This window comes from Vibrio sp. YQ_11 (genome assembly GCF_043103065.1).
GTDB lineage: Bacteria > Pseudomonadota > Gammaproteobacteria > Enterobacterales > Vibrionaceae > Vibrio > Vibrio parahaemolyticus.
In genome coordinates this window covers 173,015-230,685 of record NZ_JBICJM010000049.1, presented here as the reverse complement: position 1 = coordinate 230,685, position 57,671 = coordinate 173,015, and the positions used below count along the sequence as shown (strand labels likewise).

At 44.9% G+C, this 57,671-nt stretch carries 48 protein-coding genes and 1 pseudogene (2 of these 49 running past the window's edge); 24 read left to right on the top strand and 25 right to left on the bottom strand.

Going from position 1 to position 57,671, the window contains the following annotated elements; translation table 11 throughout:
- Together ACF8EG_RS21335 and ACF8EG_RS21330 are read left to right on the top strand one after the other, a co-directional pair.
- Positions 1–50: pseudogene (locus ACF8EG_RS21335) on the top strand (PhnD/SsuA/transferrin family substrate-binding protein) (it extends 1,587 nt beyond the left edge of the window).
- Complete coding sequence (locus tag ACF8EG_RS21330) at positions 40–636, top strand: response regulator transcription factor (RefSeq protein WP_005462333.1); 597 nt, start codon at positions 40–42, stop codon at positions 634–636. The pseudogene ACF8EG_RS21335 and the gene ACF8EG_RS21330 overlap by 11 nt, the downstream one beginning before the upstream one ends.
- A 59-nt stretch (positions 637–695) precedes the next feature.
- On the opposite strand, the gene ACF8EG_RS21325 is transcribed toward ACF8EG_RS21330, so the two are convergent.
- Positions 696–1,142 (bottom strand): META domain-containing protein, encoded by a 447-nt coding sequence (locus ACF8EG_RS21325; RefSeq protein WP_069505050.1) that lies wholly within the window; start codon positions 1,140–1,142, stop codon positions 696–698.
- Positions 1,143–1,331: 189 nt separating this feature from the next.
- Between ACF8EG_RS21325 and ACF8EG_RS21320 the strand changes: the two genes are divergently transcribed.
- Complete coding sequence (locus ACF8EG_RS21320) at positions 1,332–1,580, top strand: DUF1289 domain-containing protein (RefSeq protein WP_020840419.1); 249 nt, start codon at positions 1,332–1,334, stop codon at positions 1,578–1,580.
- Positions 1,581–1,712: 132 nt separating this feature from the next.
- On the opposite strand, the gene ACF8EG_RS21315 is transcribed toward ACF8EG_RS21320, so the two are convergent.
- Together ACF8EG_RS21315 and ushA are read right to left on the bottom strand one after the other, a co-directional pair.
- The gene (locus tag ACF8EG_RS21315) at positions 1,713–1,934 is read right to left on the bottom strand and encodes a hypothetical protein (protein ID WP_005462330.1); all 222 of its coding nucleotides are present in this window, start codon (positions 1,932–1,934) and stop codon (positions 1,713–1,715) included.
- A 418-nt stretch (positions 1,935–2,352) separates the two neighbouring features.
- Entirely contained in the window at positions 2,353–4,068 is a 1,716-nt protein-coding gene (ushA, locus tag ACF8EG_RS21310; protein ID WP_005495634.1) for a bifunctional UDP-sugar hydrolase/5'-nucleotidase UshA, read from the bottom strand.
- 349 nt (positions 4,069–4,417) lie between these two features.
- Between ushA and ACF8EG_RS21305 the strand changes: the two genes are divergently transcribed.
- Positions 4,418–5,125: a GNAT family N-acetyltransferase gene (locus tag ACF8EG_RS21305; RefSeq protein ID WP_025524943.1), complete on the top strand. Its 708-nt coding sequence runs from the start codon at positions 4,418–4,420 to the stop codon at positions 5,123–5,125.
- A gap of 11 nt (positions 5,126–5,136) precedes the next feature.
- Positions 5,137–5,652 (top strand): GNAT family N-acetyltransferase, encoded by a 516-nt coding sequence (locus ACF8EG_RS21300; RefSeq protein ID WP_069494978.1) that lies wholly within the window; start codon positions 5,137–5,139, stop codon positions 5,650–5,652.
- 140 nt (positions 5,653–5,792) lie between these two features.
- On the opposite strand, the gene rplY is transcribed toward ACF8EG_RS21300, so the two are convergent.
- From rplY to ACF8EG_RS21275, 5 genes are all read right to left on the bottom strand, one after another.
- Positions 5,793–6,071 (bottom strand): 50S ribosomal protein L25, encoded by a 279-nt coding sequence (gene rplY, locus ACF8EG_RS21295; RefSeq protein WP_005378066.1) that lies wholly within the window; start codon positions 6,069–6,071, stop codon positions 5,793–5,795.
- A gap of 284 nt (positions 6,072–6,355) precedes the next feature.
- The gene (locus ACF8EG_RS21290) at positions 6,356–7,705 is read right to left on the bottom strand and encodes an ATP-binding protein (RefSeq protein ID WP_023623977.1); all 1,350 of its coding nucleotides are present in this window, start codon (positions 7,703–7,705) and stop codon (positions 6,356–6,358) included.
- Complete coding sequence (locus ACF8EG_RS21285; protein ID WP_005478918.1) at positions 7,695–8,354, bottom strand: response regulator transcription factor; 660 nt, start codon at positions 8,352–8,354, stop codon at positions 7,695–7,697. Before ACF8EG_RS21285 ends, ACF8EG_RS21290 begins: the two co-directional genes overlap by 11 nt.
- 18 nt (positions 8,355–8,372) lie before the next feature.
- A complete protein-coding gene (locus ACF8EG_RS21280) occupies positions 8,373–8,798 on the bottom strand; it encodes a PepSY domain-containing protein (protein WP_005495629.1) in 426 nt (141 codons plus the stop codon).
- Positions 8,799–8,930: 132 nt separating this feature from the next.
- Positions 8,931–10,682, bottom strand: a complete 1,752-nt coding sequence (locus ACF8EG_RS21275) for a DEAD/DEAH box helicase (protein ID WP_005489009.1) — start codon at positions 10,680–10,682, stop codon at positions 8,931–8,933.
- Between the two features lie 121 nt (positions 10,683–10,803).
- Between ACF8EG_RS21275 and rsuA the strand changes: the two genes are divergently transcribed.
- The 3 genes from rsuA (at position 10,804) to ACF8EG_RS21260 (ending at position 13,799) form a co-directional block, all read left to right on the top strand.
- Positions 10,804–11,505, top strand: a complete 702-nt coding sequence (rsuA, locus tag ACF8EG_RS21270; protein WP_069505052.1) for a 16S rRNA pseudouridine(516) synthase RsuA — start codon at positions 10,804–10,806, stop codon at positions 11,503–11,505.
- Between the two features lie 432 nt (positions 11,506–11,937).
- Complete coding sequence (locus tag ACF8EG_RS21265; protein ID WP_020840425.1) at positions 11,938–13,140, top strand: Bcr/CflA family multidrug efflux MFS transporter; 1,203 nt, start codon at positions 11,938–11,940, stop codon at positions 13,138–13,140.
- Positions 13,140–13,799 (top strand): DUF2913 family protein, encoded by a 660-nt coding sequence (locus ACF8EG_RS21260; protein WP_005462414.1) that lies wholly within the window; start codon positions 13,140–13,142, stop codon positions 13,797–13,799. Before ACF8EG_RS21265 ends, ACF8EG_RS21260 begins: the two co-directional genes overlap by 1 nt.
- Positions 13,800–13,885: 86 nt before the next feature.
- On the opposite strand, the gene ACF8EG_RS21255 is transcribed toward ACF8EG_RS21260, so the two are convergent.
- The 3 genes from ACF8EG_RS21255 to ACF8EG_RS21245 are packed head-to-tail and all read right to left on the bottom strand — an operon-like array spanning position 13,886 to position 19,176.
- On the bottom strand, positions 13,886–15,868 hold the full coding sequence (locus tag ACF8EG_RS21255; RefSeq protein ID WP_069505054.1) for an MtrB/PioB family decaheme-associated outer membrane protein: 1,983 nt from the start codon (positions 15,866–15,868) through the stop codon (positions 13,886–13,888).
- Positions 15,869–15,877: 9 nt separating this feature from the next.
- Entirely contained in the window at positions 15,878–16,858 is a 981-nt protein-coding gene (locus tag ACF8EG_RS21250; protein WP_069505055.1) for a DmsE family decaheme c-type cytochrome, read from the bottom strand.
- Between the two features lie 53 nt (positions 16,859–16,911).
- The gene (locus tag ACF8EG_RS21245) at positions 16,912–19,176 is read right to left on the bottom strand and encodes an OmcA/MtrC family decaheme c-type cytochrome (protein ID WP_069505057.1); all 2,265 of its coding nucleotides are present in this window, start codon (positions 19,174–19,176) and stop codon (positions 16,912–16,914) included.
- A 452-nt stretch (positions 19,177–19,628) separates the two neighbouring features.
- On the opposite strand from ACF8EG_RS21245, the gene ACF8EG_RS21240 reads away from it, so the two are divergent.
- Together ACF8EG_RS21240 and ACF8EG_RS21235 are read left to right on the top strand one after the other, a co-directional pair.
- Entirely contained in the window at positions 19,629–20,252 is a 624-nt protein-coding gene (locus tag ACF8EG_RS21240; protein ID WP_050549506.1) for a c-type cytochrome, read from the top strand.
- A 22-nt stretch (positions 20,253–20,274) separates the two neighbouring features.
- Complete coding sequence (locus ACF8EG_RS21235; protein WP_020840431.1) at positions 20,275–20,859, top strand: NapC/NirT family cytochrome c; 585 nt, start codon at positions 20,275–20,277, stop codon at positions 20,857–20,859.
- Here ACF8EG_RS21235 and ACF8EG_RS21230 read toward each other — a convergent pair.
- The gene (locus ACF8EG_RS21230; protein WP_031817877.1) at positions 20,816–22,294 is read right to left on the bottom strand and encodes a DUF2867 domain-containing protein; all 1,479 of its coding nucleotides are present in this window, start codon (positions 22,292–22,294) and stop codon (positions 20,816–20,818) included. The genes ACF8EG_RS21235 and ACF8EG_RS21230 overlap by 44 nt on opposite strands.
- Before the next feature lie 94 nt (positions 22,295–22,388).
- Here ACF8EG_RS21230 and ACF8EG_RS21225 point away from each other — a divergent pair, with 94 nt between their 5' ends.
- The 8 genes from ACF8EG_RS21225 (at position 22,389) to fabV (ending at position 34,547) form a co-directional block, all read left to right on the top strand.
- Positions 22,389–23,765 (top strand): MATE family efflux transporter, encoded by a 1,377-nt coding sequence (locus ACF8EG_RS21225; protein ID WP_069490510.1) that lies wholly within the window; start codon positions 22,389–22,391, stop codon positions 23,763–23,765.
- Positions 23,766–24,038: 273 nt separating this feature from the next.
- Positions 24,039–24,710 (top strand): ABC transporter ATP-binding protein, encoded by a 672-nt coding sequence (locus ACF8EG_RS21220; RefSeq protein WP_005462397.1) that lies wholly within the window; start codon positions 24,039–24,041, stop codon positions 24,708–24,710.
- Positions 24,691–27,144, top strand: coding sequence for an ABC transporter permease (locus tag ACF8EG_RS21215; protein ID WP_005462410.1), 2,454 nt, complete (start codon positions 24,691–24,693; stop codon positions 27,142–27,144). The genes ACF8EG_RS21220 and ACF8EG_RS21215 overlap by 20 nt, the downstream gene beginning before the upstream one ends.
- Before the next feature lie 38 nt (positions 27,145–27,182).
- Entirely contained in the window at positions 27,183–28,268 is a 1,086-nt protein-coding gene (locus ACF8EG_RS21210) for a lipocalin-like domain-containing protein (RefSeq protein WP_049877944.1), read from the top strand.
- A gap of 330 nt (positions 28,269–28,598) precedes the next feature.
- On the top strand, positions 28,599–29,750 hold the full coding sequence (nhaA, locus tag ACF8EG_RS21205) for a Na+/H+ antiporter NhaA (protein WP_005462393.1): 1,152 nt from the start codon (positions 28,599–28,601) through the stop codon (positions 29,748–29,750).
- 426 nt (positions 29,751–30,176) lie between these two features.
- Positions 30,177–30,803 (top strand): TetR/AcrR family transcriptional regulator, encoded by a 627-nt coding sequence (locus tag ACF8EG_RS21200; protein WP_005462382.1) that lies wholly within the window; start codon positions 30,177–30,179, stop codon positions 30,801–30,803.
- Positions 30,804–30,885: 82 nt separating this feature from the next.
- Complete coding sequence (locus ACF8EG_RS21195; RefSeq protein WP_005495596.1) at positions 30,886–33,168, top strand: acyl-CoA dehydrogenase; 2,283 nt, start codon at positions 30,886–30,888, stop codon at positions 33,166–33,168.
- Positions 33,169–33,344: 176 nt separating this feature from the next.
- A complete protein-coding gene (gene fabV / locus ACF8EG_RS21190) occupies positions 33,345–34,547 on the top strand; it encodes an enoyl-ACP reductase FabV (protein ID WP_005462412.1) in 1,203 nt (400 codons plus the stop codon).
- An 84-nt stretch (positions 34,548–34,631) separates the two neighbouring features.
- On the opposite strand, the gene ACF8EG_RS21185 is transcribed toward fabV, so the two are convergent.
- Positions 34,632–36,314: an aspartate:alanine antiporter gene (locus tag ACF8EG_RS21185; RefSeq protein WP_020840438.1), complete on the bottom strand. Its 1,683-nt coding sequence runs from the start codon at positions 36,312–36,314 to the stop codon at positions 34,632–34,634.
- 176 nt (positions 36,315–36,490) lie between these two features.
- Positions 36,491–36,757, bottom strand: a complete 267-nt coding sequence (locus tag ACF8EG_RS21180) for a GrxA family glutaredoxin (protein WP_005459605.1) — start codon at positions 36,755–36,757, stop codon at positions 36,491–36,493.
- A 357-nt stretch (positions 36,758–37,114) separates the two neighbouring features.
- Between ACF8EG_RS21180 and ACF8EG_RS21175 the strand changes: the two genes are divergently transcribed.
- Complete coding sequence (locus ACF8EG_RS21175) at positions 37,115–38,353, top strand: iron-containing alcohol dehydrogenase (protein ID WP_024699881.1); 1,239 nt, start codon at positions 37,115–37,117, stop codon at positions 38,351–38,353.
- Positions 38,354–38,418: 65 nt separating this feature from the next.
- Here the strand turns inward: ACF8EG_RS21175 and ACF8EG_RS21170 are convergent, their stop codons facing one another.
- The 5 genes from ACF8EG_RS21170 to ACF8EG_RS21150 form a co-directional block, all read right to left on the bottom strand.
- The gene (locus ACF8EG_RS21170) at positions 38,419–39,273 is read right to left on the bottom strand and encodes a MurR/RpiR family transcriptional regulator (RefSeq protein ID WP_005483567.1); all 855 of its coding nucleotides are present in this window, start codon (positions 39,271–39,273) and stop codon (positions 38,419–38,421) included.
- Between the two features lie 312 nt (positions 39,274–39,585).
- Positions 39,586–41,232, bottom strand: coding sequence for a pyridoxal-dependent aspartate 1-decarboxylase PanP (gene panP / locus ACF8EG_RS21165; protein ID WP_015296574.1), 1,647 nt, complete (start codon positions 41,230–41,232; stop codon positions 39,586–39,588).
- A gap of 160 nt (positions 41,233–41,392) precedes the next feature.
- A complete protein-coding gene (locus ACF8EG_RS21160; protein ID WP_005485575.1) occupies positions 41,393–41,905 on the bottom strand; it encodes a hypothetical protein in 513 nt (170 codons plus the stop codon).
- Between the two features lie 207 nt (positions 41,906–42,112).
- Positions 42,113–43,018 (bottom strand): lysine exporter LysO family protein, encoded by a 906-nt coding sequence (locus ACF8EG_RS21155; protein WP_005483516.1) that lies wholly within the window; start codon positions 43,016–43,018, stop codon positions 42,113–42,115.
- A gap of 107 nt (positions 43,019–43,125) precedes the next feature.
- Positions 43,126–44,046, bottom strand: coding sequence for an HDOD domain-containing protein (locus tag ACF8EG_RS21150; protein WP_069505059.1), 921 nt, complete (start codon positions 44,044–44,046; stop codon positions 43,126–43,128).
- A 370-nt stretch (positions 44,047–44,416) separates the two neighbouring features.
- On the opposite strand from ACF8EG_RS21150, the gene ACF8EG_RS21145 reads away from it, so the two are divergent.
- Positions 44,417–45,004 (top strand): TfoX/Sxy family DNA transformation protein, encoded by a 588-nt coding sequence (locus ACF8EG_RS21145; RefSeq protein ID WP_005459593.1) that lies wholly within the window; start codon positions 44,417–44,419, stop codon positions 45,002–45,004.
- Positions 45,005–45,176: 172 nt separating this feature from the next.
- Here the strand turns inward: ACF8EG_RS21145 and ACF8EG_RS21140 are convergent, their stop codons facing one another.
- From ACF8EG_RS21140 to ACF8EG_RS21130, 3 genes are all read right to left on the bottom strand, one after another.
- Positions 45,177–45,722, bottom strand: coding sequence for a hypothetical protein (locus ACF8EG_RS21140; RefSeq protein ID WP_005459590.1), 546 nt, complete (start codon positions 45,720–45,722; stop codon positions 45,177–45,179).
- Between the two features lie 197 nt (positions 45,723–45,919).
- The gene (locus ACF8EG_RS21135; RefSeq protein WP_005485573.1) at positions 45,920–46,417 is read right to left on the bottom strand and encodes a response regulator; all 498 of its coding nucleotides are present in this window, start codon (positions 46,415–46,417) and stop codon (positions 45,920–45,922) included.
- The gene (locus tag ACF8EG_RS21130) at positions 46,414–48,354 is read right to left on the bottom strand and encodes an ATP-binding protein (RefSeq protein ID WP_065969591.1); all 1,941 of its coding nucleotides are present in this window, start codon (positions 48,352–48,354) and stop codon (positions 46,414–46,416) included. The genes ACF8EG_RS21135 and ACF8EG_RS21130 overlap by 4 nt, the downstream gene beginning before the upstream one ends.
- Positions 48,355–48,540: 186 nt before the next feature.
- On the opposite strand from ACF8EG_RS21130, the gene ACF8EG_RS21125 reads away from it, so the two are divergent.
- From ACF8EG_RS21125 to ACF8EG_RS21115, 3 genes are all read left to right on the top strand, one after another.
- On the top strand, positions 48,541–49,806 hold the full coding sequence (locus ACF8EG_RS21125) for a DUF945 family protein (RefSeq protein WP_025525328.1): 1,266 nt from the start codon (positions 48,541–48,543) through the stop codon (positions 49,804–49,806).
- A 138-nt stretch (positions 49,807–49,944) separates the two neighbouring features.
- Positions 49,945–51,039 (top strand): 3-phosphoserine/phosphohydroxythreonine transaminase, encoded by a 1,095-nt coding sequence (gene serC / locus ACF8EG_RS21120; protein ID WP_069505061.1) that lies wholly within the window; start codon positions 49,945–49,947, stop codon positions 51,037–51,039.
- Positions 51,040–51,144: 105 nt separating this feature from the next.
- Positions 51,145–52,476 carry a D-serine ammonia-lyase gene (locus tag ACF8EG_RS21115; RefSeq protein ID WP_069505063.1) on the top strand — a complete coding sequence of 444 codons (1,332 nt, stop codon included), beginning with the start codon at positions 51,145–51,147 and terminating at the stop codon, positions 52,474–52,476.
- A gap of 69 nt (positions 52,477–52,545) precedes the next feature.
- Here ACF8EG_RS21115 and cydC read toward each other — a convergent pair whose 3' ends face one another.
- From cydC to trxB, 3 genes are all read right to left on the bottom strand, one after another.
- Entirely contained in the window at positions 52,546–54,267 is a 1,722-nt protein-coding gene (gene cydC / locus ACF8EG_RS21110; protein WP_069505065.1) for a cysteine/glutathione ABC transporter ATP-binding protein/permease CydC, read from the bottom strand.
- Positions 54,260–56,047 (bottom strand): cysteine/glutathione ABC transporter permease/ATP-binding protein CydD, encoded by a 1,788-nt coding sequence (gene cydD / locus ACF8EG_RS21105; protein ID WP_069505067.1) that lies wholly within the window; start codon positions 56,045–56,047, stop codon positions 54,260–54,262. The genes cydC and cydD overlap by 8 nt, the downstream gene beginning before the upstream one ends.
- A 103-nt stretch (positions 56,048–56,150) precedes the next feature.
- Positions 56,151–57,110 (bottom strand): thioredoxin-disulfide reductase, encoded by a 960-nt coding sequence (trxB, locus tag ACF8EG_RS21100; protein WP_005495561.1) that lies wholly within the window; start codon positions 57,108–57,110, stop codon positions 56,151–56,153.
- A 360-nt stretch (positions 57,111–57,470) separates the two neighbouring features.
- Between trxB and ACF8EG_RS21095 the strand changes: the two genes are divergently transcribed.
- On the top strand, positions 57,471–57,671 hold the beginning of the coding sequence (locus ACF8EG_RS21095) for a 2OG-Fe dioxygenase family protein (protein ID WP_015296577.1). 456 nt of this gene lie beyond the right edge of the window; only the first 201 of its 657 coding nucleotides appear in the window; the start codon lies at positions 57,471–57,473; its stop codon lies beyond the right edge, outside the window.

Below are 57,671 nucleotides of genomic sequence, written 5' to 3'. Positions count from 1 at the left end.
GCCAAGTGACTATCGTTTTACCATATCAGGAAGCTCAGAATGAGTCGTAATCTTTGTCCACTTTATATCGTTGACGATGAAGTGCCTGTTTTAGAATCAATGGCCTTTATGTTAGAAAGTTATGGTTATAGCGTCGATGTCTATTCAAACGGGCAAGATTTCTTACAGAGTGTGAATCTGCATCAAGCTGGATGTGTATTGTTGGATAGCCGAATGCCAGAAATGCGTGGGCAGGAGCTTCACCTGTTAATGCGTAATCAATGCAGTCCAATCAGCGTTATATATCTGACTGGGCACGGTGATATTCCAATGGCAGTCGAGGCCTTAAAAGAAGGCGCGTTGGACTTTTTTCAAAAGCCTGTGGACGGTAATGCTTTAGTGGCGGCAATCGATAATGCTATGGAATGTTCACTAAAAAACCAAGAAAAACAAAGTGCAAAACTAACTCTTCAAAGCCTTACTAGAAGAGAAAAAGAAGTACTGATTCTGGTGGTTAAAGGGATGAAAAATCAGGATATGGCGAACCAACTGTGTGTTTCGCTTCGCACTATAGAAGTTCATCGCTCCAATGTAATGAAGAAGTTGGAAGTAGAAAGTTTAGCGGCATTGATTCATAAAGTAGGGCACGTAATTTAGGTATAAAAAAAGCAGCCAGTTGGCTGCTTTTAAAAATGGTTTTGTTTACTGACTTGGGATTAGTTTACCCAGTCACGTAGAGTAAACGTCAATTCATGATAGGCGTTTTTCAGAACAAGACCATCTTTAGTTAGAGTGATGTCACTCCAGTTAGATAGTGTTTGTGTCATTGCATTTTCGATCTTCATTTGATCTTCCATACACATCTTCATGGTCATGCCCATTTTTTCGATGCGTAGTTGGTTGTTTTTCAGCTCAGCTTGACCGAAGAAGTTGTTACAACCCGCATTGCCGTTTGCTGTTAGGTTTTCACCGATTTCTAGGCGAGCCGCTTTTTGGTTTTCGTCTAGAACGATATTCTTACCATCAACTTGAACAAGTTCCCAGTTGTGGTGCTGTAAGTCTTGAGCCGTAATTTCTTTCACATCATCACCGTTGCTAGCACAAGCAGTCATAAGAACAGGGAGAGAGATTGCTGTAACTAACGTTTTTAGGCTAAGCTTCATTTTATAGACTCCGTTTTTAGAAACGCGGTAAGTATAAGTAATAAAACACTGTTTTTGTCAGCATACGGTTATGGTTTCGTATGTTTTTGACATAACGAAGTGTATAACAGATTTTGTCGGTGAGTAATCTTCTCGTTTAGTTATTTAAACTAGGCAAATACGCCCTAACATGGAAAGAGCGTTTATAGTATGGAGCAACTGGAATTTTTCACTGTCCCAAGCCCTTGTGTTGGAGTATGTACCTCCGATGAAAAAGGGTATTGCAAGGGGTGTATGAGAAAAAGAGAGGAGCGGTTTAATTGGCTGAACTTAACCCCCGCTCAGCAGTTGCACGTTATTAAGTTGTGTCGTCAAAGATACAGAAGAAAGATGTTGGCAGGGAAGACGAAGCCAGAACAGCTTCAAGATAATTCATCACCTCAACAAGATTTGTTTTAGAAGCATTTCTAATTAAGGTGCGGACACGCCATTGTTCTTGTTTCTGCTTTTTACATATTCCCGGCCCGGCAAGGTATCCTTTAAGAACCGGGAATCTCCTATCCATTTTTCCCTATAAATCGGTAATTGGCGTTATTTCATCGACCAACGGTCGCTAACCCAGCCTCCCGCTTGTTCGTCAAAGTGATTTCCTGCAAATCGATGGTTGAGCTCAACCTCTAATTTGCTTGTTGGAAGCTCATCCATTAACTGGTGAATGTACCTTGCCATAGGGTCGGTACATGCTTCACGTTCTCGGCGGATGACCACTTCTTTGATCATTTGGAGTCTGTAGCTATTGCTGGCTCGTTTCATTTTTGACCTCCAGAACTCGATGGCAGCAGTTTGAACACATTGACGTCCAGATCGCTGCTCATTGGCGTGCACGTGGAGGCACATCACCATCGTTTGAAGTCCAAAGACAAATTGTTTGAGAGCAGTGCTTGTAACGCCATTCACATCTTTCTCAGAATCATTGACTATGCGAATAAAAATGTCTCGCGAAATTTAGCCGATGAGCCTGCATATTTGAAAGACCTTATCAAACATAGAAGCCCAGCACAGGGGCGTCAACAACACAAATGAACAATTTTTGAACAGATTGTGAAGGTGGAGAATTATCAGCAATTTATCGAAAATAAAAAACCGAAGCACAAAGCTTCGGTTTTGATTTAGGAGCTCTGACGGATTGATTCGATAGAACCATTCTAGTCAGAGCGTAAGGTGTAGAGTATTAGCTACCAGTTGCAGGACAGCCTTTCACTGCTTGGCTATTGCTGAAGTACTTGATGTTGTCTAGGTTCTTGTTGTAGCTATCCGCCGAGATTTGCGGGTTGTTTACGAAGAACTCACGCAGTACTGATGCGTCTGTCATTTGAGTTGATTCAACTTGGATAACTGGGTAGTCATCACCGCCTGCAGCGCTGAAGCTAATTACAGCGAACGTGTAAGTTGCGTCTAGGTTGAAGCCTTTACCGTTAATGTCAGTAATAGTTACTGAGCCAGCATCACAATCTACATCTAGAGTGATGTTGTCTAGTTGAGCGTAAGCACCAGAACCCGCAGATTTCGTAGCAACGACGTCTAGGTATTCTTTTACTTCTTTACCTGTCATGGTCGCTTTTGTTACGAAGTTACCAAATGGTTGTACTGTTAGTACATCACGATAAGTGATATCACCAGCTTGGATTGAATCACGAACACCACCGGAGTTCATCACACCAAAGTCTGCTTTCACTAGCTCGTATGTACGGTACGCTTCACCTAGTAGGTGGCCAAGGTTCGTTTGCTGTGAGCGAACTACACCGCGGTCGCCTTCAAGTTTGCCATCCGTAGAAGATACTTTAACGTCAAGCAGATCTTGACCTTGCTCTTGGTAAGTACGAAGAATTTGCTTAACTACAGCATCTGGCTTGATTTCTTCAGCGATGAATTGGTAGTCGCCGTTTGCATCTTTTGCCTTTAGGTTAACTGGAATCAAAGCGTAGTTTGCTAGGTGCAGTTTGCCATCGTAGTATTCGAAGTCTGCACGACCAACATATTTACCCCACTCATGCGCTTGCATGATGTATGTGCCGTTTTGTTGGTCTGGAGCACACTCGTCACCTGGTTTGAAGTCTGCGTATTCGTTAGTACCCGGCTCCATACACACTGGGTTTTGTGAGTGGCCACCAATAATTGCATCTAGTTGGCCTTCTTCAAGAGAACGCGCTAATAAAACGTCACCTGGTGCTTCGCTACCATGGTTACCATCTTGGTAGTGACCCATGTGTGTTGTTGCAAAAACTAGATCGACAGTTTCGTTTGCTTCGATTTCCTTAAGTACTTTTTTGATTTCAACTTGAGGATCTTCGAAGTAGATATCAGCAACGTTACTTGGGTTTACTAGTTTCGCTGTATCTTTTGTTGTTAGGCCAACAACCGCAACTTTAAGTCCGTTAATCGTGAAGACTTTGTAAGGCGCGAAGTAACGTTCGTCGGTTACTTTACCATCGGTGTCTTTCTTGTAGATGTTTGCAGCGAGCATAGGGAAGTCAGCCCATTGGATCTGCTTGTTCAAAACATCTAAAGCGTTATCAAACTCGTGGTTACCGACAGCCATTGCGTCGTAACCAAGCAGGTTCATCCCTATGAAGTCCGGTTCTGCATCTTGCATGTCTGACTCAGGAACACCTGTGTTGATATCACCGCCAGACAATAGAATGGTTTCGCCACCGCTTGATTCCACTTCTGCACGAATAGAGTCGATCAAAGTTTTGCGTGCAGCCATGCCGTATTCGCCTTTGCTGTTTTCCCAAAAGCGGCCATGGTTGTCGTTAGTGTGTAGAACGGTGAATTTAGTACAAGAATCTGCAGTCTCACAGGTTACTGGTGAATTGTCGCTGTCTGAGCCGCATCCTGCTAGCGCAGCGCCCACTGCCACTACCAATAGAGATTTGGAAAACTTCATAAGGGATCCTTTCTTTGTGATTTTGTTATTGTTACGGCGTGAAATATACGGAATTAATGTGAAAGTTTAGTGATCTATCTCTTATTTATACTTCTATCGAAGATACGAATTAATAAGCATGCAAACTACGTCTATAAATAAACAGAATTGGTATTTAGCATTTATTTTATGTGGCTTAAGCTATTTTTTGTGAGGCAGTTAATTGAATGCGTGTTGTTTATGTGAATCAATACGCATTTTGGTGAGGTATGACGCTAAGTTTGGTTATTATTTTGCCAAATTCATGTTTTTCTAAGTTCCTACGAAACAAATAGTTATAATTTTCTACTGCAAAGGTAGAGAGGTAGGGATGCTTATAAAATCATCTGCGAAAACAGCAGAAATCGATTGCTCTTGGCGCAATCAGTTTGAACTCAGTCAAAAACCGTACAACGGTTATTACTATGACTCCCAATTTTGGAAAAGGTTTTCCGAACACACCGCTGTTTATTTATTCCAATCTGATGCGTTTACTCTTTTATCCTGTCCGGAAAATCTCTGGCATAAAATTAAACATTTTCAGCCGAGTGAGCTAGAGAGAAAATTAAATAACCTGCAATTATTCTGCGAATATGACGACGTCGACTATCATTTATTTAATGATAATACCTTCAATAAAGATGCTGATGTTTTCACTTTGAATATTGAATCTGACAATGAGTTGCTTGACGCATTTTTACGTAGTAACAGCGCAGAAGATATTGAGAAAGCCGATTTCGAGCTCGATAGCCACTTCTTCTATGGCATTTTAGAAGAGGGTAAATTGGTTGCGGCATTAGCGTCATATTGTTACAAAGGAAAGGAGCCATTTGAGTCGTTATCGTTACTGGTTAGCCCTAAAGCGAGAGAAAAAGGGTACGGTAAGCGCTTGCTTTCACACTTAGTGGCGGAGGCTAAAACACGAGATCGTAAAGTGAGATACCGAGTAAATATCGAAAATACACCTTCGATTAAGTTGTGCGAATCTTTGGGCTTTGAAGCTTATAACCGATTGCGCGTATTTACTCAGGATGAATAGAAAGGAAAGTAATGGGATACACTGTAAGGAATGCTGTCAGAGAAGAAGCAGCTCAAATTGCTAAAATACATGTCGATTCGTGGCAGGTGGCGTACAAAGGGTTAATGCCACAAAGCTATATAGAGCAGTTTACCATTGAGCGCCGAGAAAGGATGTGGACACGAGTTATGACGGAGCAACTGGCTCAATTGATTGTGATTGAGAAACAAGGGGAAATCGTCGGGTTTTTAAGTTACGAGTTGCCTAACCACACCAGTGAAGATAAAACGGCGTTGGTAACGTGTTGCTATGTCTCGCCGTTACATTATGGGCAAGGGGCAGGAAGTGCGCTGTTAGATGAGCTCGAAACACGTCTACTCTCCACGCCAGTTATGCAGATAAGTCTGAAAGCACTGAACACCAATAATCAAGGGCTGAACTTTTACAAGAAGTGTGGTTTTGTACGTACTGGAGAAGAAGAAGCCGAAGTGATTGATAGCATGACGCTGACGGACCTCACTTTAGTGAAGTACATCGCCCGTTCGTAAATCAAATGCCATATATAGTAAAACCCCGGAGGTGGTAAGACTCCGGGGTTTTGAAATTTTTTAGATGTCTCGGTTGGTAAATCCGATTATCTTTTATGCAAAAGGTCTGGATTTAATCCGATTAATTCCTTGGTAGGGAATTAGATACGGATGAAGTCCATGTGTTCAACTTTTGGCTTGAACGCGTGACGTTGAACGTCTTGTGGCTTAACTTTAACTTCTTTGCCATCGATAACTAGAACGATGCCTTCGTAGAATTCAGGCTTGTCCATTTGGTTTACGATGTCGTCGTGGTTAAGAACGATAGCTACTGCTGCTTCTTCACCGCCGTATACAACTGCAGGGAATTTGCCAGCGTGACGTAGGCGGCGGCTCGCACCTTTACCTAGTTCAGTACGTACTACTGCTTCGAATTTCATAGTATTTACTCTCAAATTAGTAAAAATCAAATGTTCACAATCAACAATGCGACCTTGTTGTTCGTGGTAAAGCTTGAAACAGGAACTGTTCAAGCGAGCGCGGATACTATCATTCCACTTAGAATTGGGCAACCCAAATCGTATCTAAATCAATAAAAACACATCATTTGGCGGATCCGAAGTTGATGGTTTTCATCACTTAGCGTGAAAAATGCTCGTATCGCTTCTATTTTCATCGGTTTGATTAGCGTTTACCGATGAAAAAGAGTCTTTCGTGATTCGTTTTAAGTACGGCTACGGTGCAACGTTAATGTGGCTTTTAAGCCACCCATTTTGCTCTTTTCCAAAGCCAATTGGCCTCGATAGCTGTGCGCCATTTCACTCACAATATTTAAACCGAGCCCAGAACCTGGCGTTGTTTCGTCTAATCTGACACCACGTTTGATGACTTGGCCTAATTGCGCTTGAGGGATTCCAGGCCCATCGTCTTCGATAATCAGGTGGATACTATCCTTATCCTGAGTAGAGTGGACGCGAATCATGCTATTTGCCCATTTATAGCCATTTTCAAGCAAGTTACCGATCATTTCATCGAGGTCGGTTTTTTCGACTGCAACATTCAACTCAGAATCAAGCTCATTAACTAAGGTGATGTCTCGCTCGGCATAGACTTTATCGAACGCCATTGAGATAGCATCTACTCGCTCTGCTGGATTGGCTTTGACAGAAAGGATGTTCATGGAACCCGCCATTCGAGCGCGACCTAAATGATAGTCGATGTGATCTTGAATCTGGTTGAGTGGGGCGTTTAAGCGGGCTTGCGTTTTGGGCTCTAGCGTTTGCACTTCATTTTTTAACACAGATAGCGGCGTTTTAAGTGCGTGTGACAAATTACCCGCGTGGTTACGCGCACGTTCCAGTAACTCCTGATAGTGGAAAAGCAGAGCATTGAGGTCAGAAATAAGCGGCGAAATCTCTTTCGGATAAGTTTCTTCTAAACTCTTTTTATTTCCAGCTTTGAGCTCTGCCAGCTCTTTTTGCAGTTTAGTTAGTGGACTCAATGACCAAACGATTTGCAAGAGAATGACAGTCAGAACGCCAGCAAACAACAATCCTAGAATTAGCCAGAGTTGACCAATAAGGGTTTGCAGTGTGCTTTTTATTGGCTCTTCGTCGATACCTACGATGATGTGAATTGGGCCATCGTAGTCGGGTAGATATAGCGCTTTTTCCAGAGTAATCAGTTTTTCGTCTCTTGCACCATACGCATCTTTATCGAGTCCTTTATACTCGATTCTTTTATCCCACAACGAGCGAGAGCGTTCGAGGCTTGTATCTGTCGATGCACTCCAATATAAGCCGCTGTACGGGCGACTAAAGCGAGGGTCCGACAGCTGAGCTGCTAACGAAAGATGGCCTGTATGATCGACTTCCAATTGAGCGGCGATTTCATCCATAAAGATGCTCAGTTGGGAGCGCGTGTCGTCCACCATATAGTTATAAACTTGGGTAGGAATGGTGACACCCGCAGCAAGGATCATGGCGGTGAGCCACACAACCGCCGCCAACACCAATCGGCTTTTGATACTTAAGCGCTTTAAGGCATGCAGCGGCAGTTTGTTCTTATTCGGCATTCAGTTGATACCCTAAACCACGCACGGTTTTGATGATTTTTGGGGCGATTTTCTTACGAATACGACCGATAAATACTTCAATCGTGTTGGAGTCACGATCAAAGTCTTGCTTGTAAATGTGCTCCACAAGCTCCGTGCGTGAAATGACTTTTTCAGGATTATGCATAAAGTAAGCGACCACTTTATATTCCAGTGCTGTTAGGCTCACTGCTTGGCCTTGCCACATCACTTTTGAGGTTCTGGTATCTAGGCTTAAATCGCCTATTTGCATGACCGGAGAAGCGTTACCAGATGCTCTGCGCAGTTGGGCGCGAAGACGAGCGATAAGCTCAACCATTTCAAACGGTTTAGTCAGGTAATCATCTGCGCCAGCGTTTAGGCCTTCTACTCGTTGAGTTAAGGTATCACGCGCACTTAGGATCACGACCGGAGTGTTGATGTTTTCATCTCGAATGCCCTTTAAAACGGTCAAGCCATCGAGTTTCGGCAGACCAAGGTCGAGCACAATCGCGTCCCATTCTTCGGATGTCGCTCGGTAGAGCGCGTCAATGCCATCTTGTGATAGCTCAGGTACCCAACCGTTATTTTCCAACGTTTCGATAATTTGCTCGCCTAGACGAGGATCATCTTCGACAACAAGTATTTTCATGGCAGCGTTTCTTATTATTTAGTTTTGTGGTGGTTTTAAAGCTTTATTGAAGTTTCGACCTTTGACTTCCAGCATTTCCAATGTGGCAGCGTCATATTCGACCTTCAACACGCTATTGTTGAAGAGTATTTTCAGTTCGTAAACCCATTCATTGTCATCTTCTTCAAGCTCGACTTTGATGATGCGACCATAAAGGTCATTTTCGACGGCCGCGTAAAGCTCAGAGAAGGGACGAATGTAGCCTTTTTGTACGGCGCGGTAGACCTCATCTTGGTCTTCATCAAATTCGATACGTGTGCCGGGCTTTTCGACATCTTGCACGATGGCGTGGCCATTTTGCGTGGTGTAAATATCATTTTGCTGCGCGAAGCTTGGTGCAGAAAGCAGCATCGGGGCGAGGCTGAAAAACAACGCAAGATTTTGAGAGGTCACTGGTTTATACATAGCAAAACCTTTTCTGAAGAGTTGGCAAAATTATATCTAGCTGTACATGAACAGAAAGTGAATCATCGTGTGAACTGTCGGTTCAGTCACATTCACTTTGCTCTTGGCAAAATCACTGGTGCGAATCGAGCGTTATTTAAGTTCATCTTCAAAAATCTTGTCGCGCAACTTCCAAAAGCGCCCAGACTTTCTGGCAATGACAAACTGCGGTAAACGGAAACGGTGTTGATTGGCGACGACTCGTGTAGGCGATGCTTCTTCAAACGGGCGATGTTTATCTGCAAGGTGAGGGCGCACAAACTGGTCTTTAAAAGTTTGCTTCTGTTTCTTGGTGTTTAATGACCAAAACTCATGAACTAACGCATGACCTTCGCCTTGGTATGGTTCCCCCGAATACGTGACTTTGAGCTGTGATTTGCCGTCATTTGATTTGAACACGGACAAGTCCATCTCTGTGCACTCGAAGATCAGTGCGTCTTTCAAATTCAGTGCTTCTTTTAGTTTCTTATCTGGGTCGACCAATGTTGCATCACATTCATGGCATATACGAGCGGCAATATCATTATCTGCGCCACATTCGCCGCAATATTTGGCACGAAAACGGTAGCCACAATGTTCGCGTTCGCCCGTGTCTTCATCTTCAAAGTAACCTTGGCAGCGTCGGCCAAAGTGTTCGAGTAAAAAGCCATTGCTGTCCAATTTGCCCCAGAAATTGTTGTTAAATCCGCAAGCAGGGCAAGGAATAGTAATGATCTCGCTGGTGGAGTCGGGTTTTGGATCTCCTACTTCTGGCTGATACAAATCGTAGCTGTTACCCGCGTAATCGAGTACCAGACATTCATTTTTGCCTTCCGATAAACGCAAGCCTCGTCCAACAATTTGTTGATATAAGCTGACCGACTCTGTGGGGCGCAAGATGGCAATCAAATCCACATGAGGCGCGTCAAACCCGGTGGTCAACACAGAGACATTCACCAAGTATTTGATTTCACGATTTTTGAAAGCTTGAATGATCGCATCGCGCTCTGGCGTTGGAGTGTCACCAATGACGATGGCGGTTTCGCCTTCTGGCAGCAGGCCGTGAATTTCTTGAGCATGTCGAACTGTTGCAGCAAAGATCATCACGCCTTTACGCTCTCTCGCGTATTGAATGATTTGCTCCACAATCTGAGGAGTGGCGCGTTTGGCTTTGTCGATAACCATGTCCATTTCCGCTTCTTTGTAGCGTCCGGTATTAGCGGGTTTCAGCTGCGAGAAGTCGTAAGACAAAACGGGCGCATCCATCATGCGTGCGGGGGTGAGGAAGTTTTCGTCCAGCAAGTAACGGATCGGCAGCTCGAAAATGCAGTCGCGGAAAAAGCGCGACTCTTCGGTGCGTACTTGACCTCGGGTGTGGTATTGATAAATCCATCCCATTCCTAAACGATACGGTGTTGCCGTTAAGCCCAAAACTTTGATGCCAGGGTTGAGCTCTCGAAGGTGCGTAATCACTTTTTGATAGCTGCTGTTTTTATCGTCTGGCACACGGTGACATTCATCGATAACCAGAAGTGAGAACTGGTTTTTGAATGAGTCCAAATTGCGCACTACCGATTGCACCGAGGCAAACACCACTTGTTGGTCGGTTTCCTTTCTTCCTAATCCTGCCGAAAATATGGCGCCTTTCAAACCGTAGCCTTCATATTTCGCGTGGTTTTGTTCCACCAGCTCTTTTACGTGGGCCAAAACCAGCACACGCCCTTTGGCAAGGCGTGCCAGTTCTGCAATAACTAAGCTTTTCCCAGCACCAGTTGGTAGTACGATCACTGCGGGGGTGGAATGTTTGCGAAAGTAATGAATAACGGCTTTAACAGAGTCAGCTTGATATGGGCGAAGTGTGTACATGAAAATATGTGAAATTGCTCAACTATTCGAACTAGGAAGGCTATAATACCTGACTTTTATACCCAAGTGACCTTTGAACCGTAATTCGGAGATCACTTGGGTATAATTCAATGAGGTATTCATGCGTTTAGATAAGTATTTGTGTGATGCTCTGGGTGCGACTCGCAAGCAGGCAACAAAGATCATCAAAAGTGGCGAAGTGCTCGTCGATGGCGAAGTACAAAAAAGTGGTTCATTCAAAGTGCCAGAAGGTGGTGTTGTAGAATGGGATGGCCGAGAAATCGGTGCGCCTGGGCCTCGTTACATCATGTTGTACAAACCTGCGGATTTTGTTTGTTCACACGAAGATGGTTACAACCCTACGGCCTTTGTCTTGCTTGATGAACCTAAAGTCGAAAACCTTCACTTCGCTGGCCGTTTAGATGTGGACACGACGGGTTTGGTGTTGATTACAGATGATGGCCAATGGTCTCACCGTATTACATCACCGAAACACAAATGCGAAAAAACATACCGCGTGTGGCTAGCGGATGCGATTCAACCTGATTACGTTGAAAAGTTTGCGCAAGGTATTGAGTTGAGAAACGAACGCGAAGCGACGTTACCAGCGCACCTTGAGATCGTGAATGAAGCAGAAAACGAAGTACTGCTTACTATCGTTGAAGGTAAGTACCACCAAGTGAAACGCATGTTTGCTGCACTTGGTAACAAAGTAGAACTACTTCATCGTGAGCGAATCGGCGATATCGTGTTGGATGACACTCTAGAACCGGGTGATTACCGTTATCTGACTCAAGAAGAAGTGGATTCTGTGTGGAATTAATCGTCGCTCTCGGAAATTATTTAGTTCCTAGCAGGAACTAGTCTTTTGGTAGGAATTGGCTCAAAATGACGATTCCTACCAAAATGTTTTCGTGCCTAGACAATTTCGGTATGCATGCTTAACCTCAGTGATATGCCGCGGTGTTTTATCACAGGCTCACGCATACTTTTCTCGCGAAACATCCGTTCGTAGTGAATCAATCATGCTGTCATCTTTGGTTTATTGCGCGCAATTATCGGGTGAACATGCATCGTTATCATGCGCTTTTCTATGTCGAGCTCGTCAAGGCCACCTTGGTAAACATTCGTCCTTATGATCCTCGAAAATTGAATCAGCAAAGCACTGTGCTTTGTTTTCAATGGTACGAGAAGCATCCTTGCTAGTTTCTGAAAAGAAATGGCTGATGGCAAGGACACAACTAGAGGTAAAAGAATGACAGAAAAAGCTCAAAGCGCTCCCCAATCTCAAATCAGTTTTTTACTGTTTCTTGTGCTCGGTGCAATTGGCGCGCTAACGCCATTGGCGATCGACATGTATCTACCCGCAATGCCGACCATCGCAAAAGATTTGGGCGTTGCACCTGGTGCGGTTCAAATTACATTGACGGCTTATACGGCGGGTTTTGCGATTGGTCAGTTAATTCATGGGCCGCTTGCCGATAGCTTTGGCCGCAGACCGGTACTGATTTTGGGTGTGCTTTTCTTTGGATTAGCAGCGGTGGTGAGTGCGACCACAAACGGCATTGATGCGTTAACCTATGTTCGTACCGCTCAAGGTTTTGCTGGCGCGGCTGCGGCGGTCATTATTCAAGCTGTGGTGCGTGACATGTTTGACCGTGAAGACTTTGCGCGCGCGATGTCTTTCGTCACCTTAGTGATCACTATGGCACCTTTGGTCGCGCCGATGATCGGTGGTCACCTAGCGATTTGGTTCGGATGGCGTTCCATCTTTTGGGTGCTGGCTATCTTTGCTGTGGTTGTCATTCTGCTGGTGTTTTGGAAAATTCCGGAGACGCTAAAACCAGAAAACCGCCAACCATTGCGTTTTCGCACCACATTAAAAAACTACGCCCGTTTGTGTTCAAGTTCTGAAGCGTTGGGCTTGATGTTGTCTGGTGCATTCTCGTTTTCGGGGATGTTTGCATTCCTAACTGCGGGTTCGTTTGTTTATATTGATTTATACGGTGTTCGACCTGACCAATTTGGTTACTTATTCGGTTTGAACATTGTGGCGATGATCATCATGACCAGCATTAACGGTCGTTTGGTGAAAAAAGTGGGCTCTCATGCCATGCTTCGTTTTGGGTTGTTCGTGCAACTTTTGGCGGGTATTGGTCTGTTCGTAAGTTGGTTGATGGACTTCGGATTGTGGGGCATCGTGCCTTTTGTTGTGCTGTTTATCGGCACATTGTCGACGATTGGTAGTAATGCGATGGCGCTGCTTTTAAGTGGCTACCCATCAATGGCGGGTACGGCATCGTCTCTGGCGGGGACGTTAAGATTCGGTATCGGCTCATTGGTTGGCGCGCTGGTGGCATCACTACCAGGTAATGTTGCGTGGCCTATGATCATCGTTATGTTTGCTTGTTCTGTGCTTTCAGCACTGTTTTATTGGACTTTAGGAAGAAAGGCGTAATGTCGAATTACACCAAAGAAATTCAAAACTTGGTTAACTCTGCTCTGAATGAACTGGAGCAGGAACATCGTTCTGGCAAGTTGGCCAATGCGCCAGTGGCGAACAACCACTATCTTGTTCGTTGGGTAACAAAAGCTCTGAAATCTCAGCGTTTTGGTCGAACGGTCGGCGATGACTTAACTCGTTGGCAAAAGGCAGGTCGTTCAAAGGGGAATGACGCTGGTTTGTTGTTTATCTTCAAACGTATTTCTGCTTTCTACGCGCAATTCTTCCCTGAAGGTGAAGATTCAAAAGTGATCAAAGACTCTGACGTCGAAGCTTTTTTGGACGTAATGGAGCAAGCGGGTTGGGAGGTTTCTACCTCTGAACAATTGGTTGGTTGTGGCAAAATCCAAATCTTCACGGAAGGTCAAAATTCTTTGGCACTATGTGCAGACCAATGCGAAAGCTGCTTCGACGGCGAGTTGCTCGTTAAACCGATGAGCTGGTTTGTGCGTGGCAACCATGCTGAGTTTGTTGAGAAAGCAGCGCAAGCGGGCTTTATGGTGCATAAAGTGACGGACTACAAATCGATGGTGAAATACCACGGTGAGTACCTTATCTTCCCTGCAAACGAAGGTAACCAATTGGCTGAGATTCCTTTGAGCTTCCAAGCTTAATCAACTTCTCACAGCAGTAGACTTTAAATACGAAAGCATCAGGCGCTTGAAACGTCTGATGCTTTTTTTGTTACGTCACTCAGTGTTTAAAAACGATATTTCCAATAGACGCCGCCATACAGACCTTCATAGCTTTGCAAAACGTCGCCCATCGTTCCGGTTTCGTTGTTAAACAAGTAATCCTCTTCTGAGTAGTCTTCATAACGGAGGTTAAGCTGCACGTTTTGATTTTCAGATACTTCATAGTCAGCGATGACTTCAAATCGATACGAGTTCGCCTCGTTATCAGGATATTGGTAACCACCAGATGTGGTTGAAGATTTACTGTCCGCTTGGCTGTAGCTGTAATCAAATGAGATAGAAAGTTTGTCGTCCAGCAGTCGCTCTTTACTCACACCAAAACCAATGGTTGTGATGTCATCTTTGAGCTTGGTGGTGTAGCGATTCCAGCCGACAATGTCAGAGTTTGCTTGTTGTTGCTCGGAGCGGATGATCTGTTGATTGTAAAAAACATGCCCGCTTAATCCGTCGAGTAAATTGAAATTGAGGCTGAGGTCGTAGCCGTAATCTTCCCCTTCGCTTAAACCAATATCAGGTTTTGCATAGTCATCATTTCCGTACCAAAGTTCTGCAAGTAGCTGGACATCGTCTGTCATGTCATAACTGCCGTCGCCACGGAGCTCAATCCTCTCTTTGTCGGCTAAATAGTATTGGCGCAAATTAGGCGAGTCGCTGCTGTCGTCCTGCCAATCAGAGCCATCGCGGAAAGAGTAGGAGACTTTACCGCCTAATTGCCACGGACTGTTTGGTCTGTACTGAGCACCAACAAAAACGCGTTGTTCATCGGTACGTTTTCGGTCGGCATAGCTTCGCTCGTCTTGTTTGAAGTGATAACCAGCATTCACTTTCACATCAGACGCAACACGATGCGTTAACGTTGTTTCCAGTTTGGTTTTTGTGTGGTCGTATTTTTCTCTTGTAGAGCCGATGATGGTGTTTCTATCGGAGTTATCGTCTTTGTCTGAATAGTCCGCAGAAATGGCGAAAGCTGTGTCTCGCGAAAGTTTGTTGTGGTAATCCGCGCTCATTTGCCAAGTGTTGGTTTCGCCATGGAATGTATTGGAGTTAACGGGGGACTGCGGAAACGGATTTAACCCGCCTTCAGAAGACGTTTGTGACCAAAGTAAGCGGCCACTGAACGTTTGTTGATTCAACCGATAATTCCCCGTGACAACAAACTGGTGAAAGTCGTTGTCAGGCTCATACGCGATGTGGTTGGCGTAAGGGTTGGTAATGCCGCCGTAATAGAGTGCGGACTTGTCATTGCGGAAAAACGAGCCGCGATACGCAATATCCACCAGCCACAAATCTTCAATGTAGCTCACTCCTACTTGAGTATTTAAGGTTTCATGATCGACGGCTTTGGGTATGAATCCCGGCGCGTTGGCGTAACCCGGAATGGTCGATGAATAGAGCGACGTTGTGCCTTCTTTACGTTCGTGCTTCATGGAGGCATATGGCTTCCATGGCGTATGTGGTGTGTACTTGAGTTCTAACTTAAACGTCTCTCGCGTCACTGAGTTTTCATATTTCGATAGGTCACCACTAACGAGTGCATCTTCTCTTGGATGATACGCACTGAGTGAGGACTGATTCCAGAAATACGGAGTTTCACTGTAACTGCCGAGGATACGTAATCCGTCGTACTGGCCCATTTCCCACTGCAGTAAGAAGCGTTGCAAACCAAGATCTTCGACGACGATTCGATTGTAGAATCCCTCGTCTTCATATTGTTCGATATCGGCGTTTAGGCTAGCGTTAAAGTGTTTATTGTCAGAGTTTGTACCGTAAACGGGCGGATTCCAATTATAGAATCGAGAGGAACCGTCGTTGTTAAGGTAACCGACGCCCGCGCTGACTTCTCCACTCCATGTGCCGTCGCTGCTGCATTCACTGCACTGCCAGCGGCTAGTGTCGGCTGGTTGAGAACGTTGTAACGAATAATCGTTGGCGTGCGCTTGCACAGCAAAAGCAAGGGAAATAGCGATGCACAGTTGAGATAGTTTCATGCTTCCCTCCTAATAACTTAATGTTTGACCACGTGGGTGGTTAGAGCCATGCACTTGATTGTGGCAGTTTAAACAACTTCCGCCACGCACTCTCAAGTCGTTTTCAGGAATGGCTACGTTTGCATGTGGCACACGGTGACATTCCTGACATAGCATTGGCAGCCGTTTATTGAGCAGGGCTTTGTTCACTGAACCATGAGGTGTGTGGCAGGATGTGCAATCTTCAGTTACCGGCTCATGCTCCCATAAGAATGGGCCGCGTTTTTCCGCATGACACTCGTAACAAGCGTTATTGACGGTTGACCAGTTCAGGCTCGCTTCATTTAATGTCTGATGTGGATTGTGGCAGCTAGAACAAGTCATGACGCCGTCAATGATAGGATGACGACTGCGTTTGTGGATATCCGATTTGGTGCGGGAGTGACAATCGATGCATTTGTCTGCTTGCATTTCGGCAACCATCATCGGATCGTCTTTTTGATGCAGTTGGTGACAGCTTGCACAAGACAGCCCTTCAAAAGCGTGCTCGCTACTATGCCAAGTCGAGCGTTTCGCATCTTGGTGACAAGATAAACACACGCTGTTTTGCTTTTCGGCCGGAACAGGGGAGTTTGGCCCAAAAGTGATCATCGGTTCACGAACTTGTCCTTTTCGTGGATTGCGCTCGTGATTGTTTACTGGGCCATGGCATGCTTCACACTGTTTATCATTCATTGGCCCATGCAGGTTTGCGGACTTGCCATGAATGTTATCGAAAATACCCGTTGCAGGTTTATCTGATGTTTCGTCATGGCAACGAAGGCAGCCATCTGGTCCGCGGCGTGAATATTTACCCTCGGAAAACTTGGTGTCTAATATGGTTTCAATTTCTTTTTGAGTTAACGTTGCCGCTTCGGGTTCTGGCTTGGCGACATCTTCCGAACTGACGGTGAAGATGACGCCTAACCCAAGCATCCCAGCTACCAACCACCGCAGAAACATTGCTTTCATAGCTCTTCCTTTTCTTGTCCTTAATTGTCAAAGCATTGTGTTCAATGACGAATTCAACGGTAGTCGTATACCTTGTGAACCTTATCTACCCCTTGTGACTGACCAATAGCATGGCAAGTTGCACATTGTTCGGAGCCCGTTGCTTGTGCTGCTGTGTCTGCTCCAAATACCGCGCCGTGATTCAGCATATGGTTCAGAGGCGCATCTCCTGCCACGGAATCCGGGTCAGCATTAGCTAAAGATGACTCTAGGTGACACGCGCCACAGGCGACTAACGCAGGACTAAAGTACTTACCACTTGCCAGAGAAGGGCGCGTATTTTGTTGGCTAGGTAAGTTGTATTGAGCATTGGTATGGCAGGCCTCACAGTTGTTGACTGCGCCAGGGAAAGAAGCTTCACCGCTATGAGCGGAGCCAAAGGTGTGGAATGAGTGCACGTGGTACTTTAGATCAGCCGCCATTCCAGGATAAAACGCAGAACGTTCAGAGTTATGGCAATTTTTACATTGTTGGAAGTCGGTGGCGGCATGTGGATGCTCACCAAGCTTATGGATAGTCAGCTCTTTGTGACAATCGTTACACGATGAAATGTCCGCGCCCACTGGCAGTTTGTGTTGCTTGTTGATACCAGACAAATCAAACGAGCCGGATGCGTTATTGGCGGCAATGACGAAAGGCGATTTGATAAGATCGATGCCTTCAAACGTGACGCATTCGGCGAGCTCGCCATCTCTACGGTTGGCGCAAAGTGGCATGTCGGCGATGTTAACCGTCAACGTAGAGTTGGAGGTTGGCTTGATCACAGCGTCAGTGAAGTCTTTATGACACAAGAATAGGCCTTCTCCTTGAGCCTCACAGCCGTCACCAAGTGCGCCATCATCGGCGACGTTGAGACTGTTGTTTGCGACCATCGGGCCTTGGCCGTTATCCCAGTTCAGCAACAAATTGAGGTGCCCATGTTCATTAATGAAAGGGGTCAGTTCGTTGATGGAGCCAATACCTGAGCCCGCTTTCGACACTCTTAGTTCAACCTCAAACTGGTCATCAATAAATCGCGCGCTTTCAACGTTGATTTCAAGCGAATCACGCGCTTTTGCAAGATTCTCTAAACGCATTACGTGAACCGTTTTAGCACTTCGGCTTGCGTCTTGGCCGATGATTGGATCGCCATTGTCATCTCGGTCATAAGGTCGGTGACAGCCCGAGCAGGAGTTTTGTGGCTCGCCGTTTCTTACCCAAGCCGTACCGACTTGGTTATCATGCGCGCCTCTGTCTCTGTACAAGTGACAGGTCTCACAGGCAACTTGGCTTGGGTGTTCAAACCAATTGTTGGCGTCTGATGCTTTCGCGACATCGGTTGAATGGCAGGTTGTACAGTTGCGGGCATCTTGCGGGAAAGGGTTGCCTTCAATGACTAAACCATTGATGTCGGTAACGAGCACGTCATTCTCGTCGACAGGCTGTTTGTAAGTGTCGGTGTTATTTCTGTCGCTACCTAATTTGAAAACATTACCGTGGTATTGATGAACAACGGCAGCGAGAGGGCGTCTGGCTGGCGCAGCGCCAGGATTACTGTCATTGTGGCAAGCGGTACAAACGGCAATGTTGTTATCAATTGAGCGATAGCCGGGTCCATGATGAAGCGGTTCGCCCATATGACAGTTTTCGCAGGTGCCTGTTTCAATCACATTGCGGGAGACAGCCGTATCTGAACTTTCTTGCGGCACCCATTCAAACACGTAGGTAAAACCATTGCCTTGCTCGCCATACGCCATGACGATTCGGTGGAGTTTATCCGCATCCCAAGCGATAAAACCATTGTTGCTAGAAGAGTCGGCAGTATAAGGATCGGGCACTTTCAAAACGTCAGGAATGGCAAACGTGTAGCGATATCCCCCGTCTGTTTTTACTAGTGTTCCATCCCAAACACTCTCCATGCTGGCACGGTTATTTGCGGTGTTACTTGAGTGATGGAAACTCTTCCAATAGGTATTGCCATGACGCCCATTGAACGCAAAGGCTGGATCGCTCGAATTTTGTGTATCGACACGAGAGGGCATTGCTTTAAGAAGTGCGATGCGAAAATCTTTCGTTTCGTCTAGCTCATGAGATCTGCCACTGCCGTCTTTGACGGTAAAATCGACCACCAGTTTGGTTTCTCCGGTTTCTTGAGTGACCAATGATGGCTCGGAAACACTGACCTCGAAATCACCAAGTGCAGGTGGTGGTGTATTTTGATCGTTTTTGCTGTCTGGACCACATCCGGTGAGCAGTAAAATAAAAAATATTAATGTAGCGATCGACTTTAAACCGTTCATAGTCCCTCTCGATTCGTCCTAAAGTAAGTGGGAATGCGTTGGAATGGTTAAATATTTCAATAAACAATTGATTGAAATATTAATTTTGTATTCAAGCCAAAAGCAAAATATCCATATTTACATCGCTTGAATAAATCGAAATACATGGCTTGTAAGAGTATAGACGCAATATGAAATATTATTAAAATAAACCGCTTTTTCTATGCGTGAATTTTGGGTTTTAAATTATTGTGTTTTTAAATCAATTGTTTGCATTGAGGTTTGTTGTTCTTGAAGAGGTCGGTGCAGAAAAAGTAAGGGTATTGAACTACGCTACTTTAAATGGTTGACGGCTTAATATTTTTATCTTGGATATCGTTGGTTTTAAGTCGCGTTTATAAAATGATTTTCTTATCGTTTATTCGCTGTCTGGTTTTGATTAACAAAGGTAATTACTACGGAGTCAGTCTAATATGCACCAACTAATTAAATTATCTCTAAAATTCTCCTCGGTGTTAGCCATTAGCTCAGTTTTGGCCTCCCACAGTTTAGCGTCACCAAGTGAGCTAATTTCACAACATGAATGTGAAGCTTGTCATGGACCAAACGGTGTTAGCTCAGAAACGAATATTCCGACCATCGCAGGGATTCCCGAGTTCAACTTTTTCGACCAGATGTTGCGTTACCTTGAAGGCAGACCCTCAGCTTCGGTTAATCACGTATACGGAGACACGAGCCAAAAAGGCGACATGGTGACGATAGTCAAATCTTTATCTGAAGCGCAGATTGAAGAGTTAGCAAAACATTATGCTGGGCTTGAGTTTGTGCCTGCTAAGCAGTCTTTTGATCAAGCGTTAGCGATGAAAGGTAAGGCTATCCACGCGAAAAGCTGCGAGAACTGTCATTCGGATGGTGGCAGTAACGCTCTGGATGAAGCTTCGATTTTAGCTGGTCAGCAGAAGGGCTATCTCGCCACTACGTTGCAACAGTTTAAGCAAGGCAAACGCTCCGTTGATAAAAAAATGGATGAGGCGTTCAAAGGACTTAGTTCCGATGATTTAAACGCGCTCATAGAATACTATGCGAGTTACCGCTAGCGCTGCTTTGGGATGAACACCAATGAGTTTATGGCGTAAACCAAACAGAAAATGGATGCTCGGCATACCAATTGGTGGCTTATTGGCGTTTATCCTTGGTGGTGCGGCAATCAGTGTTTTTCACTTTGGTATGGATTACACCAATAGCAACGAGTTTTGTTACAGTTGCCATATTGGGATGGATACGATAGTTGAGGAGTACCAAGCATCCCCACACTTCAAAAATGCTCAGGGTGTGGTTGCCGCTACGTGCAGTGATTGCCATGTCCCTAGGGAGTTTTTTGCTAAAATCGCATTGAAAATAGGCGCTACAGCCGACATCTATCACAAACTGACTGGTGACATTACACTTGAGAACTTCGAGGCGGAGCATCGCCCGAGGTTGGCTGCTGAAGTCACACAGCAGTTTATCGAGAATAAATCAAAACAGTGTCGATATTGCCATTCCGTTGACAAGATGGATTTCGAAGCGCAAGGACGAACCGTTGCGCGTCGACATCAGATGATGGAAAGTCGAGAGCAATCGTGCATTGATTGCCATGCGGGGATTGCTCATCACCTGCCTATTTCTCTAGATTCTCCAGAGACTGTTCCTCCTGAGGAGTAATACTGATACTTTCGGCTTCTTTCGCGATGGCTTTGACCATGCCTTTGAATATGAATAGATGGGCTGGCATCATGGCAAACCAGTAAAGCAGCCCGAGAAATCCCTGTGGGTGCCACCAAGCGGTGATATCCAGTTCTCGTTCATCACCATGGTCTTTGATGGTAATTTCTAAACGTCCAAGCCCTGGGCCTTTCATCCCAAAAAACAGGGAGAGGAACTGATTTTCCTCGCAGCGAATCACTTTCCAAGAGTCTATATAATCGCCGACTTTGAGCTCCGGCCCCGGAGGAGAAACGCGAATCGGTTTCCCACCACCAAAAAAGATGTCGAGCCATTCACGTGTGCGCCACAAAATGTTGGCAAAGTAATAGCCTTTTTCACGACTCCCGATTTTTTGAGCCACTTTCCATAATGCCGCAGCGGAGGCTTGAGTTTTTATGCTCGCACCGGCTTGTTTAGGGTAGTAGCCATACCCCGGTTGCCATCGACGAAGTGCCGCTGGCTCAAAGCCCCAAACATTACTGCGCACAAACGTGCCTTCATCTTGGATGGTGTCGGATACCGCTTGCTCGTAGCTGATCAGCGTTTGCGGAAATCGTGCTTCAATCGCTTTGGAATCGGCGATGTAGTCATGCTCTAACCCCGCGAGTAATGCTTTGCCGATGTTTGCTGGCACAGAGGTGACCAAGCCGAGCCAGTACGATGCCATTTTGGGGGTAAGCAACGGTGTCGACCACAGCCGATAAGGCTTGTTGGTGATTCGGCAAATGATTTTAAATTGCTCGCGGTAGCTGAGTGTATCTGGCCCTCCAACTTCATAAATTTGGCTTTCTTCTGGGGGGGATGCTTCGGCCAACTGCAATAAATAGTGATTGAGGTTGGGTAGGGCGATGGGGTTGGCTTTTGAGTCGACCCATTTAGGCGCAATCAAAATAGGTAAGTTGTAGACAAAATCTCGCATGATCTCGAAAGCGGCGGAGCCAGGACCAATGATGACACCAGCACGTAACTCTGTCACCGGAACACCGGATTGTCGAATGATCTTTCCAGTGGCTTTACGAGCGGCTAAATGGCGCGAGTTTCCAGTTTGTGGTTGGATGGCACTTAAATAAATAACATGTTTGACACGGCTTTGCTCTAATGCGTATTTAAAGTTCAAAGCAAGGTTCAATTCGTATTCAACAAAATCATCACCTTGTGCCATGCCGTGCACCAGAAAGAACACCAAATCAAAGTCATCAACTAATGAAAGTGTACTTTCTGCGTCCGCCAAGTCTAAGTAAGTCAGTGTGAGGTTGGGATGTGGGCTGGTTCTAGATTCCAAATAATCAATATGTCGAGACGTCGCGGTTACGCTGTAACCTTTGTCGAGCAGTTGAGGAAGAAGCTGAGAACCAATGTAACCAGAGGCACCTAATACCAACACCTTTTTCATTATCCGTCCTTTTATTGCTGGTGGAAAAATCACCGCTGGGTATAATCATGAGACACTTTTCCCATTCTATCAATAAGTTGTCGTTGGAGTGCTCGTGACTTTTCTATCTCAACTTTCAACTCACGCAGATAAAGCCTTTTTGCGTCGACTGTTCGCAATAGCACTTCCCATCACGCTGCAAAGCATTATGTTTTCCAGCCGAAGCCTAGTCGATGTATTGATGCTAGGGCAACTTGGTGAAGCCGAAATTGCCGCTGTGGGAGTCGCAGCTCGAGCGACGTTTGTTACCACCATCATGTTAGTTGGGGTGACCACGGGTGGCGCACTGCTTACCGCGCAGTACTGGGGAGCGGGAGACAAAATTGGCGTAAGACAAAGTACGTCGCTGACTTGGATGATTGCGATGGTGTTTGCCGCGCTGGCCGTTTGTTTATTCGTCTTTTTTCCGCAGCCAATCATGGGCTTGACCACGGATTCCCAAGAGGTGATTGAGCTTGGGTCAAGCTACTTGGTAATTTCATCAGCCAGTATGTTCGCAGTGGCGTGTGTTGCCAGTATGGCGGTGGGATTACGTGCTATGCATCAACCAGGGTTGAGTACTTTCTTTAGCGGCATCGGTATTCTCTCTAACGTGTTTTTAAACTGGGTGTTGATTTTCGGTCACCTAGGCTTTCCTGCCCTTGGTATTACCGGTGCAGCAATTGCAACGGTGATCAGTGGAGCCATTGAAGTTGGTTGCTTATTTGGTTATTTGTGGTTGAAAAAACACATTATCGCCTTTGGTTGGGGCGATATTCGTGCCAGCTTAGTGTTGGACAAAATCACTCGTTTTCTTAGCTTATCTTTACCCACGACGTTCAACTTTCTCGCTTGGGCTGGAGGGCTGTTTGCTTACCACGCGATCATGGGACAAGCAGGCGTGCAAGGTTTGGCAGCGTTGTCGGTGATGACACCCGTTGAGTCGATTGCTCTCGCTATGATGATTGGCCTATCGAACGCGGCTGCGGTTTTAGTGGGTAACCAACTCGGCGCGAAAAACTTTGAACCAGTGTATTACCAAGCTTGGGCGACGGTAATCTTGAATGTTCTAATTGCTTTCGGTGTTGCGGTACTTCTATTTTTCACCAATCAGCTCATACTCGATGCGTTCAGTGCATTGAGCGCCGAGACTCGTCATTTGGCAGAGCAGTTCATGGTGATTCTGGCACTTGGAGTCATATTGCGCTCAGTGCCTATGATGGTCATTGTGGGGGTTCTTCGTGCTGGTGGAGATGTGAAATTCTGCCTGTATCAAGATGTGTTTGCTCAATGGATAATCGGTATTCCGCTCGCTGCGTTTGCAGCGATATATTTGGGGTGGGAGCCACAGTGGGTGTATCTACTTTTCTTCACTGAAGAGGTAGTGAAGTGGTGTATCTGTTTGCCTCGAATGAAGAGCAAAAAGTGGATGAAAAACTTAATTGAAAAGTAGCGATATTGAAGTTGGTTGAAGTTTCTAATAAATCTCGTTCATAGTTTGCTTATATTTCGCATTTTGCAGTCGTTTCAAGTTTTTTGCTTGCTATAGCTAGAAAAATTGCTGCAAAAATCTGCTTATAACGTCAACAAAATCTGTTGTAGAAAGTGAATCGAGTTGCATTTGTACTCTCATAGTGTGATCAAGCATTCAAAATACTTCCTACTAACAGGATTTTAGTGTAGATTCTGATCCCAATTTTTAAACACCATTTGAGCGGCAAAATCAATGTTAAAACTGTCAGACCTATGTAAAGGCTATGTAGACGGGGGAGAGTTTCATCCTGTGCTACAAGGGGCAGAATTAACATTACAGCAAGGTGAGCAAGTCGCTCTGATGGGGGAAAGTGGTTCTGGTAAAAGTACGTTGCTAAACGTCATTGCTGGTTTAGATACCGCTGATTCAGGCGAGGTTCAGTTTCCAAATTTTGCGATGCACGATGCTCCAGAACACTTAAGAACGCTCTACCGCCGCAACAATATTGGTAACATTTTCCAACAATTCAACCTCCTTCCTACTTTGAACATCGCCGATAACATCCGTTTTTGCCGTCAACTAAAAGGGTTACCGGAAGATAAAGGTCTCTGGCGTCAAATTCTTTCGGCTCTGGATCTCATGCCTTTATTAGGACGCTATCCAGAAGAAGTGTCGGGTGGCCAGCAACAACGTGCTGCGATTGCGCGCGCGTTGTACATGGAACCCAAAATTCTGCTTGCCGATGAACCAACGGGAAGTTTGGATGAGCGAAATGCGGAAGCGGTAATGCGTTTACTGACCAGTCTTGCACGCCAATTGGACTGTACCTTGTTATTAGTGACGCACAGTGAGAAAGTTGCGGCACACATGGAAGGGAAAATTCGTCTTCAAGGAGGGCAACTGCATGTTATGGCCCGTAGTTAAGGCACTACTCGGTCATTACCGTCGTTACCCACTGCAAATTATTCTCGTCTGGTTAGGCTTAACGCTTGGTGTTTCGCTTCTCGTTGGTGTTACTTCTATCAACCAACATGCGAAGCAGAGTTACGAAACAGGTGAGAAGCTTTTCTCAAACCCACTTCCTTACCGAATTCGTACCAAACATTCTGCAAATAAAATTCCTCAAGGATTTTACATTCAGTTGCGCCGCGCTGGTTTCAATCAATGCGCGCCTTTTGACGTCCTTCATCTGGATGCCAAAACGGACATGAACTTGATGCTCGTTGGCATCGATCCTGTCGCAATGATCCCTCTTCAGCACGGCAAGTCACTTAATGAGATGCCTGTTCTCTCCTTGATGAAGCCGCCGTATCCGATCTTGATCAGTCAAGATTTGGCGTCTTACATGAACTGGCAAGACGGCGACTTTATTGAGTTGAATGACGGCAGCCGTCTTGGCCCTGTTCAAGTGGATCAAAACAAGCTCTTATCAGGTACACGTTTAGTTACCGACATTTCTTTATTAAGAATGTTGAAGCGAAGCTCGGGTCTTTCAGCGATTTCATGTGGCGAGATGCCAGAAGAAAAACTGATCGCATTAAAAAACATACTGCCAAATGGCATGACCTTGGTACGAAACACTCGTACTGAGCTTGAATCTTTGACCAAAGCATTCCACATGAACCTAACTGCGATGGGGATGTTGTCGTTTTTGGTTGGACTGTTCATCTTCTATCAAGCGATGTCATTGTCTTTTATTCAGCGTCAGCGATTAGTCGGCATTTTGCGTCAAACCGGTGTGAATGGAACCCAATTGGCGCAAGCGCTATTACTTGAGCTCTCGATACTCGTTTTGGTCGCTTGGGCTTGCGGTAACTTCTTTGGACTCATGTTGGCGAACGAGTTGATCCCTGCAGTATCTTCCAGTTTGAGCGATCTATATGACGCCAACGTTGGTCTTACTATCGGTTGGTCGTGGCAGTCGAGCTTATACAGTTTGATTATGTCGGCGATGGGCGCTCTGATTTCCTGTTTGTGGCCACTGATTCGATTGTTGAAATCGCAACCAATTCGTTTGTCTTCGCGTTTATCGTTAATGCGCTTTGCAGGAAGAGAGTTTTCTTGGCAAGCATTGGCGGCATGTGCTTTCTGTGTAGCCGCGGTTGCGGTTTACCAAGCACCTAAAACGCAAGAGACGGGTTTTGCCATTATCGCATTGATGTTGGTGAGTGTGGCTCTATTCATGCCATTTTTGATGTGGCACATGTTCCAAAGCTTCTCATACACGTTACGCTGGGTTCGTGTGCGTTGGTTCTTTGCTGATGCGGCGGCAAGTATGAGCTATCGTGGTGTCGCAACGATGGCGTTTATGTTAGCACTCGCTGCGAATATTGGTGTTGAGACCATGGTGGGTAGCTTTAGAGACACCACTGACAAATGGTTAAGCCAACGCTTGGCCGCAGATATCTATATTTATCCAACAAACAACTCGGCTGGGCGAATGAGCGCATGGTTACAAGATCAGCCAGAAGTTGAATCGGTTTGGTGGCGCTGGGAAAAAGATGTTCCTACCGAGCATGGCGCTTTGCAAGTGGTCAGCACAGGCCCTTCTGAAGGGGAGCTAGATTCGTTAACGGTTAAGCTCGGTGTTCCAAACTACTGGTATCAGCTGCATCAAACTAAGAGCTTGATGGTCAGTGAATCTATGGCTCTCAAACTGGATATTCGTCCGGGCGATTACATTGATCTGCAAGCGCCACTGGGTGAAGGTTGGCAAGTCGTGGGTGTGTACTACGATTATGGCAACCCATACAACCAAGTGATGATGTCACATCGAAACTGGCTTTATGCGTTTGCCGGAACGGGCAACGTAGGGTTAGGCGTATTGCTGAAAGACAGCGTGAATGGAGAAGGGTTGAAGAATCGTTTAGAAAATGTCTTCCGATTGCCACAAGACCGCGTATTCGACAACAGCAATATCTACAATCAAGCCATGAGAGTATTTGATCACACGTTCGCCATCGCTGGCACGCTAGGCAACATTACTCTTATCATTGCTGTATTTGGTCTTTTCTTTGCAACCCTAGCAGGAGAACTCTCTCGTCAAAGACACTTCTCGCTGCTGAGATGCATGGGTGTTTCTGGCAAAGAGTTGGTTGCCCTAGGGGGCTTACAACTGTTCGCCTTTGGTGCCATTTCTGCGATTATAGCAGTACCGTTAGGATTGGCCTTGGCCCACCTAATTGTTGATATCATCATTAAACAATCTTTTGGTTGGTCACTCGAACTGCAAACCATTCCTTGGGAATATGCACAAACTATCGCTTGGGCAATGCTCGCGATTATGATCGCCGGGGCGTTACCCGTAATTCGAATGATTAAGAGTACGCCAATGAAGTCGTTGAGGGATGCGTTGTAGTGGAAAAACAAAACTCTAAAAAGCGCGTTTTTGCTTCGATGCTGATCGTTGTCGTTTTTGCCATGTTGACTGGAGCGACGTTGTATTCAACGTTTTGGCTAGAGCCTACTGCTACCCAAGAAAATGAAATCAATTCGGTACTGACGCGAGAAAATAAAACCATTTTTGAGCCCGTTTTACCGGACGAGCATGTCTCATTGCCTTCAGACTTTCGCTTCCATCCTGAATATCAACATGAATGGTGGAACTACTTTGCGAAGCTGCAAGATAAGCAAGGTCGCACTTACAACGTGCAGTGGAGCTATTTTCGCGTCGCCACCGATGAACGAGAAACCAGCGGTTGGCAAAACCCGCAACTGTACATTTCACATGTTGTCGTGGGCCATGGTTCGCATGTGTGGAAAGAACAGCGTGTTGCGCGCGGTGGTATTGGTCAAGCTGGCATGACAAACCGACCATTCCGTTTATGGATAGATAACTGGACTTGGCGCTCATTAGGCTCTACACCATTTCCAGGCAACCTCAATGTTACAACGGACACATTCGGACTCGAACTGAATACCATGACAAGCGGGCCGTTTGTGGTAAATGGAGACAAAGGCTTTCAAGTTAAACATGCACTGCAATCTGTGGCGTCGTTTAGCTTTAGCGCACCGTTTCTTAATGTAAAAGGTACATTGAACTTAAATGGCCGCCTCATCCCCGTAACAGGCTCAGCCTGGACGCAAAAAGAATGGGGCAGTGGCTTAATCGGCCAAGGCCAACAAGGTTGGGATTGGTTTGTCTTTAACTTGGATGATGGACGTGCGTTAACGGTTAGTCGTTACCGTCATCACGGTCAGACGCCTCATATTTTTGGTACGCTATCGACCCGTTCGGGAAAAGTGGTCAATCTATCAGAGAAAGAGGTCTCGATTACGCCAATGCAGGTAACAAGCCTGTCGAATGGCAGACGTTTACCGTTGCAATGGATCATCAATGTACCTGAACACAAAATTAATTTGACGACTCGTATCATAAAATCCGATATGTGGTTGCCATTTGTTATTCCTTACTGGGAAGGCCCAATCTTGGCTTCTGGCTCCAACGAGGCGTGGGGCTTTATGCAGCTCACCGGCTACTAAAATCTATCGAAAGCCACTTAGCAAAGTGGCTTTTTTGTGTCTGAAGCACGTTAGTTCTGTCTAAAAAATCACAGACTTACCGTGAAGTGAGACATCATCTTATGCTACTTTAATAACGATCTTGGTTAATAACTGGATAGATAAGAGGAGGCGAGAAGGCTTACTTCGTCTCAATAGTTTGTTGAAAAATACGATGAGTAATGAAGATAACCTCGGAAAAATCGAAGTTTATACTCTGAACAAGCGATTATTCTAAAATTTTCTGCAGCTATACACTCTTATCATTCTTTGTTAATCGTTTATTAAGATAATAAATATAAGGACGAAACCATGAACGATGTCATCCGTGACTTTTTCAAAATGGAATCCGCAGGTGGTATTCTTCTCGTGATTGCAGCGGCAATTGCGATGACCATTGCAAACTCACCACTGGGCGAAACTTATCAATCTCTACTGCATACTTATGTATTTGGTATGTCTGTTTCTCACTGGATCAACGACGGCCTGATGGCAGTGTTCTTCCTACTTATTGGCCTTGAAGTAAAGCGCGAGCTGCTTGAAGGCGCGCTAAAATCGAAAGAAACTGCCATCTTCCCTGCAATTGCTGCGGTCGGTGGTATGTTGGCTCCGGCACTTATTTACGTTGCTTTTAATGCAAATGACCCTGAAGCGATCTCTGGTTGGGCAATTCCTGCGGCGACAGACATTGCATTTGCTCTGGGTATCATGGCGTTACTTGGTAAGCGCGTACCAGTGAGTCTAAAAGTATTTTTGTTGGCTCTTGCGATCATTGACGACTTAGGTGTTGTAGTCATCATTGCTCTGTTCTACACCGGTGATCTTTCTTCAATGGCATTGCTTGTCGGCTTCGTCATGACAGGTGTACTGTTCATGTTGAACGCGAAAGAAGTCACCAAGCTAACACCGTACATGATTGTGGGTGCGATTCTGTGGTTTGCTGTACTTAAGTCTGGTGTGCACGCAACATTGGCAGGTGTAGTGATCGGTTTCGCGATTCCGCTGAAAGGAAAGCAGGGCGAACACTCTCCACTGAAACACATGGAGCATGCTCTTCACCCTTATGTTGCATTTGGTATTCTTCCTCTGTTTGCATTTGCGAACGCAGGTATCTCGCTAGAAGGCGTATCGATGTCTGGTCTAACTTCAATGCTGCCTCTAGGTATTGCACTAGGTCTATTGATTGGTAAACCTCTAGGCATCTTTAGCTTTAGCTGGGCAGCTGTGAAACTGGGCGTTGCGAAGCTACCAGAGGGTATAAACTTCAAGCATATCTTCGCGGTATCAGTGTTATGTGGTATCGGTTTTACGATGTCGATCTTTATCTCTTCACTGGCGTTCGGTAACGTAAGCCCTGAGTTTGATACATACGCTCGATTAGGTATTTTGATGGGCTCAACTACTGCAGCGGTACTTGGTTACGCTCTACTGCATTTCTCATTACCAAAGAAAGCACAAGACTAACTTCGTATTTAACTGATTTGTAACTCAAAGCCTCCCACTTGGGAGGCTTTTTGTTTTTGAAGAGTGTTAGATAAAGCCTGATCGACAGGCGAAAAAAAGCCCAGCCGAAAAGTTGACTGGGCGGATACAAACATAGGAGTTAATAAGAAAAAAGCAGCAACGTAACAATTAGATTGAAACAAGTTTGACGGCCAGTGAAACTTTAAATGCCCTAGTTGTTACATCTATTCAGACCGAGCTATTTCAGAACAGTTCCATTTTTTTTCAAAAAATTTTGCACTAAATTTATTCGTTTCAAATTCATTCTTTTAAGTGGCTTATCTACTTCGTGGTCCGACCAATGTCTGGAAATGTGATGTTAATCATTTGTTAATCTAAAGTTTCGGGAGTATATTTTCAAACAGTTGTTTAATACGAGTGATTAAAATGGCCCCGAGAAGCACAACAAAAGAAAAAATACTCGATGTCGCAGAAGGACTTTTCGCTGAATATGGTTTCAATGATACGTCGCTAAGAACCATTACAGGCAAAGCAAATGTGAATCTTGCATCGGTGAATTATCACTTTGGTGACAAAAAGACGTTAGTGCGCGCGGTGTTGGACCGATACCTTGAAGCACTGATGCCGAGCATAAAGGCGTCTCTCATTGAGTTGAATACCCGCGAAAGCTACAACATGGACGAAGTGTTTGAATCATTACGTTTACCGCTGCGTACACTTAATGATGTTAGACCAAATGGTACAGCACTATTTATGTTGTTGATTGGTCGAGGTTACACCGATGTACAAGGTCATTTGCGTTGGTTTATCAGCACTCGATACTCAGAAGTATTGAATTTGTTTACTTTCTCTATCATGAAAGCAAACCCAGAGTTGACGGAAGAGTTGTTGTTTTGGCGATTACATTTCACGTTGGGAACGTGTGTATTTACGATGGCCTCAAGTCAAGCTTTGACCGAGCTGGCAGAAAGCAAATTTGAAAAAGAAATCGATGTGAAATCTGTCGTCGATTTACTGATTCCTTACTTGTCCGCTGGTATGTCGGCGAAATAGTCGCTCGATAACGACAAGTAAAAAGTGAAACCAATAATAAGGATTAGCCGCAAGCGGTGACGTGAACAAAAGGATCTGAACTATGAGCTCTCTACGAAGAAAATGGATTAGTGACCCAGCATTTAAAGTGTTTAAGAAAGTTCTTCCTCCGCTGTCGAGTACAGAAAAAGAAGCGATGGAAGCCGGTAGTGTATGGTGGGATGCCGAGTTGTTTTCTGGCAAGCCAAACTTTACGACGCTACACCATTACCCAGCGCCGACGTTAACTGCTGAAGAGCAAGCGTTTATGGATAATGAACTTGAAACGCTCTTAGACATGTTAGACGATCAAAAAATCGTGAAAGAAGATCGTGATTTGCCACCGGAGGTGTGGGAATACTTGCGCAAAGAACGTTTCTTCTCACTGATTATCTCGAAAGAGTACGGTGGCCGTGAGTTTTCTGCATTGGCAAACTCAACGATTGTGTCTCGTATTGCAACGCGCAGTATTAGTGTTGCGGTATCGGTAATGGTTCCTAACTCGTTGGGTCCAGGTGAGCTTCTTTCTCACTACGGCACTCAGGAGCAAAAAGATTACTGGTTACCACGTCTTGCTGATGGTACGGACATTCCTTGTTTTGCTTTGACTGGACCGGAAGCAGGTTCAGATGCGGGCGGCATTCCTGACCAGGGTGTGGTGTGTTACGGCATGCACGATGGCGAAGAGGTGCTTGGTGTTCGAGTTAGCTGGAACAAGCGTTACATCACACTTGCACCTGTTGCGACTGTTCTTGGTCTAGCTTTCAAGCTGCAGGACCCAGACGGTTTACTCGGCGATAAGAAAGACGTAGGCATTACTTGTGCGCTCATTCCTGCTGACCATGACGGCGTTGAAATTGGTGAGCGTCACGATCCACTTGGTTCTGCTTTCATGAATGGTCCGACTCGTGGTGAAGATGTTTTCATTCCAATGGATTGGCTCATCGGTGGCTCAGATTACGCGGGCAAAGGCTGGCGTATGTTGGTTGAGTGTTTGTCTGCTGGCCGCGGTATTTCACTGCCAGCACTTGGTACTGCAATCGGCCACCTGACAACCAGAACCACTGGCGCTTATGCATACGTACGTAAGCAGTTTGGTATGTCTATCGGTAAGTTCGAAGGGGTAGCAGAAGCGATGGGCCGTATTGGCGGTCTGACTTATCTTTTGGAAGCAACGCGTACGTTGACGACTACCTCTCTCGATATGAAAGAGAAACCTGGCATTGTTACGGCTATTGCCAAATACCACATGACTGAAATTGCACGTACGATTTTGAACGACTCGTTCGATATTCACGCAGGTCGTGCGATTCAAGATGGTCCAATGAACTATCTTGCGAAACACTACTTGGGTATTCCTGTTGCGATTACAGTTGAAGGTGCAAATATCCTAACGCGTAACTTGATGATCTTTGGTCAAGGTGCGACACGTTGTCATCCATATGTGCTTAAAGAGATGGAAGCGGCGGCGAATCCAGACTCAGAGCAGGGTGCGAAAGAGTTCGATTCTCTATTGTTCAAACATATTGGTCATGCGATGGGGAATACGTTTGGTGCGCTAGGTGCAGCACTAACAGGCTCGCGCTTTGTGAAAGCGAATATGAGTGGTCCAACTCAGCGCTATTATAAAGACATCACCCGCCTGAGCCGAGCGTTAGCAGTAAGCGCCGATTTTGCCATGTTGACGTTAGGTGGTGACTTGAAGCGTAAAGAGATGATTTCTGCACGTTTGGGTGATGGTTTGAGCTACCTGTACATGGCATCCGCGACGCTGAAAAAATACGAAGATGAAGGGCGTCAGCAAGGCGATTTAAACTTCGTGCATTACGCTGTCCAATACTGTTTGCACAACGCGGCTAAATCGCTGAATGAAGCGTACGCAAACTTCCCAGTGAAATATGTTGGTGGCGTGTTGAAAGGCTTGCTATTTCCACTAGGGAATCACTTCGACAAACCAAGTGATGAGTTAAGTGTCAGCATTGCTGAAGCCATGATGACCCCAGGCGTGCAGCGTGACCGTTTAACCCACTTGTGTTACATCGGCAAATCCGAAAATGATAGCGTAGGTTTGATGGAAAATGCCTTCCTAGCCATGTATGACGTCAAACCATTGGAGCGTAAGCTAATGAAAGCAGCGAAAGATGGCAAAGTGGCTCGTAAAGGTCTTCTGCAAGATCGCTTACAGCAAGCACTTGACGCTGGTGTGTTGACAGAGCAAGAGGTTGAAAAGATCACTGCTGCTGACCAACTTCGTTACAAAGCTATTCAAGTAGACCACTTCAGTCATGATTTCTCTGAAGTTCGTACTGATAGCCCGAAAAAATCACACTTGAATCCAGCAGCCTAATGAGTGAACCTTGGTAATGAAAAGCACCTCCTAGAGGTGCTTTTTTGTGTCTTTTATTCATGACAAGGAGAGATAGTGCTCCAACCACTTGCATTTTCGAAGCATTTTTACAGAAATTAGATGCGAACTTCGAGCGAAACTTTTATCCTAACAAGGTTTTTTAAAGGAAGTTGAATATGATCATCAAACCTAGAATTCGTGGATTTATCTGTACTACAACGCACCCAGTTGGTTGTGAAGCTAACGTAAAAGAACAAATTGCTTACACAAAAGCGCAAGGCCCAATCAAAAACGCGCCTAAACGCGTTCTTGTCGTTGGTGCTTCAAGTGGCTACGGTCTATCTTCTCGTATCGCTGCGGCATTTGGTGGCGGCGCATCAACTATCGGTGTGTTCTTCGAAAAAGAAGGCACAGAGAAGAAACCTGGTACGGCAGGCTTCTACAATGCGGCAGCTTTTGAAAAGCTTGCTCGTGAAGAAGGCCTATACGCGAAAAGCCTAAACGGCGATGCTTTCTCAAACGAAGCGAAACAGAAAACCATTGATCTGATCAAAGAAGACCTAGGTCAGGTTGATATGGTGGTTTACTCACTGGCTTCACCAGTGCGTAAAATGCCAGAAACAGGTGAGCTTATTCGTTCAGCTCTTAAACCTATCGGTGAGACTTACACATCGACAGCGGTTGATACCAACAAAGACGTAATCATTGAAGCAAGCGTTGAGCCTGCGACAGAAGAAGAAATCAAAGACACAGTAACCGTAATGGGCGGTGAAGACTGGGAACTTTGGATCAATGCACTTTCTGACGCTGGTGTATTAGCGGAAGGTTGTAAGACAGTCGCTTACAGCTACATCGGTACTGAACTAACGTGGCCAATCTACTGGGATGGCGCGCTAGGTAAAGCTAAAATGGACCTAGACCGTGCGGCAAAAGCACTAAACGAGAAACTGGGTGCAACTGGCGGCAGCGCAAATGTTGCTGTACTTAAGTCAGTTGTTACTCAAGCAAGCTCTGCAATTCCGGTTATGCCTCTTTACATCGCAATGGTATTCAAGAAGATGCGTGAAGAAGGTGTACACGAAGGTTGTATGGAGCAAATCTACCGCATGTTCAGCCAACGTCTTTACAAAGAAGATGGCAGCGCAGCAGAAGTGGATGATATGAATCGTCTACGTCTGGATGACTGGGAACTGCGTGAAGATATCCAACAACACTGTCGTGAGCTATGGCCACAAATTACAACTGAAAACCTAAAAGAGCTAACTGACTACGTTGAGTACAAAGAAGAGTTCTTGAAGCTATTCGGTTTTGGTGTCGAAGGTGTTGATTACGAGGCGGATGTAAACCCAGCTGTAGAAACAGACTTCATTCAAATCTAATTGATTGGAAAGATATGCAAAAGGCGCTCATTGAGCGCCTTTTTTGTACTTGATGATTGGGCCGTTTCATCAAACTCAAACCGGTTAACTCAGAATTATCAAAATCGTACCAGCTAGCGTCATTAGGATGTTGGCGATCGCATAAGTACCCGCATAACCAAGAGCAGGGATAGTCGATTTCGCGTATTCGTTTACGACATCCATCGCTGGTGCACAAGTACGTGCGCCAATGATCGCCCCGAATAGCAATGCGCGGTTCATCTTCAAAATGTATGCGCCAACAAGGTAAGCAAGCACAACAGGCACGACACTAACAATAAACGCAAGGCCGATCACCTGTGGGCCAACTTGAGTCAAGTGCTCGAACATCTTGCCACCAGCACTCAAACCGATACCAACCATAAAGAACATTAAACCAAGGTCTTTGACCATGTTTAACGCGCCTTGCGGTACGTAGCCGAAAGTAGGGTGGTTGGCTCTAAGGAAGCCTAGTGTAATACCTGACAGCAAAAGGCCTACTGCATTACCTAAGCTAAACGATACTTGACCAAATGTCATGGTCACTAGGCCAAACATAATGCCAAGAATAAAGAAGCTACAGAACGCCAATAAGTCGGCCATTTGGCTGTGGATCGAGATAAAACCGATTTTCTCAGCAAGGCCATGTACACGACTCTTCTCACCACTCACCTGAAGCACATCACCTTTGGCAAGAACAATGTCTAAATCCATTGGCATTTCGATTTGTGCACGAACCACACGGTTTAGGAAACAACCGAACTCAGACAGGTTCAAATCAGATAGACGTTTGCCGGCAATCGCGTCGCTCTTAACGACAATCTCTTCTTCCACAATACGCAGATCGAGAAGGTTACGGTCGAACACTTCTTTACCGTTGCGGAAGCTTGGGTCCAAACGAGCGTGGCTGTCAGGGAAGCCTACCAGTGCTATTTCATCGCCTTCTTGCAAAATCGCATCACCATCAGGGTGGGCGAGAATACCATTACGGCGAATACGCTCAATGTAACAACCCGTTTGGCGGTAAATACCAAGTTCACGTAAGTTTTTGCCGTCTGTCCAATCGATAAGCTCCGGGCCAACTCGATATGCGCGAATAATAGGTAGATAAACTTTGCGCTGGCTTGAGTTACCAAGGCCACGCTCTTGAGCGATTTGTTGAGCAGAGTCTGAAAGGTTCTGCTTTTGTAACTTTGGTAGCAACTTAGCGAACATGATCATGCTGATCAGACCAATCAGATAAGCCATCGCGTAACCTACGGATAGATTTTCTAATACCAAAGAAAAATCCATATTGCGCGGTATTGTTGCAAGACCTGAGTTCAAAGCATCTTGAGCACCAACTAGAACAGGTGTCGCCGTCAATGCTCCTGCCATCATACCGGCAGAAAGACCGAAATCGAGGCCAAAGTAGTGGCTTAAACCGTAAGTTAAGCTCACTGCAGCGACAAGCACGGTCATACTGAGGATGAAGTAGTGTTTACCATCCCTGAAGAAGATGCCAAAAAAGTTAGGTCCAGCTTCTATGCCAACGCAATAGATAAAGAGCATAAAGCCGATGGTTAGCGCTTCTGCGTTGAAGGAAAAGCCTAAATGACCCATGATCAGCGAGGTAATTAGAACACCTATAGAGTTGCCTAACTGTAGGTTTCCAAAGCGAATTTTTCCGATGGCAAGGCCAATGGCTAATACGACGAAGATTAGAAGAATGGGGTTTTGATCGAGAAGTTGTACGACGTCTATGTTCACTGTGTGGCTCGGTAAAGTGTGTGCCAAAAAAGGTTTAGAACTGCGAATTGTAACTAAATATAGCAAAAAGATAAGTGAATTTTTTTAGGTTTTGCTATTAGTTGACTTAGGGAAGTAACAAGCTGAAAAATAATAAAAAAGCCGCATGATGCGGCTTTTAAAAAATCTAATGCTTATTACTCGTCGAATAGACCTAGGTGCTCTTTCGCGTAAGCTTCGAAATCGTCACAACCACCGATGTGTTCTTGGTCGATGAAGATTTGAGGAACAGTTTCAACTGGTTTGCCAACTGTCTTCTCAAGGTCTGCTTTAGAAATGCCTTCAGCTTGGATATCAACGTAACGGTAGTTAAAGTCATCACGTTTAGCTTTTAGTGTTTCTGCGTGTTCTTTAGCGCGAACACAGTAAGGACATGCAGGACGACCAAAAATAACAACGAACATATTCTTATTTCTCCTAAATCTATTCTTTTTTGAAAGCGTACAAACATAGAGGCTTGGTGCGCTCTCTTTTGTTGAAGTAACTATGCCTTATCCAGATACGGAAATAAAGCAGCAATTACCTCTTGTATCTATAGGCGAAATCTATCGGATAAAAACTAAACGAGCTTTAAACCAAAAGACGTAAATAACAGCTTACTCGGACAAAAATAAACCTTAAAAATGACATGGTAACTATGTGAAGTGACGCATAAAAACATACTTTTTGAAGGGTTATTAATGGCAAGGTGGATTGGGTCAACTTTTTTTAACGCAAACCATAGCAATCTATTAAAAGTTGTCGTTTTGGGGAGGAAGTGTATGTTTCAGTTTATGACTGCAACACGGATTATTTTCGGTGAAGGAGCGCTCCAATCTTCACTATCAGTTATCAATCAATTTGGGTATAGCGTCTTGCTCGTGACGGGAAAAGAGACTCAGCGCGCCACACCCATCATCAATTATCTCAAAGCTCAAAATATGCGTTATCAGCACGTCGCCATCAATGGGGAGCCCAACATTACGATGGTGGAAGAGACGGCGGTGCTCGGGCGAAAATTTCAACCTGATATGGTCATCGCGATCGGCGGTGGTAGCGTCATCGACATGGGCAAGGCATTGGCCGCAATCATCCCCAATCAGGGTAATGTCTACGATTATGTGGAAGTAGTTGGAAGAAACGTTCCTCTCAAAGCAAAACCGATTCACTTCATCGCGATTCCCACAACTGCGAGTACTGGCTCAGAAGTGACTAGAAATGCCGTTCTTAAGTCTGGGCAGGACAAAGTAAAAGTAAGTTTAAGAAGTCCGGACATGTTGGCTGACGTTGCGATTGTCGACCCAACATTGACTTATGGGACTGATCAATACACATCTGGACGAGGCGCTATGGATGCATTTACGCATCTGATGGAAGCTTATGTATGCGGCGAGCCGAATCCTCTCACTGACATGGTATGCGAAGAAGGGCTTCGTCGATTGAGTCGATCAGTGATTGCAGGCTGCAAGCAGGATAATCATAAGGCTCGTTCGGATTTATCTTTTGCGGCTTTGCTTGGAGGGATGGCGATCACTAACGCTAAATTGGGCGCTGCTCATGGGTTAGCCTCTGCACTTGGTGGGAAACTTGATGCTCCGCACAGTGTGATAACTGCACGTTTAGCACCTCATGTGATGCAAGAAAACATCAATGCAGCAAAGCAAGCGGGCAGAAATGATGTGATCAATCGTTATCGAAAACTGGCTCAACTTGTCACGGACAGAGCGAATGCGAATGAACATGACGGCGTGCTTTGGGTCAAGATGGTGTTAGATAAGCTAGAATTGCCATTGCTTGGTAAGTTTGGTGTTTGCCAAACTTCGTTTGAACAGGTAGCAAACGATGCGCTTAAGTCTGTTGCGATTAAAGGTAACCCTTTACCTCTTAATCAGGAGCGTTTGGTGTTCATACTAAAACAGGTGTGCGATTGCAGTGGAGATTGCGTTGCAGAAAGCACGCCGCACATGAGTTCAGTAGAGGTATTGGAATCGAGAAGCGATTTATCAAGTGTGAATGAGTAAATACAAGTAAAGTCGTTGCGAGAAAAAATAAAAAGGGGAGCGAATTGGCTCCCCTTAATCAATGCTTAGTACTGACTTAGCTTGTCATAACGACTGTCTTTTAAGGCATCTTTCACGCGTTTTAGATTTTCGCGGAAACCTGTACCACGGCGAAGTGTAAAGCCTGTGGCTAATACGTCGATAACGGTCATTTGAACGACACGGCTTGCCATTGGCATGTATACGTCCGTATCTTCAGGAATATCTAAAGTGATAGCCAGTGAACTTGCTTTCTCTAATGGAGAGTCTTTCGCAGTGATAGCGATGACAGTTGCACCGTTCTCACGAGCCAGATTCGCAATTTCAACTTGGCTTTTCGTGCGACCAGTATGAGAAATGAGAACAATCACGTCGTTGTCGCTGCAGTTAATACAGCTCATGCGTTGCATGACAATATCTTCAAAACAAGTAATTGGGATATTAAAACGGATGAACTTGTTTTGAGCATCGCGAGCAACAGATGAAGACGCACCAAGACCAAAGAAAGAAATACGTTTTGCTTGAGTCAGCAAGTCAACCGCACGGTTTACTTGCATCGGGTCTAGGCTATTTTTAGCAACATCCAAACATGCCATTGTCGATTCGAAAATCTTATGCGTGTATGCATCTGGGCCGTCATCTTCTTCCACATTACGGTTTACATATGGCGTACCGTTAGCAAGGCTCTGAGCCAAGTGAAGTTTAAAATCCGGGAAACCTTTGGTATCCAGGCGGCGACAGAAGCGGTTTACAGTGGGCTCACTCACGTCAGCCATTTTTGCTAACGTTGCAATGCTAGAATGAATCGCAGTTTGTGGAGACGCCATAATTACTTCTGCAACTTTGCGCTCTGACTTACTGAAATTCTCCAGATTTTTTTGAATTTTTTCTAATGTATTCATAGTGTTCACGAGGGTATAGAGAACAACTCGCTGGCTCTGTTAACGGGTGGAAACACATCGGTTTCTAAGTTAGAGAGGGGCGTTAACGAAAACTACCAGCGCCATAGTTTCAGTATAAACCTGATCTTCAATCTGGCTAAACCAAATACGGTTACTATTTAGTGAGAATTTGACAGGCCTCAAACAAAATGTTGTAAAAACTACAGAATTGAATGTGGAATCGTAGTTTTGTTGCGCCAGTCGCACGAGAATGATGTTTGAGTTACATCAAAAAGAAAGAAATTTTCAAGTTGATGTAACTCATTCTTAGGCTTACGCGCCTAAAATATCTGAGGCCATTTCTTCGATTTTTGCTGTCAAACTTGGTGCTTGTTTGGCGATTTCGCGTTGTTCGTCCAGTACTGAGCTCAAGATATCCCTGGTCGTCAATGGGTTGGCTAGTACCACTCGGAATACGATGGTGTTCATTCTTTGCCATTGGTCAGGGTTCAGTCTTGTACGAGAAACAAACGATTTGCCCGTTTCACGTTGACGCTTCTGGATAAACTGCGTGAGCTGGTTGATGAGCTCGTTTAGTTTTTCCTTTTGAGTACCTTCCGCTTTATCTAGCGCTTCACGAATCAATGGCGGTAGATAGCGGTAGGTCAGTAGGCAAAGCTCCGGTTCAGAAACGAGTTCGAAGTCATCTTGCTGTTTGATGAGGTCAGCAAAGTAGCGCGCTTTCTCGATACTTTGATCGATCAATAGTTCGTAGCCTGGGCGACTAATAATGTGCATCGCCGCATACACTAACATGGCCATGCCTGAGCGAGAGCCTTCTAGTGTATGACTACCTAAATCTTTTGAACCTTTACGTAAGATGTATTGCGCATGGTGTTCAATGGACTTCATCGCGTCTGGGTCTTTGAACAACACCATGCCTGCACCCATAGGGATGTACAGTTGTTTGTGCGCGTCGATAGTCACTGAGTCAGCCAGTTCAACACCTTCGAGAAGGTGACGGTAATGATTAGACATCAACGTTGCACCACCCCAAGCGGCATCTACATGGAAGTGACAATTGTGCTCTTGGCACACTTGAGCGATCTGCGACAGAGGATCGACGTTCCCCGTTTCTGTTGTGCCAGCGACACCGATAACCGCAATTGGTTTGATGTTTTGTTCTTTAAGCTCGGCAATTTTTGCTTTTAGGTCGTCAACAACAATACGGTTGTTTGCATCGGTTTTCACCGCGACTAAACCCTCTTGACCTAAGCCAAGTACGTCTGCTGCTTTTTTAAGTGAATAGTGACCACGTTCTGAAACCAGAACTGCAAGGCCTTCGTAGCCATAGTGCTTCATGGCTTTGAATAGACCTTCTTTTTCTACCCCTTTGAAATCACCATCTGCTTTCAACGCTTTATTGCGTGCAACCCAAAGCGCCGTAATGTTCGCGATTGTGCCACCAGAGCAAAACGCACCAAGTGAATGGTTCGCGCTGTGCATCCATTTACGATAAAACTTGTCGTTTTGACCGTAAATTAAGCGGTGTAACATCCCTAAAACTTGACGTTCAAGAGGTGTAAATGCTTTTGATGTTTCGATCTTAACCAAGTTTTGGTTTAGCGCGATCATGATCTTGGATAAAGGCATCAAGAAGTAGGGTAGCGCCGAGGTCATGTGACCGATAAAACTTGGGGCTGAAGTGTGAACCGAGTGCGACACTAACGTGTCTAGCAGGTGCTCGGTGTGATCTGACACGAATTCAGGTTGCTCAGGAATCTGAGCAGAAGAAAAGTCTTTCTCGATTTCACGTAAAGGCTTTTCTTCTGCCACGATGTGTTCACGAAGAAATTGGTTCAAGTTTCGGGAGAGACTTTCGTCAATTTTTGTCAACGTAGAATCAGGACCTTCAGGTACGGTGAAGATCTTTAGCAAGCTCTCAAAGCTAACGTCAGCGGTTTTTTGTTCCTTAACCATGGCAAAGAATCATTTGTAGTTATTTTGGTAATGCGAGCGGCACAATCTAAACTAAAACGGGCGCAAAGTCCCGTTTTAATTATTGAAACCCATGTTACTGAAATGAAAGCGTGGTCATATCTAATCGCTCTAAACCGGAGGTTTTAGAGTCAGTTAGCGATTAGTCACACTTTTGTTTTTCAAGCTTCTCAATCGATTGGTTGTACTTGTTGAGTGCCGAGTCAATTTGTTGAGGGTGACTTAACAGATCAGCAAACGCTGAGCGAAGTTCGTAGTTTTTCGGATGATTGGTTGATTGACGATCGCTAAATGTTTTCTTAGCGGCTTCGCCTAAATCATCACTACGACTTGCAAGCTGTTTGACATCGTGTTGCTCTAACTTTAACCAAGCTTCGATAGGTTGTTCTGTTGCTACGCGGCTTGGATCATTTTTAAGAAAGTAATGAACAGCTTCACGATTAAGTTCAAAGTGGTGTTTGCGACCATCTAAGAACCACTGACTGACTTCTTTTAAGTCAGGATATTGGGAGACCGTTAAATCAACAAGATCTTGATACCATTGTAGTGAAGCATCGACATAGCCATCGTACTTGTTAGCAAGACACTGTTGATCTGCGGCAAACGTAAAAGTTGAGCTTGTAGCGAGGAGCGCTGCAACGACAAAGCGTTTCATTCTTCTTCCTTCTGGTTGTTATCCCTTCATTAACGTTAAAGCGCATCGAATGATGTTGCTCTTATCAATTGGATTTGTTGTATAAATCGTTGGGCTAAATAACAAAATTCAAATTAATAAGTTGTCAGCGTACTGACCACTTTAACGTTAACTGGCTATTTAAATTTTTGCCGTATTGTAATGGATGTTAAAGATAAAACCTGAGATCTAGCTAGCAAGTGATACAAAGAAAAGCATCATAACGGGCACAAGTAAACTCAAGATAAAACCACTAACAATAGCGACAGGGACGCAGCGGACGCCACCTGTGGTTTGAATCACAGGTAATGTAAAGTCCATCGCAGTTGCGCCCGCATAACCGATAGCCGTACAAGGGTAGCTACGGATAAAGAGTGGGATCGCGACCAGCGCTATCAACTCACGCATGAGTTCGATAAGGAAAGATGCCCCACCAAACACAGGACCAAATGCGTCGCCCATCAAAATGCCGGCTAATGAGTACCAGCCAAATCCGGAAGACATCGCTAATGCTTGATAAAGTGGTAAGTCTAAAATCACAGAAGCGATAACGCCGCCGAGCATACAAGTGGCGATAACAATGGCAGCAATCGCCATGCCTTGTTTGTTGAGCAAGATCTGTCTCAGAGTTAAACCGCTGTTTCTGAGTTGAATGCCGATGAAAAAGAGCAGAAGGAAGAGGATCCATTCGCTCGCGGTGTCTACCCACTCCAGACCTATCGGCAAAATGAGACCAGCAATTAAGCCTCCACCAACGACAACAATCAGTTTTACTGATTCTAATGCCATAGAAGAAAGTGGAAGCTTGTTTTGGTTGTGATTGGTCTGCAACGGAATAATCTTATCGATTATTGGCAGAGCGAGTAAGTTACATACACTCAAGCAGACGAAAAAAGTACCAGCGTACAGCAGTATACTCTGCAAGTTGCTACTCAAGTTGTCTAAGGCAGCTAAACTTAAACCCATCAACGAAAGAATGACGTAAATAAGGTATGAAGTTGATTGGTTAATTTTCTCTAGTAAAGCTGCGCGAGAAATAGGAATTAAGTACCCCACTACAAGAGGGGCAAAAATGAATAGCATCCCTGAGAACATAAAACTTGATAATTCCTTAGTGAGACAAGCCGGAGACAAAAGCCACTGACAAAACAACACTCGACCTTGAGTTTAATGTTTATCGTGGATGACGTTAGTTAACTTAATTACAAGCCGCTAGCACTGAGTACTGCGTTGATTTCGTTTCGAAAGTCAGTATCACTCATATTGCTTAGGTCATACAAGACCTCTGCACCTGTTAAATTGAATTCCACTTCATGTTCATCAATACGTTCGTCTTGATTGCGGAACATCAATAAGTGGTTTGCAATTCGAGCAATGTCCAAATAACTGACTTCTGGACGAGCGGTAACAAACTTTTCGTTTGAAGAGACTTCTCGAAAATCGTTGTCGAACCCCCAGCGTTCTAGCACTAACTTACTGGTTGCAGAGCAGCGAGTTTGGAATATTTGCAACGCGATATCAGGGGCGAGGTAATTGCCACTATCCAGATACAGGTGATATTCGTTAATGAGGCAGAACAAGCCAATATCGGCCAATAAGCCAACTAGAAGTGCCTTTTCCAGCTCTAGATGTGTGTAAACTGAAGGCTCGTGTTTGTGGAATTCTTGTACGACCAGCACCATCGTGGCGCCAAGTTCTCGAGAGACGGCCGCACTTTTTACCAGTATGTCATTGCACTCTTTACTCAGATTGACCGCGTGTTTCAATTGCTCGATAGCTTGTGCGGTCACGATGTCTCGAACGCGGAAGATGCCTAAACGAGAGACGGCGGTAGTTAAATCACTACAAGTAATGTTTCTTCGGTTAAAAATCACCGAGTTGGCTACGCGAATCACAATAGCAGCTAACCCTGGATCTTCTAAAAGGCAATTTGCGACATCAGAAACCGTGGTGTTTTCTTCTATACAAAGTTTTTGAATTTTGATGACTACATCGGGGATGGGTGGTAACGAAATTTTACCCGTAGATATGGATTGTTCGACCAATTGGGCGAATTCAGATTCAAGCGCTTTTATAAGCTTATCTTTGTTATTTGGTAGCCAAAAAAATGATAGATGTTCCATTGTGACGTGGTGTTAGAGAACTTTCGTACAGTGTACCCTTACCCGAAGAACATTATCAATGAAATGCGTACTAAGTTCTCTATAAATGGTATACGGATCATAACGATGCGTGGTTTTTGGCACGCCATGCGTCAAAAAAATATCGCTAAATACCCAATAAGTGTGAAACTAATCACGTATGATGAATTTATACTTTTTTATATGTGACCTATGTCCTAACTTATTTTTCAACGTTAAGTATGATTAAGCAAGTTGGTGAGCACAACTCACAAAAATATCGCCAACAAATCGACATTTTAAATTCGCTACAAGCTGCTGTTTATCTGGTGACATCGCTAATCGGGGTAATTTATTCAGATTAAAGAGGTCAATGGACATGACAGACCAAGCTTTTTTTAAGTATGTACGCAATTTTAATGAGTATCAGAAACGTTCTATGTTTGGTGGTATCGGCTTGTTTAGCGATGACGCCATGTTTGCGCTTGTCAGCAATGATTGCTGTTATTTGCGCGGCGGTAATGGTTTAGACGAAGAATTTACTCTGCTTAATTGTGAAAAATACAAGCACGTCAAAAAACAGACGACGGCTACTGTAAACTATTATGACGTAACCGATTTATTTGAGTCCGGATTTACTGGTCTTGACGATTTGTTACGCAAATCTATTGATTGCTCAATTAAGGAGCGAAAATACCAAAAGTCTTCTGCAAGTAAACGTTTGAGAGATCTACCGAACATGCAGCTTACATTAGAGCGCATGGTTAAAAAGGCGGGTATTGATGATGTTGAAACCTTTTTGGAACTTGGTCCAGTTGAAGTGTTCAACAAAGTAAGAGTTGCTTACGGCAATGATGTTGACGTTAAACTGCTGTGGAAGTTTGCTGGTGCCATTGATGGTGTGCACTGGAAACTAATCCAAGAGCCGCGCAAAAAACAGTTACTGGCACTGTGTGAATAAGGCAACTGAACCACACAATGATTGACTCGTTTCTAATGGAGTTAGCGAGTCAGAAAAGTAAGTGTTAAAAGCAGAAAAGGGATGTTGATGTTTTTGACCACTTCATTTGAGTTAGTCATTTTATGAATAAAAAAACCGAGGCAATTGCCTCGGTTTTGCTTTTTTACGCCAATTAGAACTTGAAGCGTGTAGTGAACATTATTTGATCACCGTAGAAATCGTTGATGCGAGCTTCAGCACCAAGAGAGAAAAGCTCTGTTGAATGGAAGCGCGCGTAAGCAGAACCTGTCCAATCGTCATCGTTGTCGATTGAAACGTAACCAACTTTACCACCCACTTCAAGTTGAGGACCAAGCCATTGGCGAACGCCTAGGTTTAGCTCCATACCAACATCTGTGCTGCTTGAGCTTGTTGGCTGAACCACACGCATTAGCATTTCACCTGTAAGGTCTGCCCAGTTGTTTAGCGGTGAGTGAAAGCCAAAACCTGCAGCAGAATCAAAGTCGCTATCAAACTCAGAGTCGATACGAGCAATAACGTGCGCATTCGGGTGAATAGATTTGCTGAAGCCAGCACCAAATGTCACAGGGCTTGCGCCGATACGAGCTTCGAAATAATCGTAGCTAAAGTTGCTCATAGTTGCAGGCGCGTTGCGGTCTGCGGCTAGGGCATGGCTTGATGCCATTAATAGGGCAGCGGCTAATAGTGTTTTACGCATAACTAACGATAAACCTTGTTCTTTATTTCCATGGATTCAGGCAAATGCTTGAACCGTAATCTGATTTGTCCGACATCATAATAAAAACGAAGGTCTACGACCAACAAAAATGTGTCGAGGTTTTGTCAATTGACTTAATGGTGACGTAACAAAAGCAAAAAGCGCGCCACTAGTTGCTAGAGAGCTATTCTCAACTATTACTCTCCGAAGCTGGCTCTGCGATCTGCCATTGCATTCAAGATTGCTTCTGAATCGAGAATCGTCGTCCAAGACAACAAATTGTCATCATTTTCAATAACAAAGGCTGTTAGCTGGGATGTAATGGCTTGTCTTAGATCTTCACCTTTCCAAGGCTTGGCAATGTAATAATCTAAGCTAGCATGGTTTACCGCTTCAACGGTGTCTTCAAGACCCGCTTGTCCGGTTAGGAGCACTTTTCTTGCTGCTTTGGTGTCACCATTTTGACTCAGTTCTATAAGAAAGCTGATGCCCGTTTGTTCTGGCATGATGTGGTCGCACAAAATCAGCGCAAGCTGAACTTCTTCTTCCGCCATCTCTTCAATCACTTGCTTTGCTTCCGTAACGGACTCTGCGCCCTCAACGATGAAATGTTCTTCGAATGGTGCTAAATCTTGAAGGACACTATCCAAGACTTCTCGTTCGTCATCGACACATAAAATCAGATACTTAGTCATGTTTCATCTCCTTCTTCAATGACTGGTAACCAGACGGTCATGCAAGTAAAGGCATTGAGTTCCGATTGAACATCAACCCAGCCTTTGTGTGCTGCAACGATTTGTTGGCAAATAGACAGTCCAATACCTAAGCCAAAGTTGCCTTCTTTTTTGGTTGTAAAGTTGAGTTCAAAAATTGCTTTTTTCTGCGAATCCGGAATACCGCATCCATTATCTTCAAATGAAATCACGGCATAACGCTGTTGGTTTTTTTTAACTTCTCTCGTTTGTATTTTTAACGATCCTTTGTCAGGAAAGGCGTCAATCGCATTAGAAATTAGGTTTGTCCACACTTGTTGCAATGCAATAGGTTGGCAAAGCATACGTGGAAGTGGGGCGTAATCTGTTGAAACTTGATGTACCTTTAGCTTGTTTTCGAAAATCACTAAAGTGTCTTCGATGCCTTCATGAATATCGGCGTAGTGCATGCGTTCATCATCAGATCTCGCGTAGCCTTTTAGGCTCTTCACCATGTCAGCGATGCGAGCGGCACAAACATTGATAGAACGGAGAGAAGCACCTGCTTGATGGTATTGTTCTAACGTCTCTAGCGTAGAGGAGGCATTGTCTTTCTTCTTGGCGAGTTGGGAAACGAGTTCGGAATCGCTCTCTAGGCCTAAATTGACGACTTTTTTGGCAATGGCGCGATCAGGTAACGTACTGTTGAGTTCTTTGACGCGTGAGCGCAGTTCGGCAGTCGAGGCTGGCTTGGCAGTTTGAGCTCTGGTTAGAAGCTGAACGCCTTTGATTTGTACTTCTGCTGTCGGAAGTTGAGTTAATAGCCCTTCGAGGGTATGAGTGAGGTTTTCTACACCACGCAAAATCGCAGCTATTGGGTTGTTCAGCTCATGGGCCACGCCCGCAACCAACTGGCCGAGCATGGCCATTTTTTCTCTTTCAATCAGTTGTTGATGAGCAGATTCAAGTGATTCGAGTGTTTTCTGCAATTGTAATTTTGTGTTGATGCTTCTCTGTAATCGGCGATTGAAATGACGAAGAAGTAAGTTCGTAAATAGGGGGAGAAGGTTTGAGTCACTCTGCATTACTTTACGGAACACATTTCTATCAAGTTTAATTACTTCTGTTTCGGTAAGCGTAAGTGCAGTAGAAAAGGAGCATTCCCCTGTCACAAATGACATGCCGCCGACAATGTTCCCTTTGGTATGGCGAACCACTTCTCGCTGCATACCTTGTTCGTCTCTTTTGTAGAGCGCCACTTCTCCGCTGGTTATGAACCATAAAAAGCTGTTAGGTTCTCCTTCAACCGTCAGCAAATGCTCAGGAGAGTAGGTTCGACAAGCTTTTGTTTCGTCATTTTCTTTGAAAAATTGTTGCAAGGCAGAGATTACTTGTTCTGCCAGTTCATTATCAGACATCGAGTGATAGTCGTGTAAGAAACCGGCTTGGTAATTGCTCATCTGATTTTCGATATGAGCACGTAGCAATTTGTGCTGGTCCAAGATTTGGCTATAACTGAGCAAGTCTTCTTTGCAATTACGTAAGATAAACTGTGTCAGCTCTTTTTGAGCGGTATTAAAAAGGACGTTATCTGGTAGAGGCTTGGTCAAACAATGATCCAAACGACCTTCATTGACGGCAGTGAGTATCGCGTCAATATCTGAAGAGCAACTGATGAGAATTTTACGAGCGCGCTCGGTGTGCGGTGTTTTGTCCAGCCCAATGAGAAAATCCACACCATTAAAGTGCGCGTGATGGCTGGCGATCACTAACGCGACAGTTTGTTCTCTTTCTTCAAGATATTCCAACGCGCTTTGCGCTTCTTCTATCGACTCGACAGAAAAAATATCAAATTTGCTTGAGAAAGCCGACAGTTCCAATCGAAACTGCTCAGCACTGATTGGATTATTGTCGAGACACAATACAGCGTAACGATTCACAGGTGGTTGAGCTCCGGTTAAAACTTGGCCAAGCAAACTTTATCAATAAAACGGCGTAATGAGTGCGAGCTGCGTATGATTCCTGACTAATGGACTAGAATTAGCATCAATAGTCTGATTTATCTCAATGTTTTATCCGTTAATGGTTTGGGGTAGACTGAGCGCAAATACCTGAAAAGTGATGTTATGCAAAACTTAAAAAAACTAGGCGCCATCGGTGGTGCAATCTCATTGGCGTTGTGTTGGCCGCTTGCGGTTGGTCAAATTGGTCAGTCGATCATTGAAGACGGTATCGCCAATATGAACGATAAGATGATCAAAGGCGAAGTTGTTGAATACCAACGCGGCTACCTTTCTTCCGTTGTATTAACTCGATACTCAGTGGTTGACCCTGAACTGAAAACACAGTTTGAACGCGATGGTTTGCCGATTATGTTCGAAGTCACGAGTGATGTAAGCCATGGTTTAACTAGCCTGACAGCAGACTCTAAGCTGGTGGATAACGATTTTCTCCCGCTTACCATGCATAGCAAAACACAGCTTAATGGTAACACTGCGTTTACGTTGGATTTAGACAGCTGGAACTATCGCAATGAAGCGCAAGGCGTATCGGTTTCGACAAGTCCTGCGCAAGTGACTGGCGATGTTACCGTGCTCGGTGATTTGAAGTACCAAGTATCGATTCCTTCGGTTCAAGTCGATTTTGAAAATGGTGACGAGCTACACCTGAATGATCTGAGTGGACAAGGTAAGGGTAAGCAAGCGAAAGGTTATTGGCTTGGTGAACAAACCTTTTCTCTAGAAAAGTTAGATGTGGTTGATTCATCGCTTAAACAGGTATTTTTGATTGAAAAGGCGAGCTACAGCGGTAACACGTCGAATGACGAAACCGGTGAGAAGCTAAACAGCCAATTGAACATTAATGCTCAAAAAATGCGCCTAACGGATGGCACTGATGTTGATAACTTTAAGTTGAATTTTGCTATTGCAGATGTAGACAGTAATTCGTTCGATCAAATTATGTCGATCTATCAAAGCTCACCAGTACTTGATGAACAACAGGTGTCCGAGTTAATGCCTCACATCGACATGCTATTTAGTAAGGGCTTTAAGCTTTCAGTTAATGAGCTTTCTTTGGCGTTTGGTGAAGGTAAATTCCGCAACGAGTGGCAATTATCTGTCCCTCAAGGTACAGACCATATCACGCAAGACCCAATGAAGTTGATGACCGCAACAAACGGCGAATTGAGTACTTACTTCTCAGATGAACTTGTTGAACACTATCCATTTATCCAAGAAGGCATTGATGAGCTTTTGATCATGGAGTTGATTGAAAAAGTCGATGGTGGTTATGAACTTAAAGCTCAAATCGGTGAAGGCAAGCTTAAGTTTGAAAATGGTCATGAATTTCCATTGATTGGTCTGTTAATGCCCGCGTTGATGCAGAAATAAGCCGATTACGATTAGAGCTTTCCGTTAATTTGACGTTTTCAGTTTAAAAGAGGTCTTAAGACCTCTTTTCTTGTTTTTATCGCCATAAAAACGTGATATTAATTTCGTAATATTTACATAGCAGGAGCAATGAGCATCATGGAACAAAATACGGACAACGTATTTAACTTCAGTGCAGGGCCAGCGGCTTTGCCAAAAGCTGTCATGCAGCAAGCACAACAGGAACTGATCGACTGGCAAGGTCTTGGTACTTCGGTAATGGAAATCAGCCACCGAAGTAAAGAGTTCATCAAAGTTGCAGAAGAAGCAGAGCAAGATTTACGTGATTTGCTGAATATTCCAGACAACTACAAAGTACTGTTCTGCCAAGGTGGTGCTCGTGCTCAGTTTGCCGCTGTTCCGCTAAACTTACTTGGTGAGGCAGAAACTGCAACCTACATCGATGGTGGTTACTGGGCTGAAAGTGCAGTCGAAGAGGCGAAGAAGTACTGCGAACCTGACGTATTTGATGCCAAAACAGAGATTGACGGTAAAGTCGCTGTTCTACCTGCAAGCGAATGGAAAATTGCCCCAGAAGCGGCTTATGTTCACTTCTGCCCAAATGAAACCATCGATGGCCTCGAAATCAATGATCTTCCAATCACCGACAAACCAATTGTTGCTGATATGTCTTCGACAATTCTTTCTCGTGAAATCGACGTATCGAAATACGGTGTGATTTACGCGGGCGCTCAGAAAAACATTGGTCCATCAGGTATTGCCATCGCGATTGTTCGTGACGATCTACTCGGCATGGCGAAACAAGTGCTGCCAAGTATTCTTGATTACAAAGTTCTTGCTGAAAAAGAATCGATGTTTAATACGCCACCAACGTTTGCTTGGTACTTGTCTGGCCTTGTTTTCAAATGGCTTAAAGCACAAGGTGGGGTTAAGAGCATTGAAACAGTGAATCGCGAAAAAGCAAAACTGCTTTACGATTACATTGATCAGTCTGATTTCTACCGCAACGGCGTTCATCCATCGAACCGTTCATTAATGAACGTTCCTTTCCAATTAGCGAAGCCTGAACTTGACGCGACTTTCCTTGAGCTTGCAGATGCAAAAGGACTAAAAGCGCTAAAAGGTCACCGTGTGGTGGGCGGTATGCGCGCATCGATTTACAATGCAATGCCGCTAGAAGGTGTGCAAGCGTTGGTCGACTTCATGAAAGAGTTCGAGCAAAACTACGCATAGAGCACAAATTGAATGAGTTAAAAGCGTCGCAATTGCGGCGCTTTTGTTTATGTGCGTAACCAATTGAATAGAAGATTTTAAAGAACGAATTGCAGGATAGAGGATATGAACAAGTTGAATTTGGAAGTGCTTAAAAAACAATTCCCACTTGTAGAGCAACTGATCAACCTAGATGAAGTTTGCTGGTTTAATCCCAACGTGACCTCGCTTGAAGAAGGTTTGCCACACGTCGGATTGAACGCAGAAGATATTCATTCCGCGAGTGCAAGGCTCAAGCGCTTTGCTCCTTATCTTATGAAAGCTTTTCCTGAAACCAAAGCCGCTTCTGGTCTCATTGAGTCGCCTGTAGTGGACATTACAAAGATGAAAGCGGCTTTGGAAACTCAGTACAACGTCCCAATATTCGGTCGCCTCATGCTCAAGCTTGATAGTCACTTACCAATATCCGGCTCGATAAAAGCCCGTGGTGGCATTTATGAAGTGTTAGTTCATGCAGAAAAACTGGCGATTGTCGCAGGGTTGTTAAGTGAGAGTGATGATTACAGCAAGCTGCTGAGTGGTGAGTTCCGACAATTTTTCCAACAATACAGCATCGCGGTTGGTTCAACGGGAAACCTAGGCATGTCGATAGGCATGATGAGTGCCAAGCTTGGTTTTTCAGTATCGGTTCATATGTCCGCCGATGCGAGAGAGTGGAAGAAAAACAAACTTCGATCACACGGTGTCAACGTGGTTGAGTACGAGCAAGATTATGGTGTTGCGGTTGAGCAAGGTCGAAAACAGGCAGAGAGCGATCCCAACTGCCTTTTTATCGATGATGAAAACTCACAAACCTTGTTCCTAGGTTACTCGGTTGCAGGTGAACGCTTAAAACAACAATTTGATGATTTAGGTATTGTGGTTGATGAACGTCATCCACTGTTTGTGTATTTACCATGCGGTGTTGGTGGTGGGCCAGGTGGTGTTGCTTTTGGGCTAAAGGTGGCCTTTGGTGACCACGTGCATTGCATCTTCGCTGAGCCAACACATTCTCCTTGCATGTTGTTGGGAGTACATACGGGTTTGCATGATGAGATAGCGGTGCAAGATATTGGTATAGATAATCTCACCGCGGCAGATGGCTTGGCAGTTGGTCGTCCTTCTGGTTTTGTTGGGCGAGCCATGGAGCGGCTAATTGATGGTTACTACACAGTGACGGACGAACGTATGTATCAGCTTTTAGGAGAGTTGAGCGAACGAGAAGGCATCAATTTGGAGCCCTCTGCATTAGCCGGAATGATGGGCGCGGTGCATGTCTCGAGTTCTCTACACTACCAGACTCGTTTACAGCTTACGGATGAACGTTTGAAAAATGCCACACACTTAGTTTGGGCGACCGGGGGAGGGATGGTGCCAGAAGCTGAAATGTCAGCTTACTTGGCGAAGTCTGGTCGTTAGAGCGTTCTTCAAATTTTTTGAGTTAGTCAATGAAAAAGCTCATCCGAAGATGAGCTTTTTTAGTCTTACTTATAGAGATTGAAGCAACTGGTAATAACGACCGCGTTGAGCGAGTAGCGTTTGATGGTCGCCTTGCTCAATGATCTCGCCCTGTTCCATAAGGCAAATGTTGTCCATGTTCTCTAATTCGATGAGTCGGTGAGTGATGAACACAACCGTCTTGTTGGCAAAATACTCGTTGAAAAGCGCCATGATTTTTTGTTCGGTACGCTTGTCGAGGCCTTCGGTTGGCTCATCAAGAAGCAAAATCGGAGCATCTCGTAGTAACGCTCGCGCAATACCAATACGACGTTTCTCGCCACCAGAAAGCTGACGACCGCCATCACCCAACCAAGCATCAAGACCCGGCTCTTCAAGCAGTGCACCCAGTTCTACTTTCGTTAGGATCTCCGCCAGTTGCTCATCAGTCGCATTTGGTGACGCCATTAACAAGTTGTCACGTAGTGTGCCGTTTAACACATCTACTCGTTGGCTCACTACGGTAATTGCTGAGCGCAGATCGGATTCGCACCAATCTTTTAGTGAAGCGCCACCAATGCGAACCTCACCTTGGTTTACATCCCAGTAGCGACAAAGTAGTTGAATCAGAGTCGATTTGCCTGAACCCGTTTGACCAACAATTGCGGTTTTTGAGCCTAAAGGAAGTGAAAGCGAAAGGTCTTTCAGCACTTTCTGTTGTCCATCAGGGTATGCAAAATCAATATTGTCGAACTCGATATCCAGTGGTTTTTCTTCGCGTTTAGATAGCTTAGGGAAGACAACATCAGGCTCAGCAAGAATCACTTCGTTCAAGCGACGGGCAGAAGTCAGCGTTTGACCTAGGTATTGGAACGCACCCGCAATAGGCATCAAAATTTCAAAACTTGCCATTGTTGCAAAAGCGAATAGGGCGATCCAAGGATCAGGTGCCCGACCACCAACACCATCAGCAGCAAACCAAAGCATGACAACTAAAGTCAGGCCGTTCACCAACATCAGAAGTCCTGACGCCATACCAGTCAGATTAGCGTTTACAAACTGGTTTGAAAGCAGTTGTTTTTGCTTTTCAAGAATCAGGTTACGGTAGCGTTCTTCTGCACCAAAAATACTCAGCTCGCTATAGCCTTGTAGCCAATCGAGTGTTGCGACACGAAGCTGAGCTTTGTTATGCGTTAAGTGCTCACCATTGTTTTTGCCCAGTTTGTAAAAAAGCACTGGCCACACCAAAAGCATGATCGTAAGAATTGAGCCTAAAAGTAGCGCAAGATGCCAGTCAAAGAACGCTAAGACTGCGGTTAAACTCAGAATGCCAAAGATGCCAATAATGACTGGGCTGACAAGTCGCAGATAAACGTGATCCATTGCGTCCACATCGGCTACTAGACGGTTCAGCAGATCAGCATCGCGCATTGTTGACACTCGGCCTGGGATCAGCGGAGCAAGTTTCTTGAAGAAGAAGATGCGCAAGTCTGTTAGCAACTTAAATGTCGCATTGTGGCTTACAACGCGCTCACCCCAACGGCCAGCTGTTCGTGCCATTGCGGCACCGCGCACGCCAGCACCTGGCAGCATGTAGTTGAAGGTTTCACGCGCAACGGTTAAACCTGCCACTGCTGCTGCGGAGATAAACCAACCAGACAGAGTGAGCAAGCCAACAGATGCAGCAAGTGTTAGGAACGCCAATAGCATACCCAGCGACAAACTGAACCAATGTTTTTTATACAGTTTTAGATAAGGGAGTAAATCACGCATCTAGGTTCCCCTTGTCTGATTCACGCTGCGCTAGGTTGGCAGCTAACATGTCTTTAAACAAACCTTCTTGTGAGGCTAGGGTAGCGTAGTCGCCACGTTGTACGATTTGACCATCTTGCATCACGAGAATTTGTGAAACGTTTTGCAAAGGCGCAAGTTGGTGAGTGATCATCAAGTTAGTGGTGGATTGTATATACTTATTAATTCCCTCCATCACCAGTTTTTCACTGCGCGCATCCAAGCTTGCCGTCGGTTCGTCAAGCAACCAGAAACGGCCGTTTTGTAGCATTGCTCGCGCAAGTGCAAGACGTTGAGCTTGTCCTACAGATAAACCGCCTGAACGGTCAGAGATTGCGTAATCCAGGCCATGCATTTCAACAAACTCTGCTGCGTAAGAATCGTTGAGCACTGTATTCACTTGTGTGTCTGGAATATCGTGTTTACCAAGCGTGACGTTATCACGAATGCTGCCGTGCAATAACATTGGGTTTTGGCCTATCCAGCTGACAGCTTCGCGCCAAGTCGATAGATCAAGTTGAGACAACTCGCAGCCGTTAATTTTCAAACTGCCCTTGTATGGCATAAAGCCAAGAATGGTATTAACCAAACTGGTTTTACCTGCGCCACTTGGGCCAACAAGCGCAGTGCTTTGATTGGCTTCCAATGAAAATGACAGAGGGCCGGCCAATTGTTTGCCTTCAGGGCTGAAAACAACCAAATCTTGAGCTTCGATTTGAATTGGTGTGTTCTGTTCAAGAGATTGAGTTCCATCTTTCACTTGATCGACCTCTAGTTCAAGAAACTCGACAATACTTTCGGCAGCGCCCACCGCTTGTTGCTTCGCGTGATAGAAAGTGCCGAGATCTCGAAGTGGTTGGTAAAACTCAGGAGCTAAAATCAGGATGAACAGGCCAGCAAACAAGGTGACGCCAGCACCGTAGTAACCAAAGTTCAATTCACCGATGTAACTGAAGCCGAAGTAAACCGCAGTAATAGCGATAGAAATAGAAGTGAAGAACTCCAGTACCGCAGAAGAAAGGAATGCGATTTTTAGTACATCCATCGTGCGGGTACGAAATACCTCTGATGCCCCTTTTAGGGTCTCAGTTTCTGACTTTGTACGGTCGAAAAGGCGAATAGTCGTCATCGCTTGCAATCGGTCATAGAAGTGACCGGACAAGCGTTGCATTGCTTTGAAGTTTTTACGGTTCGCTTCCGCGGCTTTGATACCAACTAATGCCATAAAAATAGGCACTAGCGGGGCCGTCACAAGGAAGATTAAACCTGCCGCCCAGTTAACTGGGAATACCACAACCAAAATGATGAAAGGAACTAATACCGACAGCGACATTTGAGGTAAGTAGCGAGAGAAGAAGTCTTGCATGTTCTCAACTTGCTCTAGAATCAATGTTGCCCAACTGCCTGCTGGTTTGCCTTTAATGTAAGCAGGCCCCAGCTTGTGGACTTTGTCTAAAATGAGCTGTCGAATGTAAACTCGGATTTGTTCGCCACAGCGGTAGCCCGCAATTTCGCGGCCCCACGCACATGCAGCGCGGCCGATGACGGTTCCGACTAATCCGACAAAGTGCCAAATGAGCTCACTTTTATCGACTTGTTCGATGATTAATTGGTGAAGAATGGAGGCGAGCAGGGCTGCTTGAGCCAATAAAAACACGCTTGAAAGTACGCCTAGGCCTATCGCAATCATGAGCCAGCGCTTGGCTAACTTGCTCTGTTGCTTAAGCCACTTATTCAAGCTGCTTTGCTTTTTCTTATCCATCGTGAAGGCTTAATGATAATTGTTTTAATGAGGCGGTAGTATACAAAAGAAAACCCAGCGGGAATACCGCTGGGCTTTAAGGATATGACACAAATGTGAAAAGTTATTTGTCACTAAGTGCGTCTAGGAAGCGTTCCGCATCCAGAGCTGCCATACAGCCTGTACCTGCTGATGTGATTGCTTGACGATAGTTGTGATCCATTACGTCACCAGCTGCAAATACACCTTCAATGCTAGTTTGCGTCGCGTTGCCTTCTAGACCCGACTTCACAACGATGTAGCCATCTTTCATTTCTAGCTGGCCTTCAAAGATCTGGGTGTTTGGCTGGTGGCCGATCGCGATAAACGCGCCCATCACTTCAAGATCTTCAGTTGTGCCTGTGTTTACATCTTTAATGCGAACACCAGTTACGCCCATATCGTCGCCCAGAACTTCATCTAGTGTGCGATCGGTGTGAAGAATGATGTTGCCATTTTCCACTTTGTCCATAAGACGATTAATGAGGATCTTCTCAGCACGGAATGAATCACGACGGTGGATCAGGTGAACTTCAGATGCGATGTTAGATAGGTACAGCGCTTCTTCAACCGCTGTGTTACCGCCGCCGACAACCGCTACTTTTTGGTTGCGGTAGAAGAAACCGTCACACGTAGCACATGCCGATACGCCGCGACCTTTGAACGCTTCTTCTGATTCCAGACCTAGGTATTTAGCGGATGCACCTGTTGAAATGATCAAAGCATCACAGGTGTACTCACCAGAATCACCTTTTAAACGGAATGGACGTTGAGACAGTTCAACTTCGTTGATGTGATCGAATACAATTTCTGTTTCGAAACGTTCCGCATGTTCTTTCATGCGTTCCATTAATGCTGGGCCTGTTAGGCCTTCTGCATCACCTGGCCAGTTTTCTACTTCTGTTGTAGTGGTTAGCTGACCACCTTGTTGCATTCCCGTCACAAGCACAGGGTTTAGATTCGCGCGCGCTGCGTATACTGCCGCGGTGTAACCTGCTGGACCAGAACCAAGAATTAATAGTTTACAGTGTTTTACGTCGCTCATTGTGGCTCCAAAGAGGGCTGAACATTTCTCTCGATTGTATGGAAATTCTTATAGCTTTAAAAGCATAAACGGCGATTGAGATCGAATAAATGGTTATAGATTAGAACTCACTATCGCGTGATAGAAATTGTCTCAATCCAGCATAAAATTCTATTTGCAGTAGAGAAATCTAGTTTCAAATGTTGCGTAAGCTTTAATCTAAAACATATACCTAATTTAGCTTTTGTTTGTGGGTTTTCATCTCGTTTTTTTATTTATGTTGAAGCTATCAACGTTAAAAGCTGGCAATTGCAGAATATTTGCGTAATCTATGTTGTAAATTAAATGTTAATTAAATGTGCCTCATTAAAGGAGTCAATGATGTTACATTCGCGTGAGAACACTCTACATTTAACTCAGCTCAGTATGGCAGCAATTGAGCAACTTTCGCCTTCATTTGAAGCGTTACCTCATACTGAGCACGCTGATGGGCAATATCGATTACGACGCTACTCAGTCGTGAGTTTTGAAGATGGACAAGTGATAGATTTGAACAAGAACAGCTTTGTACAGTCTTCAGAT

Bases quoted from the DNA above. Each gene is read 5' to 3' on its own strand.
- ACF8EG_RS21330 (WP_005462333.1), top strand. From the start codon at position 40: ATGAGTCGTAATCTTTGTCCACTTTATATCGTTGACGATGAAGTGCCT.
- ACF8EG_RS21325 (WP_069505050.1), bottom strand. From the start codon at position 1,142: ATGAAGCTTAGCCTAAAAACGTTAGTTACAGCAATCTCTCTCCCTGTT.
- ACF8EG_RS21320 (WP_020840419.1), top strand. From the start codon at position 1,332: ATGGAGCAACTGGAATTTTTCACTGTCCCAAGCCCTTGTGTTGGAGTA.
- ACF8EG_RS21315 (WP_005462330.1), bottom strand. From the start codon at position 1,934: ATGAAACGAGCCAGCAATAGCTACAGACTCCAAATGATCAAAGAAGTG.
- ushA (WP_005495634.1), bottom strand. From the start codon at position 4,068: ATGAAGTTTTCCAAATCTCTATTGGTAGTGGCAGTGGGCGCTGCGCTA.
- ACF8EG_RS21305 (WP_025524943.1), top strand. From the start codon at position 4,418: ATGCTTATAAAATCATCTGCGAAAACAGCAGAAATCGATTGCTCTTGG.
- ACF8EG_RS21300 (WP_069494978.1), top strand. From the start codon at position 5,137: ATGGGATACACTGTAAGGAATGCTGTCAGAGAAGAAGCAGCTCAAATT.
- rplY (WP_005378066.1), bottom strand. From the start codon at position 6,071: ATGAAATTCGAAGCAGTAGTACGTACTGAACTAGGTAAAGGTGCGAGC.
- ACF8EG_RS21290 (WP_023623977.1), bottom strand. From the start codon at position 7,705: ATGCCGAATAAGAACAAACTGCCGCTGCATGCCTTAAAGCGCTTAAGT.
- ACF8EG_RS21285 (WP_005478918.1), bottom strand. From the start codon at position 8,354: ATGAAAATACTTGTTGTCGAAGATGATCCTCGTCTAGGCGAGCAAATT.
- ACF8EG_RS21280 (WP_005495629.1), bottom strand. From the start codon at position 8,798: ATGTATAAACCAGTGACCTCTCAAAATCTTGCGTTGTTTTTCAGCCTC.
- ACF8EG_RS21275 (WP_005489009.1), bottom strand. From the start codon at position 10,682: ATGTACACACTTCGCCCATATCAAGCTGACTCTGTTAAAGCCGTTATT.
- rsuA (WP_069505052.1), top strand. From the start codon at position 10,804: ATGCGTTTAGATAAGTATTTGTGTGATGCTCTGGGTGCGACTCGCAAG.
- ACF8EG_RS21265 (WP_020840425.1), top strand. From the start codon at position 11,938: ATGACAGAAAAAGCTCAAAGCGCTCCCCAATCTCAAATCAGTTTTTTA.
- ACF8EG_RS21260 (WP_005462414.1), top strand. From the start codon at position 13,140: ATGTCGAATTACACCAAAGAAATTCAAAACTTGGTTAACTCTGCTCTG.
- ACF8EG_RS21255 (WP_069505054.1), bottom strand. From the start codon at position 15,868: ATGAAACTATCTCAACTGTGCATCGCTATTTCCCTTGCTTTTGCTGTG.
- ACF8EG_RS21250 (WP_069505055.1), bottom strand. From the start codon at position 16,858: ATGAAAGCAATGTTTCTGCGGTGGTTGGTAGCTGGGATGCTTGGGTTA.
- ACF8EG_RS21245 (WP_069505057.1), bottom strand. From the start codon at position 19,176: ATGAACGGTTTAAAGTCGATCGCTACATTAATATTTTTTATTTTACTG.
- ACF8EG_RS21240 (WP_050549506.1), top strand. From the start codon at position 19,629: ATGCACCAACTAATTAAATTATCTCTAAAATTCTCCTCGGTGTTAGCC.
- ACF8EG_RS21235 (WP_020840431.1), top strand. From the start codon at position 20,275: ATGAGTTTATGGCGTAAACCAAACAGAAAATGGATGCTCGGCATACCA.
- ACF8EG_RS21230 (WP_031817877.1), bottom strand. From the start codon at position 22,294: ATGAAAAAGGTGTTGGTATTAGGTGCCTCTGGTTACATTGGTTCTCAG.
- ACF8EG_RS21220 (WP_005462397.1), top strand. From the start codon at position 24,039: ATGTTAAAACTGTCAGACCTATGTAAAGGCTATGTAGACGGGGGAGAG.
- ACF8EG_RS21215 (WP_005462410.1), top strand. From the start codon at position 24,691: ATGTTATGGCCCGTAGTTAAGGCACTACTCGGTCATTACCGTCGTTAC.
- ACF8EG_RS21210 (WP_049877944.1), top strand. From the start codon at position 27,183: ATGCTGATCGTTGTCGTTTTTGCCATGTTGACTGGAGCGACGTTGTAT.
- nhaA (WP_005462393.1), top strand. From the start codon at position 28,599: ATGAACGATGTCATCCGTGACTTTTTCAAAATGGAATCCGCAGGTGGT.
- ACF8EG_RS21200 (WP_005462382.1), top strand. From the start codon at position 30,177: ATGGCCCCGAGAAGCACAACAAAAGAAAAAATACTCGATGTCGCAGAA.
- ACF8EG_RS21195 (WP_005495596.1), top strand. From the start codon at position 30,886: ATGAGCTCTCTACGAAGAAAATGGATTAGTGACCCAGCATTTAAAGTG.
- fabV (WP_005462412.1), top strand. From the start codon at position 33,345: ATGATCATCAAACCTAGAATTCGTGGATTTATCTGTACTACAACGCAC.
- ACF8EG_RS21180 (WP_005459605.1), bottom strand. From the start codon at position 36,757: ATGTTCGTTGTTATTTTTGGTCGTCCTGCATGTCCTTACTGTGTTCGC.
- ACF8EG_RS21175 (WP_024699881.1), top strand. From the start codon at position 37,115: ATGTTTCAGTTTATGACTGCAACACGGATTATTTTCGGTGAAGGAGCG.
- ACF8EG_RS21170 (WP_005483567.1), bottom strand. From the start codon at position 39,273: ATGAATACATTAGAAAAAATTCAAAAAAATCTGGAGAATTTCAGTAAG.
- panP (WP_015296574.1), bottom strand. From the start codon at position 41,232: ATGGTTAAGGAACAAAAAACCGCTGACGTTAGCTTTGAGAGCTTGCTA.
- ACF8EG_RS21160 (WP_005485575.1), bottom strand. From the start codon at position 41,905: ATGAAACGCTTTGTCGTTGCAGCGCTCCTCGCTACAAGCTCAACTTTT.
- ACF8EG_RS21155 (WP_005483516.1), bottom strand. From the start codon at position 43,018: ATGTTCTCAGGGATGCTATTCATTTTTGCCCCTCTTGTAGTGGGGTAC.
- ACF8EG_RS21150 (WP_069505059.1), bottom strand. From the start codon at position 44,046: ATGGAACATCTATCATTTTTTTGGCTACCAAATAACAAAGATAAGCTT.
- ACF8EG_RS21145 (WP_005459593.1), top strand. From the start codon at position 44,417: ATGGACATGACAGACCAAGCTTTTTTTAAGTATGTACGCAATTTTAAT.
- ACF8EG_RS21140 (WP_005459590.1), bottom strand. From the start codon at position 45,722: ATGCGTAAAACACTATTAGCCGCTGCCCTATTAATGGCATCAAGCCAT.
- ACF8EG_RS21135 (WP_005485573.1), bottom strand. From the start codon at position 46,417: ATGACTAAGTATCTGATTTTATGTGTCGATGACGAACGAGAAGTCTTG.
- ACF8EG_RS21125 (WP_025525328.1), top strand. From the start codon at position 48,541: ATGCAAAACTTAAAAAAACTAGGCGCCATCGGTGGTGCAATCTCATTG.
- serC (WP_069505061.1), top strand. From the start codon at position 49,945: ATGGAACAAAATACGGACAACGTATTTAACTTCAGTGCAGGGCCAGCG.
- ACF8EG_RS21115 (WP_069505063.1), top strand. From the start codon at position 51,145: ATGAACAAGTTGAATTTGGAAGTGCTTAAAAAACAATTCCCACTTGTA.
- cydC (WP_069505065.1), bottom strand. From the start codon at position 54,267: ATGCGTGATTTACTCCCTTATCTAAAACTGTATAAAAAACATTGGTTC.
- cydD (WP_069505067.1), bottom strand. From the start codon at position 56,047: ATGGATAAGAAAAAGCAAAGCAGCTTGAATAAGTGGCTTAAGCAACAG.
- trxB (WP_005495561.1), bottom strand. From the start codon at position 57,110: ATGAGCGACGTAAAACACTGTAAACTATTAATTCTTGGTTCTGGTCCA.